Origin of the sequence: Labilibacter marinus (assembly GCF_001659685.2) — a bacterium.
GTDB classification, from domain to species: Bacteria; Bacteroidota; Bacteroidia; order Bacteroidales; family Marinilabiliaceae; genus Saccharicrinis; species Saccharicrinis marinus.
The window spans coordinates 57,672-115,342 of the sequence record NZ_LXYE02000034.1; the positions used below are offsets into that span (position 1 = coordinate 57,672).

Sequence of the window (57,671 nt, forward strand, 5' to 3'; positions counted from 1 at the left end):
CTCTTTGGTCGTCGGTAATAATCCAAAGGATGTTGGGTTTGTTTTGGGCATTTAATTGGGTGGCTAGCACCAAACTTAAAAATAGAAATATTCTTTTTATCATGATCGTATTATTTAGCTTCAATAATGGGTAAATCAATTACATCGGGAGATTTAATATCAATAGGACGAATAAATGGGTTACGGCATGCTGGCATTTCATTTCTAAAATGAATATAGGCTTCAAATATTTCCTGCATCACTTCAGGGTTTTGTTTCATCACATTTTTACTTTCAGAGATATCGTTTTCCAAATCAAATAAATAATGCCTGTTGTCTTCTACCAAAAATTTCCATTTTCCCATACGGGCTGCACCCATACGGTTAGCATACCAAAATAAGGCTTTGTGCGGATCCTCTGAATAATTTCCGCGTAACCACGGCAACAGATTAACACCATCTAAATGTGTGTTGGCAGGTGTTTTAACATCGGCAGCAGCACATAAAGTCGGGTATAAATCTAAAGTGCTTACAGCCTGATTGATTTCTTTACCTTTTGCTAATTGCGATGGCCAACTGATAATGTAAGGAATACGGATGCCTCCTTCTCGCAAGGTTCCTTTGTATCCTGATAAAGGTGCACACTGGCCTAGTAGGTGGTAAGGTGTATCTTTGGGCCACCATTCTGGAATTCGAAGATGAGCCGAGTTAGCAGGACCGTTATCGCTTACAAATACAATAATCGTATTTTCTCGAAGGTTCTCTTTTTCTAATACTTCAATTATCTTACCTACATTTTCATCAATAGAAATGGCCATGGCAGCGTATAATTTCATCACTTCTGATTGAATATGGCTTACCTTGGGGAGATGTTCTTTTTTAGCGTGAAGAGGTGTATGAACGGCGTTAAAAGCCAAGTAAAGAAAGAACGGCTTATCTTTATTTTTTTGAATAAACTCAACACTTTGTCGTCCACAGCGGTCGGTTAAATACTCATCACCCTCGCGTTCTGGTCCCCACATCATCATCTGAAAACCGCCTTTTGGTTTAGGTACACCATCTACGCCTAAATATCGGCCGTCTGCTTCTGGAAAATAATTAGAACCCGCAGAGGTTAATGAAAATTCATGGTCGAAGCTGGTTTCAGGATATCCTTCCAGGTTGTATTTTCCTGCAATAGCGGTTACATAACCAGCATCCGAAAAGGCCAGGTTTATATGCTTATGGTCTATAGGCACTACACGTTCGTTTTGTCGATGTTTTATTTTCCAAGTATCATGATTCCACTGAATACCAAAACGCTGTTGGTAACTTCCCGTGAGCAGGCCATGGCGACTAGGAGAACAAACAGGAGCAGAAACGTAAGCATCCGTAAAACGAACGCCTTCTTCTGCCAATAAATCAATATTAGGTGTTGTAAATAATTTGCCACCATAACAAGAAGGGTCGGCATAACCCAAGTCATCGGCATTGATTAAAATTATATTGGGACGTTTACTGGGGGCTTCATTCTTTTTGGCTTCGAGTAAGGGAAACTGGGTAAGGAGCAATAGCGCTATAATAAAACCAGATAAGTAGTTGTTTCTATTTTTCATATTTATGCATGATTATAAATTCCGTAGAACTGTTTCAACGAATATAAAAGTATTGAAAATGGCTGGTTTTAATCGGGGGTAAAAACGTAGGAAAGCGGTCTAGTTTTGAAAATGTATTATGGGGGAATAATGATTATTTGCAAAATACTATGAGGTACATTTGCAATTGGATAATGATAGGGGTTGGCTTGTAAGTTGCAGTTATATTGGAGAATATGGCTCGTTGAATGAAGAGAGATGCTGAGGCGAAAAATAGAAATGTATTTAGAGAGATTTCGTATACTATAACCTGTAGCTTGGACTAAAGGTTAAAGTATACGAATAAAATATTTGGTAAATTATTTATTTTAAGAGAACTTGGATAGTTGATTCTCGGGTTATGTTTCCTGTGCTTGGATCCGATGCAATTAACTGACACAAATATTCAGCTTTTTCAAAACCTTGTCCTTCCCAAACAAAACTATTTTGGCCCATAGCTCTTTTCTCATCCAATACTGTAGCTAACTTATTTCCTGCGCGGTCCAAAATATCCAGTTTCACTTGGCAATCTGTTTCTAAATTGAAATAAATAGTGGTAGTGTTATCCTTTGCATCTTTGTATTTTTGGTAAAATTCCAGCTCATTAGGTAGGTGATTAAAGGCAACGAGTGGTTCTTTGGGTGTATTTTTCAGAATATTTTCTAGGCTAACCCAATATATGTCGTAGGAGCCTCGTCTGTTGCTTGCAAAAAATAAGTATTTACCATCGTGGGTAATCCAGGCACTACTTTCTGTGGCCGAACTATTCACCTCAGGGCCTAAGTTTTCGGGGTTAGACCATTCTCCGTCTCCCAATGAAAAAGTAATATACAAGTCTGTTTCAAAAAAGCCTCCAATACTTCCTGTGGCGGGTCTACGCGATTGAAAGATGAGGAATTTTTCATCAGGGCCAGGTGCCCAAACGCAATCTCCAACAACCGAATTTAAAAGGCCTAAGTTTTCTGCTTTTTGATATTTACCATTTACAGATGGAATACGCCAGCCATCGCAACCCCCAACGCCACCAGCTCGCCATGAGCATACAAACATACTTCCTAAACTAGAAGGGTGACAACTATATTCTGCGCTCGACGAACTAATCTCATCATTCATCTTTAAGGGTTCTGACCACGAATTATCCTCGTTGCGAGAAAACTCATAAACATGCATTCCACTGTCCTTGGCCATGGCTAAATACAGATGTTTGTTATCCGATGAAATACTTGGGCACATGGAGTAATTATTAGAAAAAGAAGCTTTTTGAGGGGTGGTCCAGATGGTATCATTTAAAACCGTTTCTAAAATGCTGCATGAGTTCCACTTTTTGGCATGTTGTGTAAAATAGCATGTTTTGCCATCTGGCGAAAAAGTAATCATCGATTCGTTTCTGTCCTCTAACGAAACTATTCCAGGAGCAAAAAGCTCAGCTTTAAAACCAGGAGGTGTTTGCCCTAAGTATTTATAATCTTTTTTTTGGGTGCATGAAACCGCACCAACTAGAATGATACAGCTTGTAATTAAAAATTTCATAGTAATATGGATTTATTAGTTATATGAATCAATTATTGGAATTTAATTGTTCTATTTTGTAAATGGTCGCACTTTGACCTCCTCGATTTACAATTCAGCGCTATATTAGTTATTGAACATTCATAGGGTTAAAATCCTATGTTGATATCACTTGACCTTATCGGTCAAAACTAATTTAGGCTCTGAAAGAGCAGCCGTTGAAAGCATAGACCTTTAGGGCTATGGAGAAGAGCAAAATGCATAAAAGGGCTGAAAGTCCGATTGGTATTATTATTTAAAATTGCTTTCAGCTGCCGGTTCATATTAGTTAATTGTTGTCTTACTTTTTTGCTGGTTTAATCTTCAAATTCTTAAAACTCCCCTTAGCGTAATTCCCTACCCAAAAACCTATCCATCCTTTTTGACGTGAGCTGATGTCATCTATTTTAAATGAAGTGACTATTTCCTTATCAACAGTTACTTCAACGATTGGGTATTGTATATTAAGCTTGACGTGAAACCAAGCGTTTGGATTTGGTGAAGGGTTGAGTGAACTTTCGTACTGGCCAGGATATTTGTTTCTAAGTTTATGCCAAGGGTAATCGGGGTGCGAGATAAACTGAATAGAATGACTGTTTCTATCGGTATTTTTAAAATTAAATGGGCGAAAATAAATAGCGTCATACTGTTCTTCGCTTGTTCCGTGAAAGGCAATGCCCACAAAACTTTTACCTTTTTCATCAGAACCTTTTATATCTAGCTCAATGGTCCCATTGCTAAATTCAATATCGTTGAGATAAAGCAATCCATCTCCTGCTTTTGAATCAAGGTGAATTCCTTCTTTATGTATTACTTCACGATTGAATAAAGTCCATTTTGTGGTGTCTGAAATATTTTTGGCGATAGAATAATCATCAGTACAGTCACTTTGAGCTTGACCATGAATACTTGTAATAAAGAGTAAGAGGCTAAAAATAATAAGGCTAGATGTTTTCATATTAATGAGAAAATAAAGTTTGTGAATGAAGCATTCTGGATGCATCGAAAAAAACATGAAGTAATTATAGTATGAATTTGGTAGGAATTAGGATTTAATTCCGTTTTTTTAAGGTTCAAATTGCGTTCACCATGAAAAACCATGAAATAATCTACGTTAAACATAGTGTTCAACTTATTGAGGATAAGTTGAATTGGTTAAGTGCAGATGAGTGGAAACAAAGGGATTATCTTCATTTGATAGATTTAATTGAAGAAAAAACGAAGGTGAAATTAAGCCTTTCTACCATAAAGCGAATCTGGAAAAAGGATTATGAAGGAATTCCGCATCATTCTACTTTGGAGGTGTTTGCCCAGTTTTTAGATTACAAAAGTTGGTTAGAATTTAAGGATAAGAATAAACATATTATCCAGAATATTGAAGAAATAAGCAAGGCGCAACCTAGAGATAAAACAAGGTTTAATAAACGATGGACAATTGTTTTAGGGAGTTTTATAATGGTGGGTTTTGTTTGCTGGTTATTGATGGGCTCTTTTCAATCAAAAGAGGTTTTCTATCATCCCGAAGATGTTAATTTAGCTTGTAAAAACTCCGTTTCTGTTGGAGTGCCCAATACGGTTGTATTTAGTTATGAGGCAAGCAAGGTTAAAGCTGACAGTTTTTTTATTCAGCAGTCGTGGAATAAATTTAGGAGGGATAAAATACAGCCTACAGGAACACATTTAACCAGTACTTATTTTTACCCTGGTTTTCATAAAGCAAAGTTAATTGCCAACGATTCTATAATAAAACAAACTGAGGTGATGATTCAAACAGATGGTATGCTTGTTTTATCCAGAGATGGTTATATGGACGAGTCGCCCATTTATATTCGTAAACCATCCATCTTTCCAGAAGGATATATCAGTGTTTCAGAAAATGATTTAAGTAATCATGGCGTTCTGGTAACGCAGGAATCGTTACTCAGTTATTTTTACGTACAGGATATTAAAGGGCTCAGTAGCCTAGAATATAGCTTTGAAACCAGGTTGAAGTGCGATAGTATAATGAATTTGAATTGTCCGAATATTGATATTGTTATCAATGGAAAGGAGAATATGAACTTCTTTAGGTTAACGATGCCTGGCTGCATAGGTAAAGCCTCTATGAAAGTGGGACACCAAATGTTATCGGGTAAAAACAATGACTTGTCATTTTTGGGTGTTGATTTATACCATTGGCAGACATTTAAAATAAAGATTAAGGACGGTTTAGCTAAAGTATTTATCAATGATGTTTTACTAAAAGAACTAACAGTAAACAAAGGGATAGGTGATATAGTAGGATTTAACCTTAACTTCTCAGGCACAGGCTCTGTTGACTTTGTTAACTTATCTAATAAGGATGGTCAAACCATTTATAAGAATAATTTCTAGCTTTTCTCTTTTTGTTCGTTTAATAACTCGGATAATACCCTTTTATACACATAAATAGGTTGAACTCCAGTTAAAGCGCTGGTATTATTAAAAACAACCGTAGGTACAGATGAAACACCCATGCCTTGCCATTTAGCCTCTTGATTTTGAATGTTTTCTTTCGCTTCTGGTTTATCCAATAAGGCCATGGCTTCATCAGTATTTAAATCAATGCTATTTATGATTTCGCGCAATACTTCACGTTTGGAAATGTCTTTTTGTTCACTGAAAAATGCTGTAAAAAGAGCCAGTTTTAATTCAGTTTGTTGATTCGATTTTCTGGCATAATCCAATAAAATATGTGCCTCTCTTGAGTTCACTATTCTCATGCCTTCAAAATAATCAAAGTTGAAGCCTAACTCCGAGCCGTATTGGCTTAGCTGTTGTTGTACTTGTTTCACCTGTTCGGGCGAAGAACCATATTTTTGCATTATATGTTCTTGTAGATCCTGACCTGATTTTGGCATATTAGGGTTTAACTCAAAAGGCTGCCATTCAATGTCTATTTGGTCTTTTATACCCAGTTCTTGTATGGCCTTTTCAAGGCGTTTGTAACCTACAATACACCAAGGGCACATCACATCTGACACAATATCTAGTTTTATTTTTGCTTTCATCTTACGCTTGTTTATATGTATATACAAAAAGTGAGCGACCTTGTTCAGTGGTCGCTCACTATAATATAATTACGTTTGTAATGAGTTTATAAAACTACGATTGAAATATACTTCGGTTCCTTGTCTATCGTGTTTTCTCTATTTTAAGCACATAAGCAAAGTCGCAAGGTTTTTCTTTTGGGAAAGTGACTTTTAAACTTTGCGGCTGATGCTCCCATGTTAGTTTTTCATCGCTACCTATTAGGCTTATACTTTTGATGTCGCCAGGGTACAACCTGCCATCAGAACCTAAGGCTTTAATATTAATGCTTTCCTCAGTGGGCCAATCCAATACAATGGCATATACTATGCCTTGCTTTTGGGTATAACGGATATCTTTTGAGGTATATTGAGGTATCTCAGTTCCGTGCTTTTGCCCTTGTCCGTGATGCCCAGGGTTTTTAATGTAAGCAGGACCTTCTCCGTAAATAGACCAAGGTGTTGTGCCGTAAATAGCTTCTCCGTTTAAAGTAAGCCAATCGCCCATTTTATATAATTCTTGCTTAATGTTTTCGGCAAATGAACCATCCGCTTTAGGAGGAACATTCAGCAATATGCGTCCGTTTTTAGATGTGATGTCAGCTAACATATCAATGAGAATATTGGCATCTTTAACTTTGTTTGCAGGATTATAAAACCATACAAAAGGCCACGTTATATGCTGTTGCATATTGATATCTGCCATCCAAGGGTCATATTGTATGCCATCCAAATTTCCATTTTCAATGTCGCGCATAGCCACACCTGGCGGAATATCAAAACTCTTGTAGATGAATTCCACTTCCTTACCCCAATCCTGAGCAGCATTATAATAACTACTGATATAATCTAACTGAATATCTTCTCTAATACCATCTATAAATAGTTCTTTTTCGCTTTCGGTTATTTTGCCACCTTCTATCAAATGCTTCTTTTCAGGCCCAACAGTACCGCCAAAACCTACATCAACCCAAACTAAATCGGGTTGGTACAGCTCATAGCCTTCTTTCATCCTGTCTAACCATCCTTGCAAATATTCTGTTGTATAGCGTCCTTCTGGTCCATGAACCATAGGTGTACTTCCTCGTCGGGAATAATCTCCTTCTGGATCGAGGTAAGTAGAGTTGCTTTTGCTCATTGGCCCCCAGAGTGTAGAACTATGAAAAGAGGCCATTAACTTCATATCTCGTTTGCGAATCTCCTTAGCCAATTCGCCGTAGATATCTATTTTAGGCCCTTTTTGTACGGTATTCCAGTCGGTTATTTTGCTATCCCAATTTAGGCAGCCGTTCACGTGCCAAGCCACAGGACCCGCAAATTGAGCACCTGCTTTTTCAAACATATCTACCCACTCTACGGCATTAAATTTATTGCCTTTCCAATGCTCAATAGCTTTGTGTGCGGGCATTTTAGGTTTGCCCATATCATGCATTACAGATTGTGCTCCCCAGTGACAATAGATACCAAATTTCATTTCGTCGAGCCATTGCGGAGTGGTGTGATTACGTAACGAAGTCCAATCAGCTGTGTAAGGTTTTGGCTTAATAGGTGTTTCTTTTTTTACCTCGGTACAGGCAATCGCCAATAAGATAATGCCCAGAAATAAACAGAATTTTAAAATACGAGTGTGTTTCATTTTGTAGATTTTAATATAAGATTCTAAAGCTTTATTAGATATGAAGCTTCTTACTATTTAGTTTTATGAAAATACACTTTATTGCATTTGTAATAAGGAAATAATCACCCTTAATAAGGGGGAAGAAGTTCTGAAGAATTTTCATTCGGGTTAATAGACTTAATAGAATGGTTAAAAGTTGGGGTAATGTGGCTGTAAACCAAAACATGACAAATGAGTCTGCTAAAACTTAATTGCCATGTTATATTGTTTCAATGTTTTGGAGAACTTATTCCAAATCACTTAATCATTCCAGTGTTGTTCGATAATATTATTTAAAGCAGGATAGTTTTTATCCGTTTCATTAAGTTCAATTCTTTGTTGCTTTAAGTCCTCTTTCATATCATGAATAATAGTTGCATAATTAGGGTCGTTATACTTATTATTGAGTTCCTGAGGATCATTTTTTAAATCGTAAAACTCCCAAGCTACAGGTATTTCTTCATCCATTACATCGCTATATCTTTTACTCCAGTAAAAATTATTTCTTTCGTTTTTAGCCAGATAGTGTTTGTTGTAATAAAGAATGAGCTTGTAATCTTTACTCCTAATACCCAAATGAGCAGGTACATAATGATGTATCATATGCATCCAATAACGATAGTAGGTGGTGGTTCGCCAGTTTTTTTCTTCCTTTCCTTTTATCGTTTTAATAAAGCTTTTACCTTGCATATAATTAGGTGCTTTGCCTCCAGCCAATTCAATAATGGTTGGTGCAAAATCAGTATTGTTAATGAGTAAATCACTCACTATACCTTTATCAATCATCTCAGGACAATGGATAATAAATGGCATTTGCATAGATTCTTCATACATCCATCGTTTATCAATTAAATCGTGCGCACCCAGCATAAAACCTTGGTCGGCCGTGTACACAATAATGGTATTATCCCATAAACCCTCTTCTTTTAGGCATATAAATAACCTACCTAAATTATCATCAATACCTTTAACACATCGCAAGTAATCTTTTAAATAAGTTTGATAAGCACGGCTAGTTGCTTCGTAGTCTGTTAAGCTACTGTCATTCACGTATTGATCTACATAGGCAGTTTTAAAATGTCTGGCCGATACCGATGACCCAACTTTATCCTTCAGCTTATTATCCTTTCCTTTGGTAGCAATAGAACCCCAGTTAGGTTGCGTATATAAACTGGCTGGTTCGGGTACCTTTGTACTTTCTAAATAATCCGTGTAACGAGGAGCAAACTCAAATTTACCATGTGGTGCTTTATAATGGTGCATGATAAAAAATGGCTTCGATTTATCAACACGCTTTAAATAATTTAAAGTAGAATTGGTGATTACATCAGAAGAATGTCCTTCAGTTTTAACCTTATTATCTGGCCATTTACCCAATCCTTTTTTACGAAATGTAGGATTAAAGTATTTTCCTTGTCCTGGCAATACTTTATAGAAATCGAAATGAGTAGGTTCATTTTTTAAATGCCACTTGCCTATAATAGCCGTTGTGTAACCTAATTTTTTAAGCTCTATAGGTAAGTATTGTTTTGCAGTGTCCAGGGCTCCATCTAAATCTAATATACCGTTTGTTTGAGGATACTGACCCGTAATAATTGAAGCTCTACTTGGGGTACAAATAGAGTTGGTACAAAAAGCACTATTAAATAACATTCCATCAGCAGCCAATTGGTCTATGTTGGGTGTAGGATTTAAAGCACTATAAAATCCGTTATACGCACCAATAGCTTGAGCTGCATGGTCATCGGACATAATAAATATAATATTCGGTTGCTTCTTAATTTTTGTTTGAGAGCAACTGAATAGAATAATGACAAGGGGAATAATAAGTAACTTATACATAAAAAGTGGGATTTACATACTCGTAAATAGTTTTGGTATTTACGAGTGGTCTGTTAAAGCTTTATAAAACTCGTTAGCATTGTTTTGTTAGTTGTGGTAACCGATAAAAGGTAATAACCTTTAGCTAGTTGTGATACGGATATCTGTCCTTGATTATTGCCTTCCATTCTTGTAAATGACTGGCTTAAAATCTTCTTTCCTGATAAAGAAATAATTTCAACCTTGGCCGCACTTAAATCATGAATTTCAGAGACAATGTTGATATGATGATCGCATGGGTTGGGGTAAACTCTAAGCTCTTTGTAGCTTACCTTTCCTACCGAAACATCTTTAGGTTCAACAGTAACTTGAATGCTTGAAGATATATTGGTGTTTACGATAGTACCTGTAATGGTAACCATACCTTGAGCTATTCCTTTTACCACACCTTTTTCGTTAACAGTTGCAATTGCCTTGTCATCGGATTTCCAAATAATATTATTCATGTAAGTTTCTGCAGGGAGAATAGTATAATTCAGGTTGTGAGTTTCGGATTCCAAAACCGTAACTGCATTGTCTGTTTCAATACTTGTTGGTTTAACTGGCATATTAGGGTTTGGGTCTGTGGATGTGTACCAACCACTTCCATATGTTGATGCGTAGAATTTACCTGGCACATAGTTGTCAATGGCGATATCATTAATTCTATCGGACTGACCGTTTCCAGTGTTTATTTTTATCCAGTTTTCTCCAGCATCTTTAGATAAATAAGTACCCGCATTTTTACCATTAATACTGGTGTTGGCTAAAGTGGAAATTAGGATGGTATTTGGATCATATAAAGCTGTTTCTATGCGATTGGTCCACGGATAATCGAATACCTTAGTCCATGTTTGCATGTTATCTTCGCTTACCCAGGCACCGCCATCATCAATACCTCCATTTTTACTTCCTGCAGTAATATAAACTTTATTGTCCGCTGAAAAGTGAATGTCGTTGATGCCTTGTGACTTTGAGATGGATTGGGTGGATTCTACTTCATTCCAGTTCTCTCCAAAATCGGTAGATTTAAATAAACCTCCATCGGCATTTTGGATGGCCACATATATTACTTTGTTGTTTTCTGGATCTATAGCAATTGCAGTAGCGTCTAGTGATTCTGGTAAGCCGATATTGGAATCCTTCCAGTTGGCTCCTCCATCGCTGGATTTATGAACTCCCCAATGAATCTCTGAATCTCCAACAAATTCAAGACTTTTCGCTTTTTTAGGAACCACAAAATACATGTTGTCTGGGTTAACCATATCAAAAGTTAAATGTATTTGATGAACAGATTGGTCGCCAGAATGTCCTGTGATATCCCAATAAGGTACAGCTTCTCCATGCTCAGCCCAAGTTTCTCCCGCATCAGTAGAACGCATTAATTTACCTTTTTTTGCCTGACGGAAAAATAAAGCATAATGCTTTGTTGTATCGTACGGGTGCACTGCGTACCAACTCAATGAGTTTTCATCCTCTAATATCTTTTTAAAAGTAGCAGCTTGTGCGCCAGGTCTTACTTTTTCTCCATCATCATTGGTAACCCAAAGGCTATTTTCTCCTGCAAAACAAAATACCTTGTTGGGCATTAATGGGTGCTGAGAAAACCCATGACCAGGAACATTGCTATTACCTGCGCCTACATAACTCTCTTCTCCATCAGTGGTGTATTCGTCATCAATATCCAGCCAAGTTTCACCTTTATCATAACTCATTAAGCTAATTTTAGCCAATTGAGTATGCAGTACAGAACCATCGGCATTAAATTTTACAAAGTTGCAGCCTTTACGTTCGTAAAAGTCACGTTCAATCCATTCCTTTTTATACTTAAGTGAGAGGTTGTTGCCCATGGGGTTACCACGTTGTACCCAATAGTTATAGTCGCTAGAACCAACTTTCCAAGCTTTACCATTTCTATGACAGATATGCCAATTTACACCACCATCTGATGAGCGCCAAACCTGACCAGGCTTAAAGTTATTACGTGAGGCGTTAGAATATTCATTGTTTAAATAAATATTGTTTACATCGTTCGGATCTATTTCAACGGTATTAAATCGGATGGTTATTTTGGATGGTAGAGTGGGGTAGGCTGCTTCAAAGTCTTCATCAGTCATATCAAAAACGTAAGCCGCACAGTGCATGTAGCTCTTTTTTACATCGCTATTGTTTTGAAACTGTCTCATGTCCAATGCAATGTTTCCACTTATCTTTTGCCACGATTCGCCTCTATCTACACTTTTAAATAATCCACCTTTGTCATCGGTAATCGTATTGCCATCGGCTTTCCACATGGGGTTACTAATCACAATCATGGTTAAAATATCATCTGCTTCGTTATAATGGTAATCCATTGCACGAAGCATATCATAATCGATACCGCTAATCTTTTTGACCCATAAATCCCCTCCATTGGTACTTTTGTAAAAACCAGTGCTTGTTGAAGCGTATACTATGTTAGAATTTTTAGGGTCTACCAATAGAGTTTCAATACCTGTTTCAGGTTCAAGTCCGTTATTTTTTAAAATCCATGTTTGTCCTTTATCGGTGCTTTTCCAAATTTTATTTAAACTACCTGCATGAGCTAAAGTTCCCTTGGGCTGCGAGTGAGGGTATAGGTTACTGCCTAAATTTCTTAATCGGCCACCACCTGCGTACCAAATGTCATCATCTTTAGGGTCAACAGCCACCGCATCAACATATATACCGTCAAATGTAGTAACAGGTAGTCTTGTCCATTTATGACCTCTATCTTCGGTATAAAATATCCCCTGGTTTCGTTCGTCGGTGCACATGCCAAAATCTGCGTCCAGACGTGAGAAATCTAAGCTGGTTAATTCTATTGGCCCTCTATAACCTCTTTTAAAGTCAGACTCATCCTCATTTAGTATAGATTCGTAAGTTTCTCCTTTATCCCATGTTCCATAGGAGTTTCCCATATTAGGACCTACAAATAACACATTTGGGTCTGTTGGGTGCCAAAACGCCGACTTACAGTTTCCACTCATCCCCGGCCCAAATTGTTTCCATACGATGTTGGGGTCAGATTCTACTTTTTTTGTTTTTAAATCGTTCGAAAAACTAGGCTCAACCACCACTTTTTCTATTTTAAAATCATCCAAATAGTAGTTTGAGTTATTTGTATCGTTAGGTCTAAAACTAAATAAGGCGTACCCTTCGTTAAAATTGCCATTGGAGGTAAATGTTGTTTTATACTGAGTCCACTCTGTATCGGCCATAGGGCTAATATTGATATGACCTATTTTAGTTCCAATGTTATCAAACAGCTTAATATTACTAGCAGAATTATCGGTGGGAATAATGGCTTTGTACCAAAACGAAATTTCGTATGATACTCCTTCTTCCCAATTAATGATTTTGGGCGTGGTTAAATTCCCTTTTTGACTGGCTTCGCTAAATACAAAATGTAAACCGTTATTTCCAGTATGTTTGGCTTCTGTTTTAATTTCAAAAGTGGGCATGCCTGTGCTTAAAGTCGAAGCCCATTCAACACTTAAGTCTTGCTCAAAGCTACTTTCAAAAATAAGTTCGTTGCCCCATAAACAAAATACGATGAGGTTTAAAGTAGTAAGTAAAAAAGCTCGTTTCATTTTTTTAAATATTAGCAAAACTTAAATGACTGGTACTTATTAAATGATACTCTTGTTGCATCATTATTTATGTTGGTCATCTACGTTTCATGTTTGGGATTTAGTAGATTTTAATTTTTGTAGTTTAGGGTGGATTAGGTGCAAAGAAAATATATTTCAAATATGTTCATAATTCGTTTCAGACAAAGGTTAATAATGGATGCTAAAGTCGGGTATAAACGGGATAGGGGGTATTTTTACTCGTGAATAAGATGGTATTGTATCACATTTAAAGTATTATTGTCAGTGCATTTAAGTAATAATAAATGGCCAGAACGGAATGTCGGTTTCTTACCGTTTAAACTGTTTAAAATATTTTATCTTTATATGTGTAGATAGTTTGTCTCGTATTAAAAAGTCCTTATGGTAGTGAGGAGTTTTTATTAAGATGGGAGAATTATCATCACACCAATTACTGAAGAGTACTGCTTATGAAAAAGGTATTATTTTTTGTTTTATGTTTCTGCTATAGCATCGTAGTTTCAGCTAGTGAGTTTAGATTGTTGTCTACACTTGAAGGGTTATCTCAAAATGATGTTAACTGTATATTTCAGGATAGCAAAGGTTTTATATGGATAGGAACCAATGATGGCTTAAATAGGTATGATGGGTACGAGTTTAAAACATTTAGACGCGAGCCTCGTGAAGAAAATGGTATAGCAGGTAATATTATTCAGGCTATCACGGAGGATTCCAATGGCGATATTTGGATAGGAACTAATGATAATGGAGTGAGTAAATTTGATTTGTCTGCTAACAAGTTTGTTACGTATGCTAATGCGCCAGGAGGTGTTAAGTTGTTGCAATCGAATCGTGTAACAAAAATAACGGCTGATGATAAAGGAAATGTTTGGGTAGTGAATGCTAAGGGTATTGATATCATTAATATTGAAACAAATGATATTTACTCAGTTTCAAAAGAAGGTCTTTATCACCGAAAGGATGAAATGCCTTTTAACTACATTAAAGATGTGTTTGTAGATAAAAGTGGCACAGTTTGGGCTGCTACTACTTATGGTTTGCGACAAATAAATCCTTACACTTACAAAATTGAAGCGAGCCTTATTGGCAAACGTGGGCACAGGGTTGTAGCCGGTATTTGTGAATTCAACGATAAGTTATATGTATATAACTCTAAGGGCGTTGGGTATTTAGATAGGGAGAGTAAAACTTTTGAGTATATATTAAATTCAGAAAGAATTAGTCAGCTTGAATTTGATTTAGAGGGTAATATTTGGGCTGGCACTTCAGATGGACTCATAGTTGTATCGCTTAAAAGAAAGTCGCCTTTGGTATATGAGGTGGAAAAAATATATAGAGATGGAATTGAACAGGGGGGCGGAATAACTTCTAACCTAATAAAGGATATTTACAGAGATAAGTCTGGTTTAATATGGGTTGGTACAACTGGAGGTGGTGTAAATATTTATAATCCTGAACACAAAAGATTTAAGCACTATAAAAAGACTAGGAAAGAAAGTAGTATATCTTATAATAAAATTAGAGCTGTACATGAAGATCAGCATGGAGGTTTATGGATAGGAACAGACGGTGGCGGCGTAAATTATTTACCTAAACAAACTAAAAAAGATTATTCGAAAGGATTTATTCATAAATATTCAAACGAAAATACCAAAGCCAGTAATGGTTATTGCATTGCTGAGGATACTTTAAATAATCGCATTTGGGTAGGTACGGGTTACCCTATTAAAATTAAAGTGTATAGCTCTAAAACAGGAAAAGAGATTAATATTGATAAGTGGAATTTAGAAGTTATAAAATCTGTTTTTTCTATATTGATTGATAGCGAGGGTTGTGTTTGGTTAGGGTCCTATGGAGATGGTTTATGGCGATTAAAGCCTGATGGTTCAGGCGGATACATGCAGGATAATTTTATGTTTGATAGCAAAAGTTATGCTTTGCCATCTGATTTTATCAGAAGTATTTTAGAGGATAAAAAGGGTAATATTTGGGTAGGAACAACAGAAGGCTTGGTGAAAATTAAGGCCAAGCATAAGTATCTGGATAAGCCCAAATTTTTTACCTATAAAAACATAGTTAACGACCCCAAAAGCATAAGTCACGATTATATTCTACCGATTTTTCAAAGTCGAAATAAGGATATTTGGATAGGAACACTTGGAGGTGGCTTAAATCGTTATCGGGAAACAAAGGATGGAATTGGTTATTTTACAACCTATACAACAAAAGACGGATTACCTAATAATGTTGTTAAAAGCATCCTTGAAGATGATAAGGGTAATTTGTGGTTAGCGACCAATAGAGGAATCACGAAATTTAATATCAAGAGTAAAGAAGTATTTAATTATGATATTAATGATGGTTTACAAGATTATGAGTTTGCTGAATTAGCGTGTGCAAAAAGAAAAAATGGCGAAATGATTTTTGGAGGAGTAAATGGTTTTAATACTTTTTTTCCAAATCAAATAGTAGAAGATAATTCAGAATCGCCTGTTGTATTTACCAAGCTTTCTATCTTAAACCAATTTGTTGAAGTGGGAGAAGAGCTACGCGGTCGGATTTTATTAGAGAATGATATTAATGATACCGAAGAGTTACATTTAAAGTATTCTGAAAATAGTTTTAGTATACACTATGTGGGACTTAATTTTATAGCGCCACAAAAAAACAAATACAAATATAAGCTAGAAGGTTTTGATGAAGAATGGATTGAGACTGCATCGGATACTCGTTTTGCCAAATACACCAATTTAAAACCGGGCACCTATAAATTAAGAGTTACTGCCTCCAATAGCGATGGGCAATGGAGTGATAAGGAGAGAGCGATAAGTGTTGTTGTGATTGCACCATGGTGGTTATCTACTTGGGCTTTGGTAGCGTATTGCCTAGTCATTGTTATTCTTTTAATATTCTTTCGACGTTTTTCATTAATTGGTATTCAGCAAAAAAACCAACTGTTAATGGAGCGTTTTGAGAAGGAAAAGGTAGAAGAGCTTTCTCAATTAAAGCTGAAGTTCTTCACCAATGTATCGCACGAATTTCGAACTCCGTTAACCTTAATTATAGGACCAATAGAAAAACTAATACGTGAAAAGTCAGCTATGTCGGCTGAAAAGATGGCACAGGTTCATGATATTATTCATCGAAACGCTAATGTGTTGTTGCGTCTTATAAATCAGCTCATGGACTTTAGAAAGTTTGAGCAAGGTAAAATGACCATTAAGGCGGAGAAACATAATTTGGTAGAGTTTGTAAGAAACATTTATTCTTCATTTGAAATATTTGCAGAACAAAAAGGTATTGACTTTTCGATACAGTGTTTTACCGAGGATATTGAAGTTTGGATTGATACCGAAAAGATGGAGAAAATCATTTATAACCTCTTATCCAATGCCTTTAAATTTACACCTAGCGGTGGAAAAATAACGATTCAAGTAAAAGAAAGTGGTTCTGAAATTTTCTTTTCTGTAGAGGATTCGGGTGAAGGAATGGATGAGGATATGAAGGCACGTGTTTTTGAGCGTTTTTACCAGGGGGATAAACTGGAGAATAAAAAATACGGAAGCACGGGTATAGGTTTGGCATATACCAAAGGTTTGGTAGAAATGCATCATGGATCAATTGATGTGGCAAGTGAGCTTAATGAGGGAACTACATTTACGGTTACATTATTAAAAGGCAATGCACATTATCAAAAGGAAGAGTTACAGTTAGAAAGCGAATATAGAAGCGTAGCAGATAGTGTATGGGTAAATTCATTGGATCCGAATGATTCAAGCACTGTGGTTGTAGATACAGAAGATGACGTTGATAGTGACTCTCCAAAAACTATTTTAATTGTAGAGGATAATGTAGAGCTTAGAAGTTTTGTAAAAGAGAGTCTCAGCGGAATCTACAAAGTAATTGAAGCCGAAAATGGTGAAGCCGGATTAGAATTATGTAAGGAGCAGAATCCAGACATTATTGTGAGTGATGTAATGATGCCTAAAATGGACGGCTTTGAAATGTGTAAAGCTATTAAGGATGATGTAGCTGTCAGTCATACGCCAATCATATTATTAACGGCTAAAACCTCCAGCGAACACAAAATAAAAGGATATAGTTTGGGTGCAGATGCTTATGTATCTAAACCATTTAATTTTGAAGTTTTAAAAGCACAGATAGAGAACCTGTTGGCTAAACGTGAAAACTTAAAAGGAGCTTTCCATAAAAAGGTAGATGTTTCGCCAACAGAAGTTGCTACCACCTCAATGGACGAAAAATTCCTAACTAAAATTTTATCTATTATTGAAGATAAAATAGGCGATTCTGAGTTCACGGTGGAAGAGCTTGCATCAGAGTATGGTATTTCAAAGGTTATTTTAAATCGTAAGTTAAAAGCTTTAACAGGAAAAACCGCTAAGATATTTATACGATCCATTCGTCTTAAAAGAGCCGCTCAATTATTGTCTACGGGTAGGTATTCAGTGGCTGATGTTACCTACGAAGTTGGTTTTTCTGATTTAAAATATTTTAGAACCTGTTTTAAAACTGAGTTTTCTATTTCACCGTCAGATTTTAAAAAGCAACATTTAAATAAAGAAGACGATGAGGCAGAATCTGAAAACATTGAATAAAGCTTAAACCTGATATCGGGTAATAATATTAAAAAAAGTAAGGGGCATTTGTTTACAAGTGCCCTTTTTGTTTATGTTTTTATCTGATGTTACTAAACGAATGTCCTAAAAATACCCCCTTCTAGCTCTAGTTTGTTAAAAAGTGTTAGAAATTGCCAAGTAAAACTAATCTCTCCCTCTAAAAACGATGAATATTTCAGGTTTTTGCCCAAAAATGACTTGTTAATACCCATATATTCTGCGCATTTATCCCCGACTGTTTTTAATTAACCCCCTTATTTTTAACAAACGATAACAATTAATCTAAACAAAGTATTCGGGTTTAATTGAACTTATTAAAAACAGAATAATGAAGAACGAAAATCTTAATCGAATGCGGGTTCAATCTGGGAAATGGCTTTTGCTGTTTGTCCTTGGACTTTTTAGCATGGGAGCATTTGCTCAACAATTTAATGTAAATGGAACAGTTACTGCGGTGGAAGATGGATTACCTATTCCTGGGGTAAGTGTAGTTGTAAAAGGAACTGCTATTGGTACTATTACCGATATGGATGGTAAATACCATATTAAAGCTGAGAGAGGAAATGTACTTGTATTCAGTTTTATCGGAATGCAATCTACAGAGGTGAAAGTAACAGGTAAAGTGCATAACTTAAATATGAAAGGCGACCTAGTAAGCCTAGATGAGGTGGTTGCTATTGGTTATGGTGTACAAAAGAAGAAAGAGCTGACAGGAGCAGTTGTTCAGGTAAAAAATGAAGATCTGGCAAAAACTACAACTTCAGATATTGGTGCTGCTTTGCAAGGGCAGATTGCGGGGGTAAGTGTTACCTCTAATAGTGGTCAGCCGGGTTCAGAGGCAGGTATTCTTATTCGTGGTTTCTCTTCTATAATGGAAGGTAATAACCAACCTTTATATGTAGTGGATGGAATTCCTTATGATGGAGATCCAAAATTATCTATCAGTGAAATTGAAACAATGGACGTACTTAAAGATGCAGCTTCGGCTTCTATTTATGGTACACGTGGTGCTGCTGGTGTAATTTTAATTACTACAAAGCAAGGTAAAGCGGGTATGATGACTGTGTCTGTAGATAGTGAGTATGGATTACAGCACATTACTTCAGGTGTTGATTTGTTATCTGCTTCAGAAACTGTTTATGTAGATTTAATCCGTTCGGAGCAAGGGATTACGGATGATAAAACCTTGGCATCTTTAGAGCATAATATTTCTAGAAATAGAGATCAGTTTTCAAACAATACTAATTTAGAAAATACCATTCAAAACGACTGGGCTTCTATTCAAAACCATAGTATTAATATCTCTGGTGGTAAGGAAGGTTTAAAACACAATTTTACCATGAATTATTATAACCAAGAAGGGGTTATTATTAATTCGAAGTATGCCAGGTTTAATGCCAGAGCCAATACCATTTTTACTAAAGGAAAGTGGAAGATTAACACAAGTATTGGTTTTAGAAGAGATGAACAAGATTATGCTTCAGGTGGTATATTAAACTGGGTATACAGATATCCTGCTTATAGAGAAGACATAAATTTAGATGATACCAGTGCTCAAGCAACATCTGATGATGATAACAACGAGGCCAATAGAATTGGTTCGGTTGCTAAGCAACTTTTAAGAACAGATGAAAGAGTAGGAAATAATCATTTTGGTAATGCGCAGTTTGAATATAGTGCTACTAAGGATTTAAAAATTACTTTCCGTGGAGGAGCTAACTATACAGATAATACACGTATAAAAATTGTTCCAAATTTTGTGGTATACAACAGTAAGGGTGAATTATTACCATCAACACCTGCGCCTTCAAATCAAACCATAAGCGATACTTATAGCAAGTACACAGGAGAGGCCATTGTTAGTTATAATAAGAAGTTTAATGGAGGACATAAACTTAACTTAGTAGCTACAGCTTCACTTGAAGAAACAAGCTTCTCTTATTTCTGGGCAAAGAAAGAAGGCCCGGTTAGCGAAGGTATTGATGTACTTGACAATTACTTGTTGAATGCAACTGCAGGATCTGATAACAGAGATTATGTACAAACCTTAGTAGGTAGTTTGGTTAGAGCACAATATAATTATAAAGGTAAGTATTTAGCTAGTGCAAGTGTTCGTAGAGATGGATCTTCTCAGTTTGCTGAAGAAAATAGATGGGGATTTTTCCCTTCTGCTTCTGTAGGTTGGAATGTTTCTGATGAGAGTTTCTGGGAGCCTATTAAAGGCGTGGTAAATACTTTTAAAATTAGAGCGAGTTATGGTAGAACAGGAAACGATAGATTTACCAGATATTCGTACAATGCAGTAGTAGACCCTAATAATCCATACGTATGGAATTCTGGTGATACTGAATCGTTAGCTTCAGGTAGTGCTCAATTAAGATATGCTAACCCGCTTGTAAAATGGGAAACATCTATTGAAGAGAACTTAGGTTTTGATTTTTATTTATTCAATAATAAACTATCATTCTCTGCCGATTTATATAATAGTTATAAAGAAGATCTTTTATTTGATGTAATTGCGCCTCCTTCGGTAGGTGTATCTGGTGGCGATAGCAAGGTGGTAATGAATGTAGGTAATATGAAAAATAGTGGTGTTGAATTAACCATGAATTACCGACATAAGAAAGGCCCTTGGGAATGGAATGCTGGAGTTACATTTACGAAGAATAAAAATGAAATTACCAAAACAAGTGAGTCAAATCCATTTATCAACATTGCGAATAGTTACTACTCTAATAGAGCGACAAGTGATGATTTAGTTTCGGTAATTACAGAAGGATATGAGGCTGGTGCGTTTTTCGTATTGCAACAAAAAGGTGTTATAAATACACAGGAGCAATTAGATGCTTATAAAGCAACTTTAGATCCTAGTGAAACGGTTAGGTTAGGAGACTTAATGTATGTGGATCAATTAACCGTGGATACCAATGGTGACGGAATAGCTGATGCAGGTGATGGATTCATCAACGAAGATGATAGAGCTTATGTGGGTAGCGGACTAGCAGATTTTGAGATGGGACTTAACTTTGGAGCATCTTATAAAAATATTGATTTCAGTATGCAATGGTTTGGTTCATATGGTTCTGAAATTATGAATGGTAGTAAAGCTTATGCATACCAATCGGGAACGCATAAAGACTTATTATATGGCTGGACACCTCAAAATACAAGCACTACTATACCTGCATATAGAGGAGCTCAGAAAAATACGGATAGTTATAGAGCAAACTCTGACTACTACATGGAGGATGGATCTTATATTAGATTACGTAATGTATCATTAGGATATACCTTGCCTAAAAGCATGCTAAGTTCTGTTGGTATTCAATTCTTAAGAGTGTATGTAGCTGCCCAAAATCCATTAACCATCACAAATTATTCAGGATTCGACCCTGAGATTGGTGGTAGTATTAGTAAAAGAGGTTTAGATAGAGGTGATTATCCAGTAACATCTCAATATAGAATGGGACTTCAGTTCAAGTTTTAAAAAATGGTGAAGATGAAACAACCTTTGATAAAGTGTTCTCACGAAGAACGATTGTTATAAGGAGTTCCATCGAATTTATTTAAAAGTTAAAATTATAATGAGATGAAAAAAATAGTTAATAATATATTTTTAGGACTTACGCTTTGTTTGGCACTTGCGCTAAGCTCCTGTGAGGATTTTCTTACACAAGAAAACCCCAATGCAATAACAACAGACCTGTACTGGGCTAACCCAAATAATTTAAGTGCAGGTTTAAACTCTGTGTACAACTCTTTTAAAAACGTTAACGGAACTCTTGTAGTTGATGAGTCTTCAAGGGCTGATTTACAATATCCAGATCAGGACAGACCAACTAGAAAGGTTTTACCTTATTATTTCCAGACTTTTAATAATAGTGATAATCTTATTAAAAATAAGTGGGCTGCATATTATAAAGGTATTTTTAGAGCCAATCAGGTAATTGAAGCATACGAAAATGTAAAAGCTGATTTATCTGGTGATAATGCGGATAGAGCATTATCCGTTTTTGCACAGGCACGTGCCTTAAGAGGATGGTTTTATTTTTCGTTACACAATATTTATAATAAAGGGGCTATTCCTTTGGTAGATTTTGTTCCTATTGACGAAGCAGGTTTTCATAATGAAATTGCGTCATCAGAAGATATCTTAAAGTTTTACAGAGAAGATTTGGAATTTGCTTTAGCAAATATTCCAGCGGATGTTGATGAAAATGAAAAAGGCCGATTTACAAAAGGTGCATGTGAAGCCATATTAGCTAAAAGTTACTTGTATGAAGGTAATTTTACTGAAGCAGCTACAAGGTTAGAAAGAGTAATGGATTATGGATACGCTTTAATGCCAGACGTAGGTAGTAATTTTACTACAAGGGATGAATTTAATGCTGAGTCTATTCTTGAAATAAATTATACCATTAATATAAATCAAGAACTCTCAGGCGACGAGAATTTATACAATAATTTAAATGGCCAATATGGTGGTGTAGGTGCATGGGGTGCAAAACCTCCGCTTTCTTGGTTAGTGGTTGCTTACAGAAATGATCCTGTAGATCCTAATGATCCAGTTAATGTAGTTAGTTATACCGATGAAAATGGTAATGTAACGTCTAAGCTTAGAACATTTAGTTTAAGAACTTCATATTCTATTGCCATGGCCGATGATGATGCTCCAAGTATTGGTTATTATCAAGCAGAGTATCCAGCTTTAAGTGCAGCTGCGTTCGGAAAAACTAGACCTGCACATTGGAGAAAATATACCAATTGGGATATCATCGATAATGAAAGAAACCTAACACCTCCTAACTTAGGGCGTTCAGGTGTAAATATCCGATTAATTCGTTTGGCTGATATATACTTAATGTATGCAGAGTGTCAGATGGAGTTAGGAAATATGGATGAAGCCATTAAGTATATCAATAGAGTGCGTAAGCGTTCGCATATTATTTTATTAGGGGATAGAGATGCTCCAGGTGCTGAGTATAATGACTTATCCACTACTTATGATAATGATAGGGATGTAGCGGATAGATTATATGCTAACATTTATGACGAAGAAACATTAAGAACGCACTTATATCATATTGAAAGACCTTTGGAATTAGCATTAGAAGGAAATTCGTTAAGAAATAATGATTTACGTCGTTGGGGTGTTAAAAAAGAACGCTTTGTAGATTTAGCAGCAAGAAGGTATAATATTGCTCACATATGGAAAAATACGATGACTGAAATAGGTACACATAAAACCTTCTGGAAAGCGGTTGTTACAGAATATGTAGAAGGAAATGAAGACCCGGATAGTCCTAATTATCTTCCTCCTTTTAATAATAACTCGAATAATGGCGAAATTGTTTTGGATGGTATTGTGACGTATCAATCCGTTGATCATAATGATTTGCAGGAAGCTGCATTAAACTATGATGAAGACAAGCATGCGTATTTACCAATACCATTGAGCGAAATTAACTCAAACCTTGGTTTAAAGGAGTAATGATCTTGTAAAGAGAGATTTTTTCAAATATAAAATCAACCATTAACTTCTTTTTTTTGAAGCTATTGGGGTTAAAAAATAGAAAAATGAAAACATTTAAATATTTAATAGGGATGTTCATCTTGGCTAGCGTATTTTTTGCTTGTGAAGATGAATACGAACCAGTGAGTGACTTCGCGGATGCTGGTTTTTATACAAGTTACGGAAGTCAAGTTGGCAGAAGCGCTGTTGTGGGTGACTATGCCGCTTTTATGGATATATCGCAAGGCGCCATATACCACCATTGGGCAGTTGATTCAGGTAATTACTTTTTAGAGGGTCCCATTCCTCGTGGTGTAGAGGATTTTACATCATATATTATGAATGAAGGTGATACTTCTATTCATGATATTAACGCAAATATCCTGTTTGCAAAAGGAGATACAGCTTTTCAAGTTCGTTTATTCAATGTATTTGAAGATTCTGTTGCTTGGAGAGGTGTTGACGAAACAACAGGATGGCCATACGAAGCTAAAAATCATTCGGCTGTTTATCATGAAGATGGCGAGTGGGCTGGTAAATGGGTTTTTGAATACAATATATTGGTAGATGTGTACGATACCATTATTACGGATATGGAATTACGAAACCAAGGCGTAGTAATAGACCATACTGTTGAAGGGGATACCGTTAAAATTAAGGCAGGTGAAGAGTTACAGTTTGCTGATTTAAGTGCTGAACTTGATAATACATCAAGACCAGATGGAACTACCTGGAGAATATTAAATGCTCCTGAAAATTCTGGCGAGAATGAGGTGTATACTACAAGCAGTAAAACGATAGCTGATATTACCTTTAAAAAGATGGGTAATTTTTATATCGAACTTACCGCAAAAAGAGAGGCTCAAGAAGGGCTTGTAGGGGATACTGAAACATACTTAGCACCTATTGTTATTAATGTGGCTCAGTCCGACCTTCCTTTTGAGCAGCAAGGTCAAATTCGTCAAAATAAAGACAAAACAGTTAATGTAATATTTAATGCTTTAATTGCAGATGTGATACATGATGATGCAAAAAACTTGTTTACGGTAAATGTTGAAGGTAACCCTGATCCAATTGCTGTAACAAAAGTAGAACGTGTTGAAAATAATCAAGATAATTTGTTATTAACATTGGCTGAGGAAATCTATTACGGAGATGTTGTAACAATGACTTATACCAAGGATGAAACTATTGGTATTACGTCGCAAGATGAAAGGGCATTAGAATCATTTACCGACGTTAAAGTATTTGTATACGACCCTAATATGTTAGATCTTACTGCTGCTAGTTTTGAGGATGCTCTAGGTGATTACTGGGCAGATCAACGCAAAGGAACAGGTACTGTGGAATATTCTACCGAACAAGCTGCAACAGGAAATCAAAGTATAAAAGGAGTAAACCCAGGTACAAGTGGTAATCAAATGAGATTTTCTAGTAATGCCGATGCATTATTAACCATTGAATCAGGCGTTACTTATACTGTAAAGTATAAAAGATTTTTAACTGCAGATACTGATTTAGCAGGTGGAGATAAATTTTATATTGGTGAAGGAGGAACTCTGAATGTAATACAAATCAACAATGTTGATAACTTATTAGATCCGGGTCAAAAGTGTCATTTATTTACAGGTAATCCAACCGAAGCTTGGTACGAAATGGAGTTTGAATGGACTGCTGATAAAGATTATGTAGGAGCTTTCCTAACAGTTCAGGTTAATCCTAAAGCAGGTACTTTTTACTACGACGATTTCTATATTTCACCAAAAGTGGAAAAACCATAGTTTATACAATTGTATATTTTAAATAAAGAGAGGGAGGCAGTTTGTCTCCCTCTCTTTATTACCCGCTATTGGGCAAGGACAACGCGTATTAAAAATGGAGCACACCATCTATGATAGAGCATCTGTAATAATTCAGAACATCTGCCTGATTTTGGTTGAACCAACCCCAATAGTATCCGAGTACCAAGCAGAATGCCTTGAGTCATCAGCACTCGTAAGTAAGCTCCAAACAAAACCAGTTGAACCATCTGCACGAGTGCACTACTTCCAAAGTAAAGCAGTTGAATCTTCCTCACAAGTAAACCACCTTCAAAGCAAATGAGCTGAAACATCAGCACAACTAAAGTATATTCAAAGTAAATACCATAAAGCTCCCACACATGTAAAAGTAGTTCTTCGCAAATAAAGAGGATGTGCTAAAGCGTTACATTGCTAACAATAGCACCCGAAACACCATGTGTTAATATGGCTAGTTTCAATAGAATATTGGTGTAAAACAGCCTTGCATGTTTACGTCATAACGTAATCCCAGCGTTGTTGAATATTTTTAGAACAATTAATTTTTATTTCTTCGACTCCGCTGGAGTCGTTTTATTAATGGATTGGTTTTTTTATAAACATGTGATGCCGCTGGCATCATCTATAATAAAAAGCTTTCAATAGTTTTCATTTAAATGGCTTAAACACTCCAGCGGAGTGTACTGTCTATAGAATCTAAGAGCAAGGTAAAGTGCAACTCCAGCGGAGTTGAATAAAATAAGTAAATACGTTTGTCGGTTAATTGCGAATCTTTATAGAAGAATAAAAAGCAGTCGGCTTGAGGCAAAAAATAGATATCTCAATTAATGAATAGTTTTACCGGACACTAAATATTTTTAGAACAATTAATTTTTATTTCTTCGACTCCGCTGGAGTCGTTTTATTAATAGATTGGTTTTTCTATAAACATGTGATGCCGCTGGCATCATCTATAATAAAAAGCTTTCAATAGTTTTCATTTTAAATGGCTTAAACACTCCAGCGGAGTGTACTGTCTATAGAATCTAGGAGCAATGTAAAGTGCAACTCCAGCGGAGTTGAATAGAATACAAATACTTTTTTATCGGTCACAGAAGATAGAAAAAAATGAAAGCCCGTAGGCTAGCGGCAAAGGGAATTATTCAGAATAAAATTGGGTTTGATTTGCCTACTCTCAGGCATTACGAAGCCCCAATTTTATCCCGTTTCTGTTACTGTAATCTATTCTTAAGCAATCGCTTTATTGGTTTCATTTGCAAATATAAAGGTTGGGGAGTATGAGCAATTTAGTTTAGTATATGTTTTATGTTAACAGATTAATGTCTTATATTAACAGGAGTTATCAAACGCTAATTTTAAAATTATGATGGAATCTCCAATGTTTTATAAATTTCACACCCGTGAATATTTATCCTTCAGCGATAGATCCATTCAGATCATAGGTCGCTATAATCCAGACGAGCTTGGAATAAAAGAGCCCGTTGTTAGGGTAAATAGCGCACATGAAAAACTGGGTGGAGCCTTAACTAAAGCTGTATCTACCGAATTAACAGCAGATGTTGTGCATGCCGAAGCAGGGCGCGATAATGCATTTTATTCAACTAAACATTATTTGCAAGCATGTCAAAAATATCACGATCCTAAATGGTCTGAGGCTGCCGATTTATTAGTGGCCCGAGTGAAGCATTATGGGTGGAGTATGCAAGACGAAAGTTATAACAAACAAAGTGCATTAACCATGAATTTGTTAAACGATGTAGAGCAAGTTGCAGAGTTTAGCGAGGCGGTAAGTATTATTCAAGGCAAAAGATGGTTTGATGGACTTAAGAAAGCACAAACTAATTTTGAGCAATCGCTCGAAGTGCGAACGCAAGCCAAAGCCAGTCAAGTAAAAATTAATAGCGACGAAGCTTGTAAAGAGTTACGTCAGGCTTACGAATCCTTATTTACTTTTATCGATGCTTTACAACTGGTTGCACCGATGGATGCGCGTAAACCACTAATTGATGAAATCAATACAGTAATAAAAGAATACAATGTCAATATTAAGTCGCGCTTATCGCGACTTGAGATAGATAACGAAGAATAAACAAGTATTAACTCAGTTTGATAACTATGAAAGGGAGGCATTATGTCTTCCTTTTTTTATGGGCTATAGTATTGTAATTGAGTAGTGAGTTAAAGCCTCCTGTTTAATGGGGGTTTGTATTATTACCCGTTTTTACAAACTGTTATTTTCCAATAAAGGCAACCTAGTCAGTACTTTAGTGGAAGTAATAATTTTTAAAAAATAATAGACATGAAAAAAATCTACTTTCTAATTTTAATTGCCATTGCGGTATTTACTTCAGGAATTACAGCACAAGTAACATCTTTATATGTGCAGGATTTTGAAAAGTACGTTGAAACATCACCAACAGCTGACGATTTAAAAATTACATATCAGAGTAATGATCCTGTTATAAGTAGTGTGGTTGATGCAAATAATAACCCAAATAGTTACCCTGTTATTGGGGATTATGGATTAAGATTTTATGCAGCTGTAGGATCAGTATTTACACAAAATATAAAAACCAAATGTGAAAATGCAGGAGCGGTTGATTTAGAACAGCAAGGTGTGTTACGTGGGAAAATGAAAATTTGGATTGAGTCTAACCCTGTAGCTTCAATAAAAATTGCATTTAATGATGGTCTTAATTTAATATTTGATATTGCAGGCAGTGTTGCCCCCGCAAATTATGGTTCATGGCAAACTATTGAGACAACAGGTACAAGAAGTGCTGATGGAAGTGGGTTCTTAGTTATTTTCAATACATCATCTTATCTGCCAGTTAATTCAGATGCTGATACTAGAACAGTAACAGTAGAAGATAGCGAATTTTATATTGATGATTTTGAGTTGGTGTATGATGTTGATGATAATCCAACAACGGATATTGATGATATCAAAATCAACAGTATTTATAACATTGGTTCTGCTTTGTACTTAGGTGTTAATACCGGTGATTATAAAATATATAATCTTGCAGGTACTCTAGTGCAGTCAGGTTTAGCTCAGGATCAAGTTGAACTTTCGTTGCCAAAAGGAATTTATATTGTAAAAGTAGGCGCTAGTACTGCCAAAATTAAGTTGTAATTATTACTTAGAGGAGAACGTATTTTAATGATTAAGAATCAAATAAACGGAGAAGGATGAAAAAATTAGTATTAGCATTGGTTTTAATGATTTCGATAAATGCATTTGCACAGGACTTAAAACCAAAGCAAAAACAAAAGGTAGAAGCTACTGTAGATAATATGGCTGAGGTTATGGAGCTTTCTGCAGATCAAAAGGCAAAGATTCTTGATATTAAAATAGAGCAAGAGAAAGAACGTATTGCCATTGTAAGCAAAACGGAAAAAGGAAGTGATGAACGAAAAGCTGCATTTACTGAACTTTACAAAAAGTATGGTAAAAAGCAGAAAGAGATTGTTACACCTGAGCAACAAAAAAAATGGAAAAACCGTCCGAAGGAATAGATTCCTTTAACATGATAAAAAGTTTATGGCTGTCTCAATTGAGATGGCCTTTTTTATGCTCATCGGGTATAAATAATATCTCCTATAGGGTGTTTTTAATAGCTCACTCCAGTTTTATTGTCTATCCCGTATTTTGCAATTGTTACTACCTCAATAAATTAAACACTGTCAACTACTTTAGATGATAATAACGAAGAACCATAATTATTCAGTGTTATACTCAAATAATTCTGTGGTTATTTAAAATTAAAATCAATTTAAGATGAGGAAGGTTAATCATTTATTATTGCTACTGGCTTGTATATTCATTACAAGCTCTGCATGGGCTAAAAAAAAGCCTAATGTTATTATTTTATTTGCGGATGATATTAGCGCCCGAGAGTTGCCCATCTATGGTAGTTCGGTATGGTCGCCACCCGAGGGCGGTAACACCTCTGACCCGAATTATAGAGCGCAGACACCAGTATTGGATAAAATGGCCAACGAAGGTGTATGGATGAAAACGGCTTGGTGTGCAACGGTTTGTTCTCCATCGCGTGCTATGATGATGACCGGACGATATGCCCATCTGCACAAGTGGTGGTTAAACGGCGACCTTGGAACAGAGTATTCACCTACAGGTAAAAAAACTCGACCTTGGCCTCTTTATGCCAGTTCTCCCTTACAATTAGGTCATGTAGCACAAAAAGCTGGTTATGCTACTTATTGGGCAGGAAAAACACAGATGAAAAATTCCGATCATACCAAGTTTGGTTTTGATGAGGGCGTATTTACACCGGGCGCTGAAGGTTCAGGAGATAACCCCAATACCGATTATGAAGTCATCTATAAAAAGGTAGATGGTAAGAAAGTATTGTTTAATATAGATGAGCAAAAGGCAGGCGGTCGTTTTCCTTTAAAAAGCTATTTCTGGAAACCCTCTGTTCAGTTAATGAATCACCCAGAATCAAAAGAACAATTTGAGTGGTGGCCTAATACACCAGAAAGTAAAAAGAACTTTGGCGACCATAGTTACGCGCCAGATATTGAGTTAGACTTTGTGTTTGATTTCATCGATCGTAAACATGATGAGAAAAAGCCATTCTTTATATATCATACCTCTCACTTAGGGCACGATTCTTTTAACTGGCATATTCCAGCATCTAAAGCAAAATGGCCTGGTACACCAAAAGTAGAATGGGAAGATGGTAAATACACGCGCACTGAACCCAAAGTAACGGGCGATAAAGGTGTTTACGATTTACACGGAACCATTACCGAGCCAGGCATACATCATCATATTAACTACTTAGATTATCAGGTTTGGTGTTATATGGAAAAGCTAAAAGCAATGGGAGAGGAGGATAATACCATTTTTATTTTTTGTGCCGATAATGGAACAAGTGGTTATGGTAAAAAGAGTCCTGATTGCCAAAAGGGATGTCATGTGCCTTTAATGATATACGCACCAGGATTTAATTTTACTAAAAAAGGAGCACAAGATGCTTTGGTTAACATGTCAGATATTTTACCAACTGTGGCTGAAGTGATGGGGTATCAATTCCCAACGGATTACGAAATTAATGGTGTTAGCTTAATGCCTTACTTAACTACAAAAACACAAGAGCATCGCGATTGGATTTATGCGTATCACAGCAATAAACAGTTAATCAGAGGAAGCAAAGTATTAAAAGATGGTAGAGGTAAATGGTATGATGTATCTAACGAGGTGGATGATTTAATTAGTTTTCCGGTAATTAAAGATTGGAGTACAGTATCAGAAGCACATCGTGAGGAACGTAAAAAGATGGAGGCAATTTTACCTCAGTTTGATGTGCATGACAAAGAGCATGGTGAACCAGCAAGGTAATGACCAATTAATCAGATTGTCTTCAATATTATCCCTGTATTGTTAAGGAGAATATAATATACAGATCAAGAGCGCAGTAGGAATTAAACTGCGCTCTTTGGTTTATGTTATTCTTTTAAATTCCAAATAGCTTTGGCGGTATTAAATAGCTTTCTGTTATTATGGTTGTCTAAAATAATAATAAACTTGTTTTCAGCTGGAATCATATGTATAAGTGAGCGATAACCAAATATTTCACCTTCGTGTCCAACAATTGTCATCGAATCAGTCCCATTGTCTACATTAATGATAGCTAAGCCATACCCATATTTAGCATTGTGTTTGGTGCTCATCATCTTTATACTCTCCTCACTTAATAAAGAAGCATCTAAAAAAGATTGGCACCATAAGGCCAAATCTTCGCAGGTGGAATAAATTGCTCCAGCAGAGTAAGCACACGAAGAGTTAATATACGGAGCCACTTGAAGCTTACCTGATACTTTTAAATATCCATAAGCCTTGTTTTTATAAATTTTTGAAGTGTTGTCGATACCTGAATTTGTCATTTTAAGAGGTTCAAATATCATGGTGTTCAATGCATCTTCATAACTCATTTGTGTGACTGTCTCTATTATAATTCCTAAAATAAAATAGCCAGAATTGGAATATTTAGCTTGACTTCCAGGTTCAAATTCCAATGGTAATTCCCAAAATACCTTCAAAAAGTTCAATGGCTTACTACTCTTGTAAAAGTAAGGTCTGGCTTGTGGTAGGTAAAAATAGTCTGGTATTCCCGATTCATGTGCTAATAAATGATGTATCGTAATTTTATTCCCATGTTCTTCGGGATAATTAGGAATATAGTCCTTAATGGTACTATTTAGGCTAATTTTTCCTTGCTGATGTAATAACATAATTAAGGCGGCTGTAAATTGTTTTGTGCAGGAACCTAATTTAAACTTCGTATTGGCTTGGTTCTTAATTTGCCACTCTTCATTAGCATATCCAAAACTACCTTTGTACTGGGTGTTTTTATTTTGCATAACAAGGGCACTACCATTAAACGTGTTGTTATTAAATGCCGTTTTAAATATCTGCGATGTATTTTGAGCCTTGGCTAAAGGTGTTATGAAACCTATAATCAAGCATAGAATAATGATTTTATTGGCGCCGCCAAAAGGTTTAATACCTCGAGGCTTGCCTCGTAAATTTAATTTGTATTCAAATTCATGCCTCTGAGCTTGCCCCGAGGTTGGTTTACTTGTATTCATATTGTGAGATTTTGTAGTTTAAATTACTTTCTATTATTAAAATAATATGACTTGTTATTTAGTATAAGTATGTATAGTCTACTGATAGAAAATATGAAAAATGAAAGCAGCGAGCAGATAATAACTACTCGTAAACCACCAGCTAATTGCTGACCAGTAATACTTCCGATGGTAAGTTTTTTTAATGAGTCAAAGGCTATGATCATTCCAATAGCTTTTCCAAAGCAACCCCATGCCACAATAAACCAGCCGTAATTTGAAATTAATTTACTCAGTACTTCTAGCTGGCTTTTAGTCCGAAGTGCTTTTATAAAATAGTAAGTGATTACAATTAATACAAATACCATAGGGTAAGTAAAGGCAGCTCCACCTTCATTTAGTTTCTCAATTATTTGTGAAATCATCAAGTATAAAATTATTTGTTAATAGTAATACCAATATTCCATTGAAATGAGCCTTACAATTTCATTCTTTCACGTTTATTTCATCGTTAAAAAATATCGACGTAGCTATGGCTACGTCGATATTTTTCGTCTTGATTAACCGCAAAAATTCTAAAATTATTTAACCCTCATCTCAATATAAAATTGGTATAATATGATTTGTTTAATGCTTCACAAATATATTTTTCGGGCTTGATGATTTTATAAATATGCGATGTAGGAATGTTTTATAGGTGGTTTTAACCTTTTATGATTAGTTATTGAAAAATGAGGGTTAATTCTGTATTTCGTCTCTAATTTTTTCCTCTTCTTAAAATAAGGATGCAAAAAGCTATATTATCCTTTTAAAACTTATACTTTTGCGACGTATACATTATAGGTTCATATCTTACGGAAGTTTCATATTTGCGTTAATGTTATATAAGTTTTTATCAACATTACGTAAACATTAAACAAGGATGGATTTAGAGATTGACCTAAAAAGGATTGATGCATTAAGTAAGCAAAGAAGAGAAGAAAATATCGAGTTTAGATTTTATTTGGAAGGTCAGGATGTTGAAAAAATAGACAACATTGTTCATAGACTAAATGATGAAATTAGTTCCAAGATTGATTGTGTAGAATGTGGGAATTGCTGTTTAAACATTAGACCCGCAGCAGACGAAATGGTACTAGCCCGTTTTGTAAAGGACGAAGATATTGAGAAGGTAAAGTATGTTTGGGGGTTTGCTTGTAAAAATTTGGATGGTAAAAAATGTACCATTTACCAAGATAGGTATCACGAATGTAGAGATTTTCCTTATTTAGATACCGATGATTTTATTCACAGAGTGCATGGAGTGGTACAAAATTACGAGATATGTCCCATTGTTTTTAACGTGTACGAGCGTTTGAAAACAGAATTAGCTTGGAAGAGAAAATAAAAAAATCGTGATAAATGGAATTAAGTACATTCTATTTAAATACCAATGAGCCCAGCAGAAGTTGTCTGTTGGCTTTGCGAGATATTATTCTTGCACAAGATGAAAATGTCTCTGAAACCATAAAATACGGGATGCCTTGTTTTTGCTATAAAAATAAGATGTTCTGCTTTTTATGGACCGATAAAAAAACACATGAGCCTTATATTTTAATGGTAGAAGGTAAGCACCTTAACTATTCCCAATTAGAAAGCGGAAATAGAACGCGTACAAAAATACTTAGGGTAAATTCCAACCAAGATATTCCCATAGACCTTATTCGTAGCATCTTAAAATCTGCCATTGATTTATATAAAAATGGCACCATTAAAACCAAATAATAGATTCGCCATTTTTCGTCGAATTTAAACTCTTCATCTTTTATAAATAATCGGCGTTCATTTTGATGGATTTTATAGAGATGCCTATTTTCCTTAGCTTTTACCTTAGCTGTCCAGTTATTATCCAGTGATATTTATAACTATATCAAGAATCACCTACGTATATCTACGAAAATTTACCACTATGTTTTTTGAAATGATTGCAATATTGTTTCTGTAAATAATAGTGTGATAACCTCTACTATTTGGAGGTGTAAGAAGTAATAGAATATGTGAGCTGATTATCTCTCTTTTCTGTTACTAGTTGTCATTTGGAAAATAACAATTAACATGAAAAAACTACAAGTAGGCATTCAGTTAAAAACAATCGTGTTTTTATGTGCCATTTTAATCCAAAGCACGGTTGGTTTTGCTCAATTTTTTGAAAAGTTAAAAACAGAGCGCGTTGAATCTGGAAATACCATTATGTGGGATCAGGTATCGCCTGGTAATTCAGGGTTTGCTAACCTTTTGCGTTATCACCCAACTATCCCCGAAAAGGTAGCTTTTTGTCAGGATATGTGGAATCATTACCAGAGTGATGATAACGGAGAGCGCTGGTATAGCACAAAAGACCCTGATGGAGATAACTCTTTTGGGCGAATGTTGGATATCGAGTTTTCTGTCAGTAATCCTAAATTATCAATCGCTATTGCTACTTCTGAGCTTTGGATGTCAACAGATACAGGGCGTACATTTACTCCGGTGACAAATTGTGCTTGGTACGATAATGATTCAGAAGGTAGAGATCAACAAGGATGGAGAAAGAAAGTGGCAGCAGTAGCCATTGATCCTAATGATGCAGATATCTGGTTTGTAGCGGGAGGTTCTAATGTTCGTGGTCAAGATTGGATGTCGTGCTATCAGGATGTAAACAAAGATAATCCTCGTGGTAAAACTGCACTTAACGAAGGTAAACTATGGCGAACAACCAATGCAGGTGCAAATTGGACTTTGGTGAATTCAGGTTTAAATGCAGCCGCCCAAATAGGACGAATTGTAGTTAATCCTAAAAACTCGCAACAAGTTTTTGCATCCTCAAATTATGGTGTCTATAAGTCTACTAATGGAGGAACAAGCTGGACACAGGTTACCGATGGTCAGTTAGATAATGATATTATTATGGATATGGATTATTACTATGATGAAACGTCGGGTAAGTTCATTCTATATGTTATTGATCAGGTACATTATTTACCAAATGGAACTTCAACAAAGTGTACAGGTGGTATTTATCGTTCAGATGACGAAGGAGCAAACTGGGTTAAAATGAATGGTAACTTAGGTTTAAATATTGGTCGTTTAACAGGTGGTGTACCTAATAATTACTACAAGTATATTGCTAAATGGTTAGATATTACTGAGGCGGTGGCTAAATCAACTTATCCATCACTTCCAACAGAAGCATTGCAGTATTTTAATATGTTGAGTACTGACCCAAGTAGAGAAGGAGCTTTATACATCGGTTTTGCCGATCCACAGGTAGCCAACTCAATTATGCCAGGTCGTTTATGGACTACGAGCAATAATGGCGAAAAATGGATTAATACTGCGCGTTTGTATGAAGATGCTTGGGAAAGAGATAAAGCTTACTGGGAAGAAAGAGGAAATCCGTGGGAAGAAAATATGGTAGTTGGACATGCTTCTCCGCATATGCGTTTTGGTACCGATTATGCTTTACGTTCAATGCGTGGTTTAGATGTTGGTGTTAATGGTAGCGTAATGATTATTTCTGATCATAGTACCATGTTAAGTACCGATCATGGTGCTACTTGGCAACAAATGGATGAGGAATATACTCCTTCGGGCGCTATTGTTGGACGAGGAAATAGTAACCTACCAGGATTAACCATTGCTCAGGATAAACGTAAAGAGACAACCTTGCTTGGTTCTGGAGAGCATTACCTTTGGATTCCAACCGATGATAGTCCTGATGAAAGACAAGCGATTAAGTTTATTGAAAGTACTCAGCCCAGCGTGAGTTGTTTGGCTTATGATCCTTTTAATGTGGATATTGTATATTCAACGTCAAGTAGACAAGAGAATAAGCAGGATATTTTCAGAAGTAATGATAGAGGTGAGAATTGGGAGAATTATGGAGTGGCTACTCCTGCGACTAATAAGTGGTTAGACGATTTTTATACCAATGGTTTAATCATCGACCCTACCAATAATCAGTACATGTATCATGGTATTACTAAAATAGTTGATGCATCCAAAGGAACACAAGGCGGGTTCTTTTACTCCAATGATTATGGAAAAACTTTCCGCCAAAGTAACAGTGGTTTACCTTCACCGGCAAGAATAAACGATATCAAGTTTGATCCTCGCGATCATAGCAATGAATCCTTATTTATTGCGGCCGAAAATTATGAGTTTACTTATAACTTACCGCAAGCGGATGGTGGATTATATCACTCTACAAATAGAGGACAGAGCTGGACTAAAGTAAATACTCCATCTGAAGTAAAAGGAGTTCACTTTATTGAGATTGACCATACCAACCGCATGTATATTACCACTGGTTATAGAGGTGCTGGTGCTGGTGTTTGGTATACCGATGATTTTGGTGATAACTGGACACAAGTATTTGAATACCCAGGAACAGAATGTATTGATGTTTCTCCTTTCGATCATAACTTGATGGTGGTAACATGTAAGTTTATGTCAAAGAATCCTGGCGTTTTTGTAAGCCGCGACCGTGGAGCAACCTGGGCTAAGAGTAATAAGAATATCGTCATTCCTCAGGAAATTGAAGATATTAAGTTTGATATATTAGATGCCAGCAAAATGTGGTTAGCAACTAAAGGAACTGGTTTTTACAGAGGAACTATTGAAAATGGTGATCAAATACAAGTTGTGCAAACATCACCTCAAGTTGCAGAGGCTACAGATGAAACACCAATTCAGTTGAGTGCTTCTATCGTAAATTCAAATTTTGCTGGAGAAAGCATTGTTTGGAAATCAGACAATCCATCGATAGCAACAGTTGATGAAAATGGATTAGTAACTCCAATTAAAGGTGGTTTGGTAAATATTTGGGCAACTACCGCTGATGGTCGTTACTCCGATTTTACTGTGATTACGGTACAAAAAAACGTAAGTGTAGTGGATGGTATAGATGTCAATCGACCTTATGTTTACCCTAATCCAGTAACTAATGAGCTATTTTTAGCTAATATGGATCTTTATTCAGGTGCTGATGTAATTAATGTATCAGGACAGATTATTAAGCAATTTAAGCAACAGGATTCTTTAGATGTTTCTGATTTGACCCCTGGAGTATATTTCTTAAAAGTGAATAGTTTTGAGGAAACTGTATCCTTAAGATTTTTAAAGCAATAGTTATTATTTCCCTTATATGAAAAGCGCTTGTTCCGAAGGTTGGAACAAGCGCTTTTTTATTTATTTATAATTTTCATAATTGAGGGTGACTGAAGCGTAATAAGCTTTCCGTTCTTCTTTTATTTTATCGGTATCTGAACATTAAAGGAATGTAAAACACCATCAGCATCCTTCGTATCAGATGCACAAACTAATGCCACAGGCTTGCCATCTTCCAAATATAACTGTGGACGCTCTAAATGCTCTACTTCTTGAATACCTGTATCAGCCCAATTAATTTTTAAGGTAGATACTAAGGCGTTTTCAGCTAGGTTCCAGTCAAAACCATCTGCCGATTCAAACATAACCAAGGCTCGTCCTTTATCAGTAAATGCACCATGCATATCTTTTACAATGGCTCTATATTTCCCATCTTGGTACCAAATAAATGGATCTTCAGCAGGAAATTCATAACCTTTGGCTTCAAACACAGGTTTATCATATTTGGTAAATGGGCCTGTAGGCGATTCAGATGTTGCCACGCAGTGAACTACTGGACCTCCAGAAATTCTTTTTTTCTTTTTACCTACTGCCTTGTATACCATTAAATAACCTCCATCTGGTCGGCGAGTGACTGACGGATTACTGACCAATAAAGCATCTAAAGCGGTGGAGTCTGCACTGGCATCAACCAAAGGAGTATCAGTTCTTTGCCATGGTCCATTAGGATTGTCTGCAACAGCTACGCCAATGCGCTGGTTGTTGCGGTGTAACCAATTGTACTTTAGTTTACCAGGAGTGCAAGGGTTAATGCCATCGCCAGTATTGCCCATATAGTATAGGTAATATTTCCCATCAAACTTATGAATGGTAGGGTTGTGCGTGCATAAACCATCCCAATATTCAGCTCCGCGAGGAGGTAATGTAACATCCTTAAATTTAAAAGGACCAAACGGACTTTCTGCAACAGCATGTGCAATTTCGGAATGCGTAACCCAGGCCCAGCCTAAATCTTTTTTCCATCTAGAATAATACATGTGGTATAAGCCATCTTCGCCTTTAACGATAGAGCCGCCCCAAATACTCATGGTATCTGATATAAACTTAGATTGAGCTGCTACTTCGCCAAGTTCGATTTTAAATGGACCTTGCTCTTTTGGTGTATTGCAGGCTAATACTAATATTAGACTTACAGCTATTATGATATATCTTACCATATGATCTATTCTTTTAAAAGTTGCTCTTCCCATTTTTCTACAATCTGTTCGTATGAGGCATCGGGAGCTAAACCTCTTTTCTTAAAGCCTTGTTTTAAAAAGTTCTGCGAACCTTCAATCCCCCTTTGAGTGGCTTCTGCAGATTCTGGTATAGCATGCTTCTCCACTTTAGCTATGGTGCTTTTAAGTTGTTTTACTAGTTTGTTTTGAATCTTTTTGTAGGCTGGATTACCCGATAAATTATTTAATTCCTCAGGGTCCTTATCTAAATTAAATAATTCAAACTCGGGTCTTGAATCCGCCATAAACTGATTGTAGGGTGCTCCTAATTCTCCTTTCTCGTGTAAAGCATGATAGAGTGAAAAAGCAGGGTATTGCAGTTTTTTGTACGAAGTAACCTGCATGTAAGGAAGCTCGGGCATACGGTTCCAAATTAATTTATATTGCCCATTGGTAATCGATCTAATATCATCTACTGCATCGCCACATCGTTGTCTGAAACCATATACATACTTCAGTTTTTCTCCACCCAATACATCTTTACCATGCATGTGTTTAGGTATTTTAATATCGGCGTAAGCCAATGAACTAGTGGTTACATCCACTAAACTTATTAAATCATCACGCTCTGTTCCGGCTTTATACTTTTCTGGGTAACGAACAATTAATGGAATAGCTAAACCTCCTTCGTATAACCATTGCTTGTCGCGTAAATGCGGACGTCCATGATCACCAAACAGGAATACAATGGTATTGTCTAATAAACCTTCCTTTTCTAATCTCTCCATGATTTGTCCCACGCGCTTATCGGCAATCTGAACAAACTCTAAATACAAGGCCCAATCCGCTCTGATAAGAGGATGGTCAGGGTAGCATTGTGGTAATGCTACTTTATCAGGATTGATTGGTCTGTCCTCATCATGATGAAAGACACGATGAGGTTCGTGAATTTGAACCTGTGCAAAAAAAGGTTGATCTTTGGCACGTTCTTTCCAGTCTGTGCCATCGAATAGATCAGAACCGATAAAGTTATAATCCTCTTTGCCTTTTTTATTCATGGCATGTGCCCAACCATTGGTACAAAAGTATCCTGCCTCACGGAAGATTTCCATTACTGGAGTAACGCCTTCTGGCAAATCTTTTTTCTCCATGGTGCGATGGTTCAGGCAATTGATAGTACTTGGATACATTCCTGTAATTTGAGAGGAACGACTAGCTGAACAAACAGGAGCATTAGAATAGGCATTGTTAAATTTTACGCCATCCTTGGCCAACTGATCCATATGAGGAGTATATACATCAGGATTACCATAACAAGCTACCTCTCTGCCTAAATCATCACAATTAATCCAAATAACATTAGGCTTTTGTTGTGCTTGCATTTGCATTAATCCTATCCACAGGAAAGCAAGCGTTATGATTGTTTTGGTTTTCATGTTAGTTATACGTTTTAGTTATTTTAAGAGGAATTTGAACATTGAAAGAATGTCTAACTTTATTTTCGTCCAAGGTGTCAGCAGCACATAGTAGTGCTACAGGCTCTCCGTTTTCCATAAAAACTTGTGGACGCTCCAAATGCGTAAACTGTTGTGTTCGGCCATCTTCCCATGTGAATATGCGCTCCGAAATTTCAAAATTCTTGGCTTTATTCCAGTTGATACCATCTTCAGAATCGTAATGAACCAAAGAGAAAAGTCTCTTTTTGCCTTCGTGGCGAATTCTTTTTACAATGGCTCTATATCTTCCTTCCTGATACCAGATATAAGGATCTTCTGCAGGGAAATGCTCACCTTCAAATGTGAAAACTGGGTCTGGGAACTTTTTGAAAGGACCCGTTGGTGTATCGCCAATAGCCACCATATGCACTACCGGACCGTAATTAGGGGCAGGTGTTTTTTTGCCTACCGCTTTGTAAACCATTAAAATTTTCCCATCCGTCATCAGACAAACAGAAGGGTTAGAGGTCATCGCTGCATCATATGCTAAACTATCTCCATAAGTAATATCAAGTACCGGTTTATCAAATCGTTTCCATGGACCATTGGGGTCATCCGCTACAGCTACACCAATACGCTGATTGTTTCTATGTACCCAGTTAATGCGGTGTTTGCCAGGAACCCCCACTATTTTACCATCGCCTGTATTACCCATATGGTATAAATAGTACTTTCCGTTGAATTTATGGACGGTAGGATTGTGGGTACACATACCATCCCAATATTCAGCACCACGAACGGGTAAAGCCACATCTTTAAACTCAAAAGGTCCAAAAGGTGAATTTGAAACGGCATGAGCAATCTCTGAGTGAGAAACCCAAACCCAGCCTGGAGCTTTAGGCCAACGCGAATAAAACATATGATATAGACCATCTTCACCTTTGACTAATGATCCGCCCCAATGACTTAAGCTATCACCTCCCGAAAAAACAGAAGTTTTAGATACTTTTTTAAACTCTATTTTATAATCGGGACTTGTATTAGGTTGTTGTGTACATGACATGATGCTTATAGCCATGAATAAAATAAATGCAATGTTTTTCATTAGTTCTGTTCTTTTAGATTTTTATTTTCTGATTTAATTCTGTCTAACTGTTTTTTGTTTAGGCCTTGTTTGTAGTAAATATCAATATCTTGCCATATGCCGGTTTTTTTCATATACGGGTCATCCACATCTAAACTTAAATCGCAATCGAAACGTGCCAGAATGGAATGCTGATTTACACCATATTTACCTGCATTAATAAAATGGCAAAGTCCCCAGGTAATTCCTCTACCATCTGTTGTATTAGTAAAAGCATCCGGAACAAAAGGGCCTGTAGCTACAGGAACCATTTCGGTAATGGAAGCTATCTCAAAATTAACCCAGTCTTTTGCATATTGAATTGTAAAATGCTCATTTCCATCCTTAGCCACTAACGCAGCCACACCTTCTTTAAAAGGAAATAATGTAACCTCATGACCTGAGTTTAAAACTGGGTTAAGCGGATGTTTTACAAATGGTCCCATGGGGTCATCGGCAATTGCCAAACCTCCTGCTACCCACACATTGCCAGGACGATTAAAGGCCGATTTGTAATAAATATAAACTTTACCATCGTGCACCAAAGGATAAGGGTCGTGTATGGCATATTGATCCCATGCTCCTTCTTCTCCATTTTCAATTACAGCACCTTTTACCGGAATCCAAGGACCGTCTGGAGAATCTGAATAAGACATGGCTACTGGGCAGTAATCACCTGATTTACCGCTGGCTTCCATAAAGCCTTGGTAGTACAGGTAGTATTTGTTTTTAAATTTTAAGATATCTGTAGTAGATACCGAACGCCAACCTACTTCTGGTTTTGGTGGGCGAGGGACTGCAACACCCTGTTCTTCCCATGTAAATCCATCTTCACTAGTAGCGTACCAAATTTCGCATAAATCCCAATCGGTTGACGGAATAGTATCGTTACTTTTATGTGCATTTTTGGCACCAACAGGAATGGTAGAAGTATTACGATAAGTATACCATACATAGTATTTTCCGTTTTCGAAGATAACTTTAGATGGGTCGCGACGTGTAATAGTGCCATCATGGTTGCTATAATCTAGACCTTTAATTTCGGTATATTTAAATTGAGAATAAAGTTCATTATCTCTAGGATGAATAGCACTGTAGTTTTTAAAACTACGTTGCATAGCAGCACTCATTTTTCGTTGCTGTGTTTCTTTGGTAATTGTATATGGAAATGAATCATCAGGTTCTGATGGCTTATTCTCACTGACTTGCGTGCATGAAATAATAAGGACTAATAAAAGCAATAGGTAGCTTAGTTTTTTCATATTTAGATATTTATGGTGATTTAGTTTATAGAATCGTTTATTCTAATGAGTTCTTGATACCATTCTCGGAGTGCGAGTGTGGAGGGGCGATTGTCCAGAAACATAGCAGTAGCATGGGCATTCAGGTTTGAACTAGCAAAGGTGGCTTTTACCCCAGTTTCTTTCAACATGCTTTTTAGTTCCTCCTTGTTGTTATCTGTCATAAAATAACTGCCTTTAAACTTTTGCAAGCGTTCCTTTGCTTCATTTATATTTGCTTTGCCCCAGCCATCTCCGTCGTAGTGCTGACAAGCATGTAAACCTTTCCACATAGAAGCAATAGTATCATTTCTTAAGCCGATAAAACCGCAAGCAATAGCACCTCTGGAAAAACCTGTTAGAATAAGTCTGTCTTTATCCCCACCAAAGTTTTTAATGATTTCATTCACCGTTTCGATGGTTAAATCTGCGGTGTGATTGGGATTGCCCCAGCCATTCTCCGTAATTTGATTGATCACATTATCCACAAAGGGCATACTCACCCAAATAGCACCATTGCCTTTGCTCATGCCATAACCGATGGTACAAGCTTCTGGTCGTCCTGTTGAATAGCAGTCTTTAGTAAACCAAATGTTGCCTGGGAATTCAACTACCACAGGATACTTTTTACCTGCTTGCCAATCCTTGGGTAAATATAAAGCCACGTATTTTTCAGAGTCCTTAATGCTTGCTGTTTGGTATTGCACCCTTTTGCCAGCAGCAGCTTGTTCATATGTTATATCAGGTAATTCTAATTTTCCTGCGGGCATCTGCCATTGGGGTAATTTGCCTTTTTTAATAAGATTACTAACCCGAAGTTTTGAACCCACTTGAGGGTTAACCAACATCACCTGAATTTTATCGATAAAATTGGGATTGATAAGCGGTGTACCATCTGGGAAAGTATCTCGCAAATTACATTGAAGCGTCTTAGTTTCGCCTACTTCAATTTTTTCACTTGCCGATACAGCATCCCAGCCTTTGCCTGCTTTAATCCAAAATAATACCTCGATTGGAGATGTTCCTGTATTGGTAAATTGTGCTTCAATAAATTCAGAGGTGTTTAAATTCCAGCCTCCTTGGGGGGCAGGTATCGTGCACCATGTATTTCTCGCTTTAGCGGATGAAGTGATATACAGCGTTTTATTCTCGGTACTTTGTTGCATCTCGGCCTTCATGCCCCTTGAATCAGCTAAAACACGTCCTACGTTTATATGATGCCATAACTCTTCCTCTGTTGTTTTAGTCTGACATCCCGTAAGGATAATTAGGCAAATGGGTATATATAAAATATACTTGAACATAGATTATTTTTGATGGATTTAGTATTTAAGTTAAGCTGCTAATAAAGTTAACTTTAAAGGTTAATTTCCATTCAATATATCTTTCAATTCTTCCAAATGTTTTTCGTAAACACCTCTTGGGTCTGTGTTGTGCTGAATGGCCAAGCTTGCTGCATAACCTACCACTTCGCCCATTAAACCAGTTGTTCGCATTACACGAGTAGATCCGAAACCAACGTGGGTAGTACTAATATTTCTACCCGCCATAAAAAGGTTGTTGATATTACGAGAATACAAACAACGGTAGGGCACATGAGCAGGTTTTGCTCTTTTATGTACTGCTTTAGATAAAAAGGCATTTTCGTTAAAGTGTTTACTGTTTTCGTCTTGTGGGTAATGCAAATCGATGGACCAAGTGGTTGGTATAAAAGCATCCTTCTGTCTAGGGTTGGTATGATTTCGATCCATCTCGCTAAAAATATAATCACCCATTAATCTTCTCGATTCGCGTTTTCCGCCAATATAGCCTACCCAGTCTAACTTATAATGACTGTATTTATCTTTTAAATTATTTTTTAAATACGACCAGTTACCATATACCGCTCTGAAGTTGTGGTCACGTATTTCTTCCGCTTGACTCAGTGCATCAAAATTATTAAAACCCGTTTCCCAAAACCATTCTGATGTAGCTCCATCTAAAAAGTATTCATCTGTAAATTGCAGTGCCCAAGGTGTTTTTGGAAATGTAGAGGCCTCTTCAAATTTGGATGCATGCCACATATTTGAGGTTCCTAAACAAAATGTATCTGCTGTATCGCGAGCCAACGATTCTCCCGTTTTAGCTTTACTTTCTCTTCCATATCTATAATCAGCTCCCGCCGCATACCCTATGGTTCCATCTCCAGTGCAGTCCACAAAAAAACGACCTTCAAAACGTAATTCTTCATTGGTAGATATATGACGAGCAATAACTGCTTTTATCTTTTGCTCATCCATCTCTACATCATAGGCATGCATATTTAAAAACAGATCTATATTTTTTTCAAAATTAACCACACTTTCCTTACGCTTGTCTCCGTATTTTTTTCCGTCTATGTTAGCGTTGTGTGGATCTCCATTATCCAACTCGCGAACAATTCTACCCAAAGCAGCATAATCATTCTCACGGTCGATAAAACCCATCAGGTGCACTCTTATCTCTGAACTATTATTACCGCCTAATACCGGTCGGTTTTGTATAAGGGCTACTTTTAATCCGCTTCGTGATGCTGTTATAGCCGAGCAAAGTCCTGCCATACCACCACCAATAACAACTAAATCGTATTTGCCCTTAGTTTCAGGATTATTGTTTAAACCCAATAGTTTTTTTCTCCAAGGGTTCATTGTTTCCAAATCATTTGGCGGAACATCTTTTTTACTACTGGTAAAATAAATGGCATCACACCTTCCTGCAAAACCACTTAAATCGTTTAAGCTGATAGAAACCTTTTCAGGCTCATCAATTTGAATGGTACCTCCACTATACCATTGCCAGCCTGTTTTGCCACTGGCGCCAAAAGTGTTTTTATAGTTACTTCCAATTTTTAGTTCAAATTCTCCTGGGCCAACAGGGAATGGAGCCCAATCTTTGGTTCGTACCCAAATATGATATTTACCTTTGGCAGGAAAACTGACTTGAGTTTTGGCCTCTTTTACTATTTCGCCCATACCGTGAGCTAGTAAGTAAGAAGAGCCCATAATATCAAAATATTGTTGATCTACTTTCCAACCACCTTTATTACTGAAAGATTCAGCTTCTACTAAAAGCTTTTTTTGTGCATTAAGTGATGGGGAGAATAATATCATCACTACAATTAATAAAGGTAATATAAATGGAATGATTTGAGATGATTGTCTTAGGTGTACAAGATGATTTTTCATGATAGATAAAATTGTAGATTATTGTTTCTTGCTTACTTGTATAAAGCTATTGAATGGTTTGATTTCTATTTTAAAATTATGGAATAATGAGAAAATATCTCCATCTTAGCCTGTTCAATACTAAATCAAATAAATGAACAACTTAACTTGCAGATTAAGTGAGGTTTGTGTTTGGCTGAAAAATGGATATTAATAAAAAGAACAAGGCATTTCAAGAACAAATATTAAGGCAAACAGAGAAAAAGTTTGGTAGGGGAAAAAGGCATGTTTGGAAGAATCGAGATTTTGAAGATTTAAGTCATGCAATCCATATTAAAACAAAAGTGCTAATTAGTGTAGCTACTTTAAAACGTTTATTTGGTAAGGTTAAAACCCCTGATGATTATTCTCCGCAGCAAAGTACATTAGATGCATTAATCAATTATACAGGGTATGACCCTAATACCTCAAAAAATAAAAGCAGTAATAAAAAGCTACTTGTTATTATATTAGGAGTAATTGTATTGATGTTTACCATAGCGGCATTGACTTTGTATTTTGTAGCTAAACCATTTGTAAATAAATCGGAACAGGTTACGTTAAAAGGTAAACTGTCATTGATAAAAACGGAGGGCACTTGTCCTACAACTGCATATTTTAATTTGGAATTGCCACAAACAAGAGATAGCATCTTTGTAAATTTTGGGGATTTGTCGCCCTTGAAAACGGTAAATGGACTTGAAACTATTTCGCATTTTTATGCTTTCCCTGGACAATTTGTGGCACGATTACGAACAAAAAATCAAGCTTTAGCGCGTTCTAATAAAATATTAGTGCCGACGAATGGTTGGCAGTCCTTCGCGTATTATTTCGACAAAGACAATAGAGAAAGATATTATCCAATTCCAATGGAAAAGGGTATAAAGGATGGTGTTTTTCATGTAGAACCACGTACTATTGCTTCAATAGGTATTGATACTACCCAAATTGTATCTGTACGAGTAGATAATTACCAAAGAACCGATATAAACGGAGATTCATTTGATTATTTCGCTAGGATAAAAAGTAGCTTGTTTTGGCCAGCTATACGATGTTATTCCACTTTTATTACCATTGAGGGAGCATTGGGTAAGGTACAGTTTAAATTTATGACCGAAGGTTGTAGTACTTATGGCTCATACATTCTTAGCGAGATTAAAAAAAGTGGTTCGGATAGCGATCTGAGTAATTTTATAGTTGGACGAAACCAATGGTTGGATGTTCGAATAAAAAACGAAGATAAAAATGTTCAGGTTTTGGTAAACGATGAGGAGGTTTTTGTAGGAAATTACAATAAGTCTATTGGTGATATTATTGGAACAACCATTGAATTTCATGGAAGTGGCTTTGTTGATAAGGTAAAGTTAAGTGCAGGAGAAGAGTGTATTTTCGAAGGCGATTTTTAATAACCATTTATATATAGTGTTTACATCAAATTACAATTTAATGACAAAGTTCGAGTCTGTAAGAAATAAAGTTTTCGGCAATACAGATTTTATTACAACCGAAAGGTATTTTGTATCCGTGACTACATTAGTTACGGCTATATTTTTGGCTATATTATGTGTGGTACATATCTTGGTAGGTCTTAATTTACAACCTGTATATTTCGTTATGGGATGTTCTCTAACTCTATTTGTCTTATATTATTTAGTCAGATTTAGAAACATTGTACTTCTTCCAAAAATAATCATGACGGTGGTTGGATTAATCATGTTGGATATTACATGGTACGTAAAGTATTTATCCAGTGGTCCCGTTTTATTATTTATTTTAATGTTTGGTGCTTTAGTTATATGGGTTTGGGAGGGGCGCAAACTAATGCTTCTGCTGATGTTTTATTTCACCAATATTGCGGTTCTCTTTTATATCGATTTTCATGCTCCGCAAGCCTTACTTAAATACCCAAGTACAGAAGCTAGGAGTATTGATATTTTTGTAAGCATGTTTATGTATTCTGGCTTGTTGGTGTTTCTACTGTTCGTAGTTAAAAAAGAATTTCTTAAGCAAAAAGAAAATGCCGTTACTTCGGATAAATTAAAGTCGGCTTTTTTAGCCAATATGAGCCACGAAATTAGAACACCCATGAATGGAATATTAGGATTTATGGAGTTGCTTAAACTGTCATCGCCTAACGAGGAAGCCCAGAAAGAATATATTGATGTGGTTGAAAAAAGTGGGCATAGAATGTTGAATATTATCAACGATATTATTGATATTTCTAAGGTAGAGTCTGGACAGATGACCGTTCATAGAACGGAGACGAATATTAAAGAATTGTTGGATTATATATATACTTTTTTTCAACCTGAGGCGGCAGCAAAAGATATGAAGCTGTATGTGTTAAATAATTTGCTAAAGGATGAAAGTATCATTTTTACCGATAGAGAAAAAGTATATGCCATTTTCATTAATCTAGTTAAGAATGCCATCAAATATTCTGATACAGGGTTTATTCAGATTGGCTGTGATATGAAGAACGAAACCAATAGTATTCAGTTTTTTGTAAAAGATACAGGCATTGGTATACCAAAAGCAAAACAAACAGAAATATTTAAACATTTTGTACAAGCAGATATTGCTAATATAATGGCAAGGCAAGGGGCTGGTTTAGGTTTATCTATAACCAAAGCTTATGTAAATATGTTGGGTGGTGATATTTGGGTGGATAGCATAGAGGGGAAAGGGTCTACTTTTTATTTTACCTTACCAACAAGTCATGTGGATGTGAAGTCAAACGAAGAATTGATATTAGCTACCAACAATATTAACATTGTAGAAGCGGTATTTTCAAATTGAAACGAATAATGAAAAGTAGGCTTTCTGATGATAAAAAAAGATTATGCGCTATAAGTCTATTTCTTCGAAATAGTAGGCGTAGTTTCTTTTTGTTGTTTAGTATATTTGTTTTAGGCTACGTCTTGGCTCAGAGTAGAACAAATGAATTATCTCAGAATGTTGAATATACAATTATTGATGAAGTTTCGAGCATCAATTGCAAATTGATCTATGAGCAAGACTGCTGTCAGTTAGATAATGAGAATTCAATCAATATACGTCATACGTTAATTTCTAAAGGTGATAATCCTTATTTGCTTTCCGTGAATTCAAAACGGACTAAAGTAAAATTACAATTAGAAATGGATACTTGCTATTTTGTAGAATTTAAAAAAGATTCTACAAACTTCAGAGGATTTCTTAGTTCCCAAAGTAACATGAAAGTTAATGATAGTTGGAAAATTATTATAGACAAAGTAGGAATGAAGTGTATGGATACTAATTACCATAATGCAACTATTTTTCAGGGAAAAGACTCAATAATGCTGAACAAATTGTTTAATGTGAAAATTCTAGAGTTTGATATTGATGAGGATAGCAAAACCGAGATATATTTGTTTTCTTATGTAACTTGTGAAAGTAAATTAAAGATTTATAGAATTATGAGAAGACAATAAATTAATGTATTTAGTTGAAATTATATGATATTTAAAAAATATAGAGGTTTTTTATTTGTTACTGCTTATTATTTAATTGGTATATTTTTAAGTGTAATTACTTATGAAATATTCGGACATCCATACATTCACGCACCAGGATTACATCATATCTTATTCTTGACTTTTATGATAGGAGGTTTTATCTTGACTTTTATTAGCGCTTTCAATTTTGGAGGTAAAAACCATCTGTTTCATAAAGAATCTATAATTGCTCATGGCATTATCTTAGGAGGAGTAATAATATCTTTAGTAATAAGTTTTAAGCTCACTAATCTTAAAAATGAAATATCTAAAGAGAATCAATTACCTTCTTCTATGATAATTAATGTTAATGATTCTATTAAATATGTTGTTAGTGATAGTGACACTGTATATATGATGAAATTTGATAGTATAGTTATAGATAAGATCAATTTACAAATACCTAATAAGTAAGATTAATTACCCTCTTTCTGGAATAAAAAGATATTTTTGGTGTACTTAAATAATTCAAATATCATGATGCGTATTTCTACTTTCCTATTGGTGTTTTTAGTATTGCTTTCAAGTTGCAATACGGGCACGGTTTCTGGTGACCAAACTATTTGGTCAAAACTGAGTATTGACTTTGTTGGGCCAGAAACAAGTGAGAGGGCTCATCCTAACCCATTTACCGATTATCGTTTAGACGTTGAGTTTACCAGCCCAAGTGGCGAGATTTTTAAGGTGCCTGGATTTTATGCTGCCTCCGTAAATACAGCAGAAACTTCGGATTCAATAGGTAATATTTGGCGTGTTAACTTTACGCCAGGCGAAGTGGGGGATTGGAAGTACAAAGCCTCCTTTGTTTCAGGAAAGCATATTGCAGCCCAGCTAATAGGAGGAGAAAGTGCAGGGTATTTTGATGGAACAAAAGGGAAGTTTACGGTTACAGAGGTTAAGCATCCACAGTTAGATTTTAGAAATAAAGGGAAGTTAGAATATGTGGGCGAGCATTATATGAAGTTTAGAGGAAATCAGGAATACTTTTTAAAAGCAGGAGCCAATAGTCCTGAGGTTTTATTGGAGTATAAGGAGTTTGATAATACACCTAGTAATAGAACTTACCCAACGCATATTAACGATTGGCAACAAGGAGATCCAACTTGGCAAGGAGTCAAAGGAAAGGGCATTGTTGGAGCCATTAACTACTTGTCGTCTCTTGGGCTCAATTCGTATTATTTTTTATCGATGAATGCCTATGGAGATGGAAAGAAAGCTTGGCCATGGTTACATCAGGATAGTATTTTTCGTTACGATGTGTCGAAGTTAGCACAATGGGATATATTATTTCAGCACATGAATGCAAAGGGTATTTTGGTGAATATGATATTAACCGAAACTGAAAATGAGGCTTATTTCGAAGAGCTTGAGTTAGGCAGCGCAGAAGGATTTGCCGATAGCAGAAAGATTTATTTTCGCGAGATGGTGGCTCGTTTTGGCTATTTAAATGCCATCAGCTACAGCATTGGTGAAGAGAATGGATGGGATGATAAGCGTAAATATCAGAAAGCCAACTCGGATGAACAACGTAAGCAGTTTGCCGATTACTTGAGAGAGTTATGTTACTACGAGGATTTTATTGGGGTGCACAATGGCCCATCATGGGACAAGCATATATTCCCTGCCTTATACGGACATAAAAGTTACTCGGGACCTTCTTTTCAATGGGATTTTGGTAAGAATATTTATGACGAAATTTTGAGCTTAAGATTAAAATCTGATTCAGCTAAGCATAAGTGGGTGGTAAATTTCGATGAGCCCTATGTTGATCCACAAATGCGCGATGTTGACGAGTGGCGTAAGGATAATGTATGGCCAACTTTTATGGCTGGAGGAGCTGGTATAGAATTGTATATTGGTAAAGGTTTAGATGTAACAGAGCAAGATTTTTATCCATACGAGCAGCATTATAAAACTATGGTTGTGGCCAAAGAATTCTTTAAAAAGCATGTGCCATTTTACGCTATGCAACCTGATACTGCATTTTGTACAAATGCTTTAACACTGCGTAAAAAAGATGAGTTATTTGTGCTGTATGCTTCTCAGAATGTGCCTTTGGAACTTCCGTTACCCGTTGGAAGTTATTCTTTAACTTGGTACAACCCGTTAACGGGAGAGCACGCAGGTAAAGAAGAAAAGATCGAAATTAACCAAGAGGGTATTGTTACTATTGAAGCGCCAGTAAAAATTAAGAATCAGGATTTTGTTGTTATTATAAAGCATCAGTAAAAAGAATAATAAACAAGTTTGTTGGAGTAATCGAGTAACAAAACTTGTAGTGAAACACCTTTTACAATAGAGTGAGCCAAGTATTGTTTTAGTGCTTGGTTTTACTTTATGGTATAAAATTAAAGCTATTCGTTAAACATATTTCGAGCTTTTGAGTTGTTTCCTGTATATTTACAGTGCTAAGTGAAACAACCATCTACTTGAAACAGTCCATTGCCATATTAGCCGTATTACTCTTTATGCTTCCTTCAATAAGCAAGGTGTGGATTATGGTGGATTTTAAAATTCATCAGGACTATATAGCCAAGGTTTTATGTATCAACAAGGATGAACCTAGTAGTGGTTGTAATGGAAAATGTCATTTAAAGGAGCAATTACAAAAAACAGAGGATCAGGACGAAAAAGAAAGTCCTAAAAATATTAAGCAAAACATAGAAATTACTTATTATCCTCCAGAGGAGAAAGCAAACTTATCCACTTGTTTGAGTAATGATTATAAACAATTATTCTGCTATAAAAATAGTTTAAAACGAAGTGATTATAGCAGTCGTTTACTTCGTCCTCCACAGTTTATTTAAGCCAGATTTTATTTGTTAAATACCTAGGGTTTATATGTGTAAACGATAACCCTAACGTGTTGTGCACCTTTGTGTACAAAAAACAGTATTCGTTTAGAGTCTATTTCTTTAGAACTAAATGGATACAAAAACTTACATTAAATCAGCTTAAAATGAATTTCAGAAAAACATTACTGCAATTGTTGTGGGTACTTGTATTTGTGCTTGTTCCTGCAATAACTGCATTCACTCAAAATAAACAACAGGTTCGCTTACTTGATAGAGATAGCGGATTACCCATTCAAGAAGCCACCTTTTCTTATGGCAATCAAAATGGCATTTCAGATGAAACCGGAGCTATATCTTTTTCTTACGAAGAAGGTTTGGTGATGAAACTATCTCATTTAAATTATGGTGTGTGGGAACTAAGTGACGTGCAAGTTCAAACCATGATAAAGCAAAAGGCTTGTTACTGCAAAAGTAAAAATATTGACCTTTATCCTGTTACTGTAATTGCGATGCATGCTAAGCAATCGCCCAACGCAGGAATGAAATTGGGTTATCAGGATAAGATGGCACATGATGGTGCCGAGGTGCTGAATCAACTGCCTGCAATTAATAGCATCAGAAAAAGTGGAAACTACGGTGCCGACCCTGTTTTTAGAGGTTTTAAATACGATCAACTTAATATTGTTATCAATGGGGCACAATCTGCCAGTGCAGCTTGCCCAAACAGGATGGATCCTCCAACGAGCCAAATGGCACCTAATATGCTGGAGCGCGTTGAGGTGTTAAAAGGGCCACACGTATTACGTTACGGAACAGGCTTTGGAGCAACGGTTAATTTTATTCCTCCGCCATTAAAGTTTAGCGATCAAGCCGATGTTTATGGTCGTGCTTCTGCAGGTTACCAAGGCAATGGAGAAGCCATAACTACAGAAGCTCAGCTGGGTTTTAATGGTAAAAAGTACGATGTTAGTTTCTTTGGAGCTTGGGCAGAAGGAAATGATTATAAGGCGGGCAATGGAAATACGATGCAAGGAGATTATCAGCGTGGCAGTTTTGGAACACGACTAGGTTTAAAAGTGGCCAGTAATCAAACGCTACGTTTATCAACAGTATATAATATGGCTCGTGATGTTGACTTTCCTGCTTTGCCGATGGATCTGCGTGAGGATAATACCTGGTTAATCAATGCGCGTCATGATATTCAAATCAATAAGGAGAATCTAAAGTTGTGGAACACTACTGTGTATGCTTCGTTTGTAGATCACTTGATGGACAATTTGTTAAAGCCACTTGATCCTAGAATGATGAATGCTACTACACCAGCAAAAACACATAATTATGGAATGCGCACGGAAGGTTCGTGGCAGTTTACAAATAGTTCTTTGTTCGCAGGTGCAGATTGGCGTTTGGAAAGTGCTGAGGGAACCCGTATTCGTGAGTTCTTGATGGGGCCAAATGCCGGTAAAATTGTAAAAGATAATGCTTGGCAAGAGAGTCAGATTAATAAAATGGGGCTGTTTGGTGAGTATCATATTACGGGTGGTGAAATTAAATATGTTGTATCAACTCGTTTAGAAGTGAACTCTGCACAGGCCAAAGATCCGAGCGATGGTTTTATAGCCCTTTATCCAGAAACAGATGTAACTCAGTTTAATCCAAGTTTTAGTGTGGGAGCATCTAAAAAAGTAAGTGATAAAGCCAAAGTTGGATTATGGCTAGGTAGGGCACAGCGAAGTGCAGGGTTAACAGAACGTTATATCAACTTTTTTCCAGTAGGGCAAGATCCATACGAGATGTTGGGTAATCCAGAGTTAGATGCTGAAAAAAATAACCAACTTGATTTAACCTTTGATTGGGCGACAAATACTAGCAGTATTAATGTGAATGTTTTTGCATCATATATGCAAGATTTTATTTCTTCGGTTATTGAGCCAGATTTGTCACCAGTTATTCCTAATAGCCCAGGTGTTCGCAGGTTTATGAATTTGGACGAGGCTTTTAAAACAGGTTTTGAAATTAACTGGTCGCAACGAATCGCTAAGGGACTGAGTCATCAAATGGGAATAGCTTATACCTATGCTGAGGATTTAGAAAGAGAAGAACCCTTGCCTGAAATAGCTCCTTTAGATTTTAGATATGTACTGCACGGTTCGTATGTAAATGATAGATTACAGCCCACAATTAGTTTTAGACATGTTTTGGAGCAGGATAGAACTTCTGAGGAATATGGTGAGTCTAAAACACCATCTTTTTCATTGGTAGATATAAAATTGGCTTTTCAGGTAACAGATGCTTTTAGAGTAAATGCTGGTGTAAATAATTTGTTTGATGAGAATTATTATGAGCATTTAAGCCGCTCAGTTAGAAGTACACCAAATCCGATTTATGCACAAGGAAGAAACATATTTGCTTCGTTGAGTGTAAGTTTTTAGCAAGGAAATATTTAGATGGAATGAGGGTGTTCTGAATTGGGCATCCTCATTCGATTTTATTTAAGATAAATTTGTTCATTAAATCAACGGAGCGTTTAACGCCATCCACAGCTCTCACTTGAGCTTGAATTTTTAACGCACTTTCTTTATACCGTTTATCTTTAATTAACTTGTCCACTGCCTTTAAAATCCTTTTTTCAGAAACAGAGAAAATAGGAATACGAATAGCCATTCCTGACTTAGCAATACCATCAATATTAGCTTGTTGTTCCGCCTGAAAACCGATGCCTATAACAGGTGTTCCAGCCCACGTAGCTGTTTGAATAGTGCCTTGTCCACCATGTAATACCGCTATATCTGCCATTTCATTTACTAAGTGGGCAGGCAAAAATTTACAAGCATAAAAATTATCTGTGTTTGGGCCAAGTTCTTCAGGATTTAAAATGGTTGTTGTGGAGCACACTATATTATAATCTTTTACTTTTCTTAAAGCAGCAACAATGGTTTTTAAGGTTTCCGGGAACCCAGAACTACCCAATGAACAGAAAATGTTGGTTCCAGGTCTGCTAAAAACCTTTTTAATTTCATCGGACACGGGCATGTCCATCATCGAAAAAATAGGTCCTGTGTAATGATAACCTTGGGTTAAATCCTCTTCGGGCAAACCGCTTAAAATAGGTAAGTCTGGCAACAGGGTGATGTCTCCTCTTACTAAATCGGTGATGTTATAAATCGGTTTTAAACCAAAGTGTTTGCGGGCTTCATTAAAAGAGGTTAAAGATGCCTTAGCTGAATCGCTCAGTAATACTTTTTTAATGATGATTCGTTTGATAAAATCGGGCAACACATATCGCATAAAGAAATTGCGTTCCATGGTATTAGGCATATTATACATGCCTTTGTGAATAAATGCAGGGCAGTTCACCGTAGGAACCTGCGTAACCATAGGCAATTTTGCATAGGGTATAGAAATCATACAACTCAGGTTTAATCCTGCGTAAACGCCATCGGGTTTGTATTCTTTCAAAGCCTCTAAATCCGCTTCAGCCATTTTAATCCACTGTTCGCTACTTACAGGCAGTGGAGTTCCCACCTTGGCTTTATAGCGATTAATGTCCATGATGATTTGGTGTTGTTCCCATGTTAACTCTGGCTGTAAATCCAATTCATTAATTCCTGCTTTGGCAATTAAATGATTATGAACCCCTCCATGATTAAAGAATTTTACTGTTGCTCCAGTCGCTTTCATTCCTTTAGCTGTTTCTAAAGCTCGGGTAAAATCCCCCAAATTATGACCGTAAGAAAAGAAGGCCCATTTTAAATCAGCAACATTCATGGTATTTAGTTTTATGCAAGTTGAATAACAAATATATTCTTTTAGTTGAGGATATTAATTCAATATGTAGTAATAAAACCTATAATTAAGAAAGGTGTAAAAAATTAATATGTTATTTTAGTGATCTAAATATTCAAGTAAAATTTCAGTAATTATCCTCCAATTATAATGAGTAAAAAAATAAGAAATTTAATACTGATCGTATTATTAATATCCAATGTTGCTTGCGATCAAATAACAAAGGAAATTGTAAGAGACCGAATTGAGTATAACAGCCGAATAAGTGTAGTAGGTGATTATTTAATTCTTACCAAAGTTGAAAATACAGGTGCCTTTCTGGGGCTTGGAAATTCGATTCCGCGATGGCTATATAAAATTACAATGATTGCTTTGCCGCTGTTAGCCATGATTTATGGCTTATATATATTGTTTAGAAAAAGTAAGTTGTCATTTCTACTTTGTACAGGAATTGCCTTTATTATTGGCGGAGGAGTCGGAAATATTATTGATCGAATTTTATTTGGTTCAGTAACGGATTTTCTATTTTTTGATTTTGTGTTGTTTCACACCGGAATTGTTAATATGGCAGACATCTCTGTAACGTTGGGATTCTTTATAATATTATACGAGTCTTTTATTCAACAGCGAAAATTAAAGAGTAGTGCTGTTTAATAAGGAATAAATACTAAATTAGAAGTTAAATATTAATTTCAAACTAAACCATCATGAAGACAAAATTAGAAACTGAAGTACTCAATAATATGAGTAAAGATGCGGGTAATTGGTATGGACCGTTTTATTTCAACAGAAAAGATCCACGTTTATCAGTACCTAAAATTAGCCCAGGATTAGGCAATACGCTAAACTTTGCTAGCCCATATGCTTACTTATTTATGGCTGGAATAGCATTAATAATAGTAGCGTTCAAATTCTTTTTATAGTTGAGTTTCCTCTATTGGTTAATTATAATGAGTGAGTGGTAATAATATGAAGAAGCGAAGTGTAATATTACTGACCTTACTATTATTAATTACTGCTTATAGTTATAGTCAGTGTGTTAAAGGAAAGGTTATTGATTCAGAATCAAAGGAGAGTCTCTCTTTTGTTAATATGGGTATTGTAAACACTTCAATAGGAACTATAACTGATGCCAAAGGCGAATTTGAGCTTTATGTTAGCCAAGTTCCTGCGGATGCAGAACTTAAAATAACCATGATTGGTTATGAATCAAAGACCATATCAATTAGTGAATTGGCGAGTGATTTCTGTCTGATAGAATTAAAAAAGACTTTCGTTGAGCTTAAAGAAATTAAAGTGGGTTTCAATGGACGTATTAAAAATGTGGGAAATATTCGGGCTAATAATTCGGCTGGAGTTTGTGGTTGGGGAGGTACTAAATTTGGTAAAGGGCATGAATTAGGTTTAGAGCTTGATTTAGGAGATAACCTAGTTCGATTAGAAGAGCTAAATTTAAAAATGCACAAACAATCATTTGATACCTGCGTGTTTCGACTTCATATTAGAGAAATTGAAAATGGATTACCGGTTACTGAACTTCTACATGAAAATATTTATTTTGAATTAACTAGTTCAAAAGGTTGGCAGAATATAGAGCTTTCCGATTACAATATTGTGGCTAATGGTAAAGTAGCTCTAACTATTGAGTGGATTAAAGTTTCCAATATTATAGAAGATAAACTGGTTAAAATGAACGGAAGTAAGAAAGCCAGACCTGTTGTTTTATTCAAGTCATGTAATAAAGATGGGCGGTTTTTTATCAGAAAAGGAAGTGAAGCTCCGTGGAAATGCCAAGAGAATAGTAGTCCATCTTTTTATATTTCAGTGAGAGAATAGGAGGAGCGTGAGTTCTTATATTTAGATAATTAGATGAAGAGAAAATTAAGGAAAATTGTTTCATTATATTATAATAGGATAATGAAATATAATTTTGATCCTGATTGGGCAGAGCTTGATAGGTATGCTAAATCTAATAAGATTATAATGACAGATATATCTTCGAGCAATTTGGATAGAATTGTTTTAATGGGAGATTCTATAACAGAGTATTGGCTGGAGTTAAGACCTGATTTTTTTAAAGGAAAACCCATTGTTAATCGTGGTATAAGCGGACAAACAACTCCGCAAATGTTATTGCGTTTTCGGCAAGATGTGGTTTTATTAAAGCCAAAAGCTGTAGTAATTTTGGCTGGAATAAATGATATTGCAGGAAATACTGGTCCTACCACTTTAGAAGCTATTTGTAATCATATATTCTCGATGGTAGAGTTGGCTTTGGCTAATCAAA

40 protein-coding genes (2 of these 40 cut by a window edge) are annotated in these 57,671 nt (G+C 36.1%); 23 read left to right on the forward strand and 17 right to left on the reverse strand.

Translation table 11 applies throughout. The features are described 5' to 3' along the window. From A8L32_RS13910 to A8L32_RS13925, 4 genes are all read right to left on the reverse strand, one after another. On the reverse strand, positions 1 to 103 hold the start of the coding sequence (locus A8L32_RS13910; protein ID WP_066631571.1) for a sulfatase-like hydrolase/transferase. The gene continues 1,730 nt to the left of window position 1, outside the view; 103 of the gene's 1,833 nt are visible here — the first part of the coding sequence; the start codon lies at positions 101 to 103; the stop codon falls past the left edge of the window. Between the two features lie 7 nt (positions 104 to 110). After that, entirely contained in the window at positions 111 to 1,574 is a 1,464-nt protein-coding gene (locus tag A8L32_RS13915) for a sulfatase-like hydrolase/transferase (protein ID WP_066631376.1), read from the reverse strand. Positions 1,575 to 1,916: 342 nt separating this feature from the next. Continuing rightward, positions 1,917 to 3,122 carry a TolB-like translocation protein gene (locus A8L32_RS13920; RefSeq protein ID WP_066631378.1) on the reverse strand — a complete coding sequence of 402 codons (1,206 nt, stop codon included), beginning with the start codon at positions 3,120 to 3,122 and terminating at the stop codon, positions 1,917 to 1,919. A 319-nt stretch (positions 3,123 to 3,441) separates the two neighbouring features. After that, positions 3,442 to 4,098 (reverse strand): family 16 glycoside hydrolase, encoded by a 657-nt coding sequence (locus A8L32_RS13925; RefSeq protein WP_066631380.1) that lies wholly within the window; start codon positions 4,096 to 4,098, stop codon positions 3,442 to 3,444. 131 nt (positions 4,099 to 4,229) lie between these two features. Here A8L32_RS13925 and A8L32_RS13930 point away from each other — a divergent pair, with 131 nt between their 5' ends. Further along, positions 4,230 to 5,513 carry a hypothetical protein gene (locus tag A8L32_RS13930; RefSeq protein ID WP_066631382.1) on the forward strand — a complete coding sequence of 428 codons (1,284 nt, stop codon included), beginning with the start codon at positions 4,230 to 4,232 and terminating at the stop codon, positions 5,511 to 5,513. Here A8L32_RS13930 and A8L32_RS13935 read toward each other — a convergent pair. The 4 genes from A8L32_RS13935 to A8L32_RS13950 all read right to left on the reverse strand — a co-directional run bounded on the left by A8L32_RS13935 (position 5,510) and on the right by A8L32_RS13950 (position 13,315). Further along, a complete protein-coding gene (locus tag A8L32_RS13935) occupies positions 5,510 to 6,169 on the reverse strand; it encodes a DsbA family oxidoreductase (RefSeq protein ID WP_066631383.1) in 660 nt (219 codons plus the stop codon). The genes A8L32_RS13930 and A8L32_RS13935 overlap by 4 nt on opposite strands. Positions 6,170 to 6,293: 124 nt before the next feature. Continuing rightward, positions 6,294 to 7,823 (reverse strand): alpha-L-fucosidase, encoded by a 1,530-nt coding sequence (locus A8L32_RS13940; protein ID WP_066631384.1) that lies wholly within the window; start codon positions 7,821 to 7,823, stop codon positions 6,294 to 6,296. 282 nt (positions 7,824 to 8,105) lie between these two features. After that, positions 8,106 to 9,686 carry a sulfatase family protein gene (locus A8L32_RS13945; protein WP_066631385.1) on the reverse strand — a complete coding sequence of 527 codons (1,581 nt, stop codon included), beginning with the start codon at positions 9,684 to 9,686 and terminating at the stop codon, positions 8,106 to 8,108. A 53-nt stretch (positions 9,687 to 9,739) separates the two neighbouring features. After that, positions 9,740 to 13,315, reverse strand: a complete 3,576-nt coding sequence (locus A8L32_RS13950; protein WP_066631387.1) for a VPS10 domain-containing protein — start codon at positions 13,313 to 13,315, stop codon at positions 9,740 to 9,742. 470 nt (positions 13,316 to 13,785) lie between these two features. On the opposite strand from A8L32_RS13950, the gene A8L32_RS13955 reads away from it, so the two are divergent. The 8 genes from A8L32_RS13955 (at position 13,786) to A8L32_RS13995 (ending at position 30,652) form a co-directional block, all read left to right on the forward strand. Further along, entirely contained in the window at positions 13,786 to 17,952 is a 4,167-nt protein-coding gene (locus A8L32_RS13955; protein WP_066631388.1) for a hybrid sensor histidine kinase/response regulator transcription factor, read from the forward strand. A gap of 349 nt (positions 17,953 to 18,301) precedes the next feature. Then, complete coding sequence (locus tag A8L32_RS13960) at positions 18,302 to 21,460, forward strand: SusC/RagA family TonB-linked outer membrane protein (RefSeq protein WP_066631392.1); 3,159 nt, start codon at positions 18,302 to 18,304, stop codon at positions 21,458 to 21,460. Positions 21,461 to 21,562: 102 nt separating this feature from the next. Further along, on the forward strand, positions 21,563 to 23,464 hold the full coding sequence (locus A8L32_RS13965) for a RagB/SusD family nutrient uptake outer membrane protein (RefSeq protein ID WP_066631395.1): 1,902 nt from the start codon (positions 21,563 to 21,565) through the stop codon (positions 23,462 to 23,464). Positions 23,465 to 23,550: 86 nt separating this feature from the next. After that, positions 23,551 to 25,266: a hypothetical protein gene (locus tag A8L32_RS13970; protein ID WP_066631396.1), complete on the forward strand. Its 1,716-nt coding sequence runs from the start codon at positions 23,551 to 23,553 to the stop codon at positions 25,264 to 25,266. Between the two features lie 1,381 nt (positions 25,267 to 26,647). Further along, positions 26,648 to 27,373 (forward strand): DUF6261 family protein, encoded by a 726-nt coding sequence (locus A8L32_RS13980; protein WP_066631398.1) that lies wholly within the window; start codon positions 26,648 to 26,650, stop codon positions 27,371 to 27,373. 210 nt (positions 27,374 to 27,583) lie between these two features. After that, positions 27,584 to 28,420, forward strand: coding sequence for a T9SS type A sorting domain-containing protein (locus tag A8L32_RS13985; protein WP_066631399.1), 837 nt, complete (start codon positions 27,584 to 27,586; stop codon positions 28,418 to 28,420). Positions 28,421 to 28,476: 56 nt separating this feature from the next. Then, positions 28,477 to 28,803: a hypothetical protein gene (locus A8L32_RS13990; protein WP_066631401.1), complete on the forward strand. Its 327-nt coding sequence runs from the start codon at positions 28,477 to 28,479 to the stop codon at positions 28,801 to 28,803. Positions 28,804 to 29,065: 262 nt separating this feature from the next. Further along, positions 29,066 to 30,652, forward strand: a complete 1,587-nt coding sequence (locus tag A8L32_RS13995) for a sulfatase-like hydrolase/transferase (RefSeq protein ID WP_066631403.1) — start codon at positions 29,066 to 29,068, stop codon at positions 30,650 to 30,652. A gap of 107 nt (positions 30,653 to 30,759) precedes the next feature. On the opposite strand, the gene A8L32_RS14000 is transcribed toward A8L32_RS13995, so the two are convergent. Together A8L32_RS14000 and A8L32_RS14005 are read right to left on the reverse strand one after the other, a co-directional pair. Then, a complete protein-coding gene (locus tag A8L32_RS14000) occupies positions 30,760 to 31,902 on the reverse strand; it encodes a serine hydrolase domain-containing protein (RefSeq protein ID WP_066631405.1) in 1,143 nt (380 codons plus the stop codon). Between the two features lie 23 nt (positions 31,903 to 31,925). Beyond that, the gene (locus A8L32_RS14005; protein WP_066631406.1) at positions 31,926 to 32,306 is read right to left on the reverse strand and encodes a hypothetical protein; all 381 of its coding nucleotides are present in this window, start codon (positions 32,304 to 32,306) and stop codon (positions 31,926 to 31,928) included. Positions 32,307 to 32,803: 497 nt separating this feature from the next. On the opposite strand from A8L32_RS14005, the gene A8L32_RS14010 reads away from it, so the two are divergent. From A8L32_RS14010 to A8L32_RS14020, 3 genes are all read left to right on the forward strand, one after another. Beyond that, the gene (locus A8L32_RS14010; RefSeq protein ID WP_066631407.1) at positions 32,804 to 33,268 is read left to right on the forward strand and encodes a YkgJ family cysteine cluster protein; all 465 of its coding nucleotides are present in this window, start codon (positions 32,804 to 32,806) and stop codon (positions 33,266 to 33,268) included. 14 nt (positions 33,269 to 33,282) lie between these two features. Beyond that, positions 33,283 to 33,645: a DUF1801 domain-containing protein gene (locus A8L32_RS14015; protein WP_066631408.1), complete on the forward strand. Its 363-nt coding sequence runs from the start codon at positions 33,283 to 33,285 to the stop codon at positions 33,643 to 33,645. A gap of 330 nt (positions 33,646 to 33,975) precedes the next feature. Continuing rightward, positions 33,976 to 37,029 carry a VPS10 domain-containing protein gene (locus A8L32_RS14020; RefSeq protein ID WP_066631409.1) on the forward strand — a complete coding sequence of 1,018 codons (3,054 nt, stop codon included), beginning with the start codon at positions 33,976 to 33,978 and terminating at the stop codon, positions 37,027 to 37,029. A gap of 119 nt (positions 37,030 to 37,148) precedes the next feature. Here A8L32_RS14020 and A8L32_RS14025 read toward each other — a convergent pair whose 3' ends face one another. The 6 genes from A8L32_RS14025 to A8L32_RS14050 are packed head-to-tail and all read right to left on the reverse strand — an operon-like array spanning position 37,149 to position 45,267. Then, positions 37,149 to 38,225 carry a glycoside hydrolase family protein gene (locus A8L32_RS14025; RefSeq protein WP_066631573.1) on the reverse strand — a complete coding sequence of 359 codons (1,077 nt, stop codon included), beginning with the start codon at positions 38,223 to 38,225 and terminating at the stop codon, positions 37,149 to 37,151. A 5-nt stretch (positions 38,226 to 38,230) separates the two neighbouring features. Beyond that, positions 38,231 to 39,661 (reverse strand): sulfatase family protein, encoded by a 1,431-nt coding sequence (locus A8L32_RS14030; RefSeq protein ID WP_066631410.1) that lies wholly within the window; start codon positions 39,659 to 39,661, stop codon positions 38,231 to 38,233. A gap of 1 nt (position 39,662) precedes the next feature. Further along, positions 39,663 to 40,766, reverse strand: a complete 1,104-nt coding sequence (locus tag A8L32_RS14035) for a glycoside hydrolase family protein (RefSeq protein WP_066631411.1) — start codon at positions 40,764 to 40,766, stop codon at positions 39,663 to 39,665. Continuing rightward, the gene (locus tag A8L32_RS14040; RefSeq protein ID WP_066631413.1) at positions 40,766 to 42,046 is read right to left on the reverse strand and encodes a glycoside hydrolase family 117 protein; all 1,281 of its coding nucleotides are present in this window, start codon (positions 42,044 to 42,046) and stop codon (positions 40,766 to 40,768) included. Before A8L32_RS14040 ends, A8L32_RS14035 begins: the two co-directional genes overlap by 1 nt. Positions 42,047 to 42,066: 20 nt before the next feature. Then, positions 42,067 to 43,368, reverse strand: coding sequence for an alpha/beta hydrolase family protein (locus tag A8L32_RS14045; protein WP_066631415.1), 1,302 nt, complete (start codon positions 43,366 to 43,368; stop codon positions 42,067 to 42,069). 60 nt (positions 43,369 to 43,428) lie between these two features. Next, positions 43,429 to 45,267, reverse strand: coding sequence for an FAD-dependent oxidoreductase (locus A8L32_RS14050; RefSeq protein WP_066631417.1), 1,839 nt, complete (start codon positions 45,265 to 45,267; stop codon positions 43,429 to 43,431). A 182-nt stretch (positions 45,268 to 45,449) separates the two neighbouring features. Here A8L32_RS14050 and A8L32_RS14055 point away from each other — a divergent pair, with 182 nt between their 5' ends. The 7 genes from A8L32_RS14055 to A8L32_RS14085 all read left to right on the forward strand — a co-directional run bounded on the left by A8L32_RS14055 (position 45,450) and on the right by A8L32_RS14085 (position 54,030). Then, on the forward strand, positions 45,450 to 46,691 hold the full coding sequence (locus A8L32_RS14055) for a hypothetical protein (RefSeq protein ID WP_066631419.1): 1,242 nt from the start codon (positions 45,450 to 45,452) through the stop codon (positions 46,689 to 46,691). Between the two features lie 40 nt (positions 46,692 to 46,731). Then, positions 46,732 to 48,084, forward strand: coding sequence for a sensor histidine kinase (locus tag A8L32_RS14060; protein ID WP_083631341.1), 1,353 nt, complete (start codon positions 46,732 to 46,734; stop codon positions 48,082 to 48,084). 122 nt (positions 48,085 to 48,206) lie between these two features. Further along, positions 48,207 to 48,740 carry a hypothetical protein gene (locus A8L32_RS14065; RefSeq protein ID WP_143525107.1) on the forward strand — a complete coding sequence of 178 codons (534 nt, stop codon included), beginning with the start codon at positions 48,207 to 48,209 and terminating at the stop codon, positions 48,738 to 48,740. 24 nt (positions 48,741 to 48,764) lie between these two features. After that, a complete protein-coding gene (locus A8L32_RS14070; RefSeq protein WP_066631424.1) occupies positions 48,765 to 49,217 on the forward strand; it encodes a hypothetical protein in 453 nt (150 codons plus the stop codon). 63 nt (positions 49,218 to 49,280) lie between these two features. After that, positions 49,281 to 51,032 (forward strand): DUF5060 domain-containing protein, encoded by a 1,752-nt coding sequence (locus tag A8L32_RS14075; RefSeq protein WP_066631425.1) that lies wholly within the window; start codon positions 49,281 to 49,283, stop codon positions 51,030 to 51,032. Between the two features lie 200 nt (positions 51,033 to 51,232). Next, a complete protein-coding gene (locus tag A8L32_RS14080; protein ID WP_143525108.1) occupies positions 51,233 to 51,610 on the forward strand; it encodes a hypothetical protein in 378 nt (125 codons plus the stop codon). Between the two features lie 152 nt (positions 51,611 to 51,762). Further along, complete coding sequence (locus A8L32_RS14085; protein ID WP_066631428.1) at positions 51,763 to 54,030, forward strand: TonB-dependent receptor domain-containing protein; 2,268 nt, start codon at positions 51,763 to 51,765, stop codon at positions 54,028 to 54,030. Positions 54,031 to 54,076: 46 nt separating this feature from the next. Here the strand turns inward: A8L32_RS14085 and A8L32_RS14090 are convergent, their stop codons facing one another. Further along, positions 54,077 to 55,366, reverse strand: a complete 1,290-nt coding sequence (locus A8L32_RS14090) for a glycosyltransferase (protein WP_066631434.1) — start codon at positions 55,364 to 55,366, stop codon at positions 54,077 to 54,079. A gap of 168 nt (positions 55,367 to 55,534) precedes the next feature. Here A8L32_RS14090 and lspA point away from each other — a divergent pair, with 168 nt between their 5' ends. The 4 genes from lspA to A8L32_RS14110 form a co-directional block, all read left to right on the forward strand. Continuing rightward, a complete protein-coding gene (lspA, locus tag A8L32_RS14095) occupies positions 55,535 to 56,038 on the forward strand; it encodes a signal peptidase II (RefSeq protein ID WP_066631438.1) in 504 nt (167 codons plus the stop codon). A 53-nt stretch (positions 56,039 to 56,091) separates the two neighbouring features. Further along, positions 56,092 to 56,307, forward strand: a complete 216-nt coding sequence (locus tag A8L32_RS14100) for a hypothetical protein (RefSeq protein ID WP_066631440.1) — start codon at positions 56,092 to 56,094, stop codon at positions 56,305 to 56,307. 46 nt (positions 56,308 to 56,353) lie between these two features. Further along, on the forward strand, positions 56,354 to 57,220 hold the full coding sequence (locus A8L32_RS14105; RefSeq protein WP_066631442.1) for a carboxypeptidase-like regulatory domain-containing protein: 867 nt from the start codon (positions 56,354 to 56,356) through the stop codon (positions 57,218 to 57,220). Positions 57,221 to 57,301: 81 nt separating this feature from the next. Continuing rightward, positions 57,302 to 57,671: the 5' portion of a GDSL-type esterase/lipase family protein gene (locus A8L32_RS14110; protein WP_198931784.1), read on the forward strand. The gene runs 272 nt beyond the window's last position; only the first 370 of its 642 coding nucleotides appear in the window; its start codon is at positions 57,302 to 57,304; its stop codon lies beyond the right edge, outside the window.

Bases quoted from the DNA above. Each gene is read 5' to 3' on its own strand.
- A8L32_RS13955 (WP_066631388.1), top strand. From the start codon at position 13,786: ATGAAAAAGGTATTATTTTTTGTTTTATGTTTCTGCTATAGCATCGTA.
- A8L32_RS13995 (WP_066631403.1), top strand. From the start codon at position 29,066: ATGAGGAAGGTTAATCATTTATTATTGCTACTGGCTTGTATATTCATT.
- A8L32_RS13970 (WP_066631396.1), top strand. From the start codon at position 23,551: ATGAAAACATTTAAATATTTAATAGGGATGTTCATCTTGGCTAGCGTA.
- A8L32_RS14045 (WP_066631415.1), bottom strand. From the start codon at position 43,368: ATGTTCAAGTATATTTTATATATACCCATTTGCCTAATTATCCTTACG.
- A8L32_RS13940 (WP_066631384.1), bottom strand. From the start codon at position 7,823: ATGAAACACACTCGTATTTTAAAATTCTGTTTATTTCTGGGCATTATC.
- A8L32_RS13930 (WP_066631382.1), top strand. From the start codon at position 4,230: ATGAAAAACCATGAAATAATCTACGTTAAACATAGTGTTCAACTTATT.
- A8L32_RS14085 (WP_066631428.1), top strand. From the start codon at position 51,763: ATGAATTTCAGAAAAACATTACTGCAATTGTTGTGGGTACTTGTATTT.
- A8L32_RS14100 (WP_066631440.1), top strand. From the start codon at position 56,092: ATGAAGACAAAATTAGAAACTGAAGTACTCAATAATATGAGTAAAGAT.
- A8L32_RS14060 (WP_083631341.1), top strand. From the start codon at position 46,732: ATGACAAAGTTCGAGTCTGTAAGAAATAAAGTTTTCGGCAATACAGAT.
- A8L32_RS14040 (WP_066631413.1), bottom strand. From the start codon at position 42,046: ATGAAAAAACTAAGCTACCTATTGCTTTTATTAGTCCTTATTATTTCA.
- A8L32_RS13985 (WP_066631399.1), top strand. From the start codon at position 27,584: ATGAAAAAAATCTACTTTCTAATTTTAATTGCCATTGCGGTATTTACT.
- A8L32_RS13945 (WP_066631385.1), bottom strand. From the start codon at position 9,686: ATGTATAAGTTACTTATTATTCCCCTTGTCATTATTCTATTCAGTTGC.
- A8L32_RS13935 (WP_066631383.1), bottom strand. From the start codon at position 6,169: ATGAAAGCAAAAATAAAACTAGATATTGTGTCAGATGTGATGTGCCCT.
- A8L32_RS14105 (WP_066631442.1), top strand. From the start codon at position 56,354: ATGAAGAAGCGAAGTGTAATATTACTGACCTTACTATTATTAATTACT.
- A8L32_RS13980 (WP_066631398.1), top strand. From the start codon at position 26,648: ATGATGGAATCTCCAATGTTTTATAAATTTCACACCCGTGAATATTTA.
- A8L32_RS14010 (WP_066631407.1), top strand. From the start codon at position 32,804: ATGGATTTAGAGATTGACCTAAAAAGGATTGATGCATTAAGTAAGCAA.
- A8L32_RS14050 (WP_066631417.1), bottom strand. From the start codon at position 45,267: ATGAAAAATCATCTTGTACACCTAAGACAATCATCTCAAATCATTCCA.
- A8L32_RS14055 (WP_066631419.1), top strand. From the start codon at position 45,450: ATGGATATTAATAAAAAGAACAAGGCATTTCAAGAACAAATATTAAGG.
- A8L32_RS14090 (WP_066631434.1), bottom strand. From the start codon at position 55,366: ATGAATGTTGCTGATTTAAAATGGGCCTTCTTTTCTTACGGTCATAAT.
- A8L32_RS13965 (WP_066631395.1), top strand. From the start codon at position 21,563: ATGAAAAAAATAGTTAATAATATATTTTTAGGACTTACGCTTTGTTTG.
- A8L32_RS14020 (WP_066631409.1), top strand. From the start codon at position 33,976: ATGAAAAAACTACAAGTAGGCATTCAGTTAAAAACAATCGTGTTTTTA.
- A8L32_RS14025 (WP_066631573.1), bottom strand. From the start codon at position 38,225: ATGGTAAGATATATCATAATAGCTGTAAGTCTAATATTAGTATTAGCC.
- A8L32_RS14070 (WP_066631424.1), top strand. From the start codon at position 48,765: ATGATATTTAAAAAATATAGAGGTTTTTTATTTGTTACTGCTTATTAT.
- A8L32_RS14005 (WP_066631406.1), bottom strand. From the start codon at position 32,306: ATGATTTCACAAATAATTGAGAAACTAAATGAAGGTGGAGCTGCCTTT.
- A8L32_RS13920 (WP_066631378.1), bottom strand. From the start codon at position 3,122: ATGAAATTTTTAATTACAAGCTGTATCATTCTAGTTGGTGCGGTTTCA.
- A8L32_RS13990 (WP_066631401.1), top strand. From the start codon at position 28,477: ATGAAAAAATTAGTATTAGCATTGGTTTTAATGATTTCGATAAATGCA.
- A8L32_RS14035 (WP_066631411.1), bottom strand. From the start codon at position 40,766: ATGAAAAACATTGCATTTATTTTATTCATGGCTATAAGCATCATGTCA.
- A8L32_RS14030 (WP_066631410.1), bottom strand. From the start codon at position 39,661: ATGAAAACCAAAACAATCATAACGCTTGCTTTCCTGTGGATAGGATTA.
- A8L32_RS13950 (WP_066631387.1), bottom strand. From the start codon at position 13,315: ATGAAACGAGCTTTTTTACTTACTACTTTAAACCTCATCGTATTTTGT.
- A8L32_RS14015 (WP_066631408.1), top strand. From the start codon at position 33,283: ATGGAATTAAGTACATTCTATTTAAATACCAATGAGCCCAGCAGAAGT.
- lspA (WP_066631438.1), top strand. From the start codon at position 55,535: ATGAGTAAAAAAATAAGAAATTTAATACTGATCGTATTATTAATATCC.
- A8L32_RS14075 (WP_066631425.1), top strand. From the start codon at position 49,281: ATGATGCGTATTTCTACTTTCCTATTGGTGTTTTTAGTATTGCTTTCA.
- A8L32_RS13960 (WP_066631392.1), top strand. From the start codon at position 18,302: ATGAAGAACGAAAATCTTAATCGAATGCGGGTTCAATCTGGGAAATGG.
- A8L32_RS13925 (WP_066631380.1), bottom strand. From the start codon at position 4,098: ATGAAAACATCTAGCCTTATTATTTTTAGCCTCTTACTCTTTATTACA.
- A8L32_RS13915 (WP_066631376.1), bottom strand. From the start codon at position 1,574: ATGAAAAATAGAAACAACTACTTATCTGGTTTTATTATAGCGCTATTG.
- A8L32_RS14000 (WP_066631405.1), bottom strand. From the start codon at position 31,902: ATGAATACAAGTAAACCAACCTCGGGGCAAGCTCAGAGGCATGAATTT.